The sequence below is a fragment of the Streptomyces sp. NPDC090445 genome (genome assembly GCF_044769385.1).
Taxonomy (GTDB): Bacteria; Actinomycetota; Actinomycetes; order Streptomycetales; family Streptomycetaceae; genus Streptomyces.
Genome location: NZ_JBIVXV010000047.1, coordinates 1 through 44,284, shown reverse-complemented (window position 1 = coordinate 44,284; position 44,284 = coordinate 1). Strand labels below are relative to the sequence as shown.

General features: G+C 73.3%; 46 protein-coding genes. 20 read left to right on the top strand and 26 right to left on the bottom strand.

Annotation, left to right across the window (positions count from 1 at the left end; all coding sequences use genetic code 11):
- Positions 1–130: 130 nt before the first annotated feature.
- Complete coding sequence (locus ACIQUT_RS38870) at positions 131–625, bottom strand: MarR family transcriptional regulator (RefSeq protein ID WP_403570288.1); 495 nt, start codon at positions 623–625, stop codon at positions 131–133.
- An 80-nt stretch (positions 626–705) separates the two neighbouring features.
- On the opposite strand from ACIQUT_RS38870, the gene ACIQUT_RS38865 reads away from it, so the two are divergent.
- Both ACIQUT_RS38865 and ACIQUT_RS38860 read left to right on the top strand, forming a co-directional pair.
- Complete coding sequence (locus ACIQUT_RS38865; RefSeq protein WP_403570286.1) at positions 706–1,323, top strand: TOPRIM nucleotidyl transferase/hydrolase domain-containing protein; 618 nt, start codon at positions 706–708, stop codon at positions 1,321–1,323.
- Positions 1,324–1,495: 172 nt separating this feature from the next.
- Entirely contained in the window at positions 1,496–1,870 is a 375-nt protein-coding gene (locus tag ACIQUT_RS38860; RefSeq protein ID WP_403570285.1) for a hypothetical protein, read from the top strand.
- On the opposite strand, the gene ACIQUT_RS38855 is transcribed toward ACIQUT_RS38860, so the two are convergent.
- Positions 1,851–2,888 carry a LysR family transcriptional regulator gene (locus ACIQUT_RS38855; RefSeq protein WP_403570283.1) on the bottom strand — a complete coding sequence of 346 codons (1,038 nt, stop codon included), beginning with the start codon at positions 2,886–2,888 and terminating at the stop codon, positions 1,851–1,853. The two genes, ACIQUT_RS38860 and ACIQUT_RS38855, sit on opposite strands and share 20 nt — an antisense overlap.
- 71 nt (positions 2,889–2,959) lie before the next feature.
- On the opposite strand from ACIQUT_RS38855, the gene ACIQUT_RS38850 reads away from it, so the two are divergent.
- The 3 genes from ACIQUT_RS38850 to ACIQUT_RS38840 all read left to right on the top strand — a co-directional run bounded on the left by ACIQUT_RS38850 (position 2,960) and on the right by ACIQUT_RS38840 (position 4,718).
- Complete coding sequence (locus ACIQUT_RS38850; protein ID WP_403570281.1) at positions 2,960–3,625, top strand: maleylpyruvate isomerase family mycothiol-dependent enzyme; 666 nt, start codon at positions 2,960–2,962, stop codon at positions 3,623–3,625.
- Positions 3,626–3,630: 5 nt separating this feature from the next.
- A complete protein-coding gene (locus ACIQUT_RS38845; protein ID WP_403570278.1) occupies positions 3,631–4,113 on the top strand; it encodes an anthrone oxygenase family protein in 483 nt (160 codons plus the stop codon).
- An 80-nt stretch (positions 4,114–4,193) separates the two neighbouring features.
- Positions 4,194–4,718 carry a GNAT family N-acetyltransferase gene (locus tag ACIQUT_RS38840; protein ID WP_403570276.1) on the top strand — a complete coding sequence of 175 codons (525 nt, stop codon included), beginning with the start codon at positions 4,194–4,196 and terminating at the stop codon, positions 4,716–4,718.
- Here the strand turns inward: ACIQUT_RS38840 and ACIQUT_RS38835 are convergent.
- The 3 genes from ACIQUT_RS38835 to ACIQUT_RS38825 all read right to left on the bottom strand — a co-directional run bounded on the left by ACIQUT_RS38835 (position 4,702) and on the right by ACIQUT_RS38825 (position 7,367).
- Positions 4,702–4,896: a hypothetical protein gene (locus ACIQUT_RS38835; protein WP_403570274.1), complete on the bottom strand. Its 195-nt coding sequence runs from the start codon at positions 4,894–4,896 to the stop codon at positions 4,702–4,704. The genes ACIQUT_RS38840 and ACIQUT_RS38835 overlap by 17 nt on opposite strands.
- Before the next feature lie 140 nt (positions 4,897–5,036).
- Positions 5,037–5,834 (bottom strand): hypothetical protein, encoded by a 798-nt coding sequence (locus ACIQUT_RS38830; RefSeq protein ID WP_403570272.1) that lies wholly within the window; start codon positions 5,832–5,834, stop codon positions 5,037–5,039.
- A 66-nt stretch (positions 5,835–5,900) separates the two neighbouring features.
- Positions 5,901–7,367: a multicopper oxidase family protein gene (locus tag ACIQUT_RS38825; protein WP_403570270.1), complete on the bottom strand. Its 1,467-nt coding sequence runs from the start codon at positions 7,365–7,367 to the stop codon at positions 5,901–5,903.
- A gap of 359 nt (positions 7,368–7,726) precedes the next feature.
- Here ACIQUT_RS38825 and ACIQUT_RS38820 point away from each other — a divergent pair, with 359 nt between their 5' ends.
- On the top strand, positions 7,727–8,095 hold the full coding sequence (locus ACIQUT_RS38820; protein ID WP_403570269.1) for a hypothetical protein: 369 nt from the start codon (positions 7,727–7,729) through the stop codon (positions 8,093–8,095).
- Positions 8,096–8,113: 18 nt separating this feature from the next.
- Here ACIQUT_RS38820 and ACIQUT_RS38815 read toward each other — a convergent pair whose 3' ends face one another.
- The 12 genes from ACIQUT_RS38815 to ACIQUT_RS38760 form a co-directional block, all read right to left on the bottom strand.
- On the bottom strand, positions 8,114–8,617 hold the full coding sequence (locus ACIQUT_RS38815; RefSeq protein ID WP_403570268.1) for a metallophosphoesterase family protein: 504 nt from the start codon (positions 8,615–8,617) through the stop codon (positions 8,114–8,116).
- Positions 8,618–8,710: 93 nt separating this feature from the next.
- Positions 8,711–9,745 carry an RNA ligase family protein gene (locus tag ACIQUT_RS38810; RefSeq protein ID WP_403570266.1) on the bottom strand — a complete coding sequence of 345 codons (1,035 nt, stop codon included), beginning with the start codon at positions 9,743–9,745 and terminating at the stop codon, positions 8,711–8,713.
- Positions 9,738–10,712 carry an MBL fold metallo-hydrolase gene (locus tag ACIQUT_RS38805; RefSeq protein WP_403570264.1) on the bottom strand — a complete coding sequence of 325 codons (975 nt, stop codon included), beginning with the start codon at positions 10,710–10,712 and terminating at the stop codon, positions 9,738–9,740. The genes ACIQUT_RS38810 and ACIQUT_RS38805 overlap by 8 nt, the downstream gene beginning before the upstream one ends.
- A 181-nt stretch (positions 10,713–10,893) precedes the next feature.
- The gene (locus ACIQUT_RS38800) at positions 10,894–11,355 is read right to left on the bottom strand and encodes a hypothetical protein (protein WP_403570262.1); all 462 of its coding nucleotides are present in this window, start codon (positions 11,353–11,355) and stop codon (positions 10,894–10,896) included.
- Between the two features lie 75 nt (positions 11,356–11,430).
- Positions 11,431–12,696, bottom strand: a complete 1,266-nt coding sequence (locus tag ACIQUT_RS38795) for a hypothetical protein (RefSeq protein ID WP_403570261.1) — start codon at positions 12,694–12,696, stop codon at positions 11,431–11,433.
- A gap of 205 nt (positions 12,697–12,901) precedes the next feature.
- A complete protein-coding gene (locus ACIQUT_RS38790) occupies positions 12,902–13,336 on the bottom strand; it encodes a hypothetical protein (RefSeq protein ID WP_403570259.1) in 435 nt (144 codons plus the stop codon).
- A gap of 235 nt (positions 13,337–13,571) precedes the next feature.
- Positions 13,572–14,570, bottom strand: a complete 999-nt coding sequence (gene gap / locus ACIQUT_RS38785; protein WP_179172206.1) for a type I glyceraldehyde-3-phosphate dehydrogenase — start codon at positions 14,568–14,570, stop codon at positions 13,572–13,574.
- Between the two features lie 108 nt (positions 14,571–14,678).
- On the bottom strand, positions 14,679–15,635 hold the full coding sequence (locus tag ACIQUT_RS38780) for a GlxA family transcriptional regulator (RefSeq protein WP_403570257.1): 957 nt from the start codon (positions 15,633–15,635) through the stop codon (positions 14,679–14,681).
- Between the two features lie 109 nt (positions 15,636–15,744).
- A complete protein-coding gene (locus tag ACIQUT_RS38775; protein ID WP_403570255.1) occupies positions 15,745–16,242 on the bottom strand; it encodes a TspO/MBR family protein in 498 nt (165 codons plus the stop codon).
- 138 nt (positions 16,243–16,380) lie between these two features.
- On the bottom strand, positions 16,381–17,358 hold the full coding sequence (locus ACIQUT_RS38770; RefSeq protein ID WP_403570254.1) for a DUF4344 domain-containing metallopeptidase: 978 nt from the start codon (positions 17,356–17,358) through the stop codon (positions 16,381–16,383).
- A gap of 147 nt (positions 17,359–17,505) precedes the next feature.
- Entirely contained in the window at positions 17,506–18,324 is an 819-nt protein-coding gene (locus ACIQUT_RS38765; RefSeq protein ID WP_403570252.1) for a DUF1963 domain-containing protein, read from the bottom strand.
- Between the two features lie 10 nt (positions 18,325–18,334).
- Complete coding sequence (locus ACIQUT_RS38760) at positions 18,335–18,814, bottom strand: hypothetical protein (RefSeq protein WP_403570250.1); 480 nt, start codon at positions 18,812–18,814, stop codon at positions 18,335–18,337.
- A 108-nt stretch (positions 18,815–18,922) separates the two neighbouring features.
- Between ACIQUT_RS38760 and ACIQUT_RS38755 the strand changes: the two genes are divergently transcribed.
- The 3 genes from ACIQUT_RS38755 to ACIQUT_RS38745 all read left to right on the top strand — a co-directional run bounded on the left by ACIQUT_RS38755 (position 18,923) and on the right by ACIQUT_RS38745 (position 20,381).
- Entirely contained in the window at positions 18,923–19,321 is a 399-nt protein-coding gene (locus tag ACIQUT_RS38755; RefSeq protein ID WP_403570249.1) for a GNAT family N-acetyltransferase, read from the top strand.
- Positions 19,322–19,357: 36 nt separating this feature from the next.
- Positions 19,358–19,957, top strand: coding sequence for a hypothetical protein (locus ACIQUT_RS38750; protein WP_403570248.1), 600 nt, complete (start codon positions 19,358–19,360; stop codon positions 19,955–19,957).
- A gap of 127 nt (positions 19,958–20,084) precedes the next feature.
- Entirely contained in the window at positions 20,085–20,381 is a 297-nt protein-coding gene (locus ACIQUT_RS38745) for an acylphosphatase (RefSeq protein WP_403570246.1), read from the top strand.
- A 37-nt stretch (positions 20,382–20,418) separates the two neighbouring features.
- Here the strand turns inward: ACIQUT_RS38745 and ACIQUT_RS38740 are convergent, their stop codons facing one another.
- The 3 genes from ACIQUT_RS38740 to ACIQUT_RS38730 are packed head-to-tail and all read right to left on the bottom strand — an operon-like array spanning position 20,419 to position 23,118.
- Positions 20,419–21,069, bottom strand: coding sequence for a LuxR C-terminal-related transcriptional regulator (locus ACIQUT_RS38740; protein WP_403570245.1), 651 nt, complete (start codon positions 21,067–21,069; stop codon positions 20,419–20,421).
- Positions 21,033–22,334, bottom strand: a complete 1,302-nt coding sequence (locus tag ACIQUT_RS38735) for a sensor domain-containing protein (protein WP_403570244.1) — start codon at positions 22,332–22,334, stop codon at positions 21,033–21,035. Before ACIQUT_RS38735 ends, ACIQUT_RS38740 begins: the two co-directional genes overlap by 37 nt.
- On the bottom strand, positions 22,324–23,118 hold the full coding sequence (locus ACIQUT_RS38730) for a CPBP family intramembrane glutamic endopeptidase (RefSeq protein WP_403570242.1): 795 nt from the start codon (positions 23,116–23,118) through the stop codon (positions 22,324–22,326). The genes ACIQUT_RS38735 and ACIQUT_RS38730 overlap by 11 nt, the downstream gene beginning before the upstream one ends.
- 230 nt (positions 23,119–23,348) lie before the next feature.
- Here ACIQUT_RS38730 and ACIQUT_RS38725 point away from each other — a divergent pair, with 230 nt between their 5' ends.
- The 7 genes from ACIQUT_RS38725 (at position 23,349) to ACIQUT_RS38695 (ending at position 32,078) form a co-directional block, all read left to right on the top strand.
- Positions 23,349–23,792 carry a TetR/AcrR family transcriptional regulator gene (locus ACIQUT_RS38725; RefSeq protein ID WP_403570240.1) on the top strand — a complete coding sequence of 148 codons (444 nt, stop codon included), beginning with the start codon at positions 23,349–23,351 and terminating at the stop codon, positions 23,790–23,792.
- Positions 23,793–23,986: 194 nt separating this feature from the next.
- The gene (locus ACIQUT_RS38720; RefSeq protein WP_403570291.1) at positions 23,987–24,901 is read left to right on the top strand and encodes a cyclase family protein; all 915 of its coding nucleotides are present in this window, start codon (positions 23,987–23,989) and stop codon (positions 24,899–24,901) included.
- A 205-nt stretch (positions 24,902–25,106) separates the two neighbouring features.
- Positions 25,107–26,687 (top strand): GMC oxidoreductase, encoded by a 1,581-nt coding sequence (locus ACIQUT_RS38715; protein ID WP_403570239.1) that lies wholly within the window; start codon positions 25,107–25,109, stop codon positions 26,685–26,687.
- A 222-nt stretch (positions 26,688–26,909) separates the two neighbouring features.
- Positions 26,910–27,704 (top strand): SDR family oxidoreductase, encoded by a 795-nt coding sequence (locus tag ACIQUT_RS38710; protein ID WP_403570290.1) that lies wholly within the window; start codon positions 26,910–26,912, stop codon positions 27,702–27,704.
- A gap of 36 nt (positions 27,705–27,740) precedes the next feature.
- A complete protein-coding gene (locus ACIQUT_RS38705) occupies positions 27,741–29,204 on the top strand; it encodes a cytochrome ubiquinol oxidase subunit I (RefSeq protein ID WP_403570237.1) in 1,464 nt (487 codons plus the stop codon).
- Complete coding sequence (locus ACIQUT_RS38700; protein WP_403570235.1) at positions 29,201–30,244, top strand: cytochrome d ubiquinol oxidase subunit II; 1,044 nt, start codon at positions 29,201–29,203, stop codon at positions 30,242–30,244. Before ACIQUT_RS38705 ends, ACIQUT_RS38700 begins: the two co-directional genes overlap by 4 nt.
- Before the next feature lie 46 nt (positions 30,245–30,290).
- Positions 30,291–32,078 carry a cation:proton antiporter gene (locus ACIQUT_RS38695; RefSeq protein ID WP_403570233.1) on the top strand — a complete coding sequence of 596 codons (1,788 nt, stop codon included), beginning with the start codon at positions 30,291–30,293 and terminating at the stop codon, positions 32,076–32,078.
- A 9-nt stretch (positions 32,079–32,087) separates the two neighbouring features.
- Here ACIQUT_RS38695 and ACIQUT_RS38690 read toward each other — a convergent pair whose 3' ends face one another.
- Positions 32,088–33,923: a glycoside hydrolase family 15 protein gene (locus ACIQUT_RS38690; RefSeq protein ID WP_403570232.1), complete on the bottom strand. Its 1,836-nt coding sequence runs from the start codon at positions 33,921–33,923 to the stop codon at positions 32,088–32,090.
- A gap of 298 nt (positions 33,924–34,221) precedes the next feature.
- On the opposite strand from ACIQUT_RS38690, the gene ACIQUT_RS38685 reads away from it, so the two are divergent.
- On the top strand, positions 34,222–35,142 hold the full coding sequence (locus tag ACIQUT_RS38685; protein ID WP_403570231.1) for an aldose 1-epimerase family protein: 921 nt from the start codon (positions 34,222–34,224) through the stop codon (positions 35,140–35,142).
- A 30-nt stretch (positions 35,143–35,172) separates the two neighbouring features.
- On the opposite strand, the gene ACIQUT_RS38680 is transcribed toward ACIQUT_RS38685, so the two are convergent.
- Positions 35,173–36,510, bottom strand: coding sequence for a geranylgeranyl reductase family protein (locus ACIQUT_RS38680; protein WP_403570229.1), 1,338 nt, complete (start codon positions 36,508–36,510; stop codon positions 35,173–35,175).
- Between the two features lie 183 nt (positions 36,511–36,693).
- On the opposite strand from ACIQUT_RS38680, the gene ACIQUT_RS38675 reads away from it, so the two are divergent.
- Entirely contained in the window at positions 36,694–37,056 is a 363-nt protein-coding gene (locus ACIQUT_RS38675) for a hypothetical protein (protein ID WP_403570228.1), read from the top strand.
- A gap of 38 nt (positions 37,057–37,094) precedes the next feature.
- On the opposite strand, the gene ACIQUT_RS38670 is transcribed toward ACIQUT_RS38675, so the two are convergent.
- From ACIQUT_RS38670 to ACIQUT_RS38655, 4 genes are all read right to left on the bottom strand, one after another.
- A complete protein-coding gene (locus ACIQUT_RS38670; protein ID WP_403570226.1) occupies positions 37,095–38,327 on the bottom strand; it encodes an FAD-dependent oxidoreductase in 1,233 nt (410 codons plus the stop codon).
- Between the two features lie 199 nt (positions 38,328–38,526).
- On the bottom strand, positions 38,527–40,140 hold the full coding sequence (locus ACIQUT_RS38665; protein ID WP_403570224.1) for a DUF6297 family protein: 1,614 nt from the start codon (positions 40,138–40,140) through the stop codon (positions 38,527–38,529).
- 122 nt (positions 40,141–40,262) lie between these two features.
- Positions 40,263–40,988, bottom strand: coding sequence for an ATP-binding cassette domain-containing protein (locus ACIQUT_RS38660; RefSeq protein WP_403570223.1), 726 nt, complete (start codon positions 40,986–40,988; stop codon positions 40,263–40,265).
- A gap of 148 nt (positions 40,989–41,136) precedes the next feature.
- Positions 41,137–41,841, bottom strand: a complete 705-nt coding sequence (locus ACIQUT_RS38655) for a lipoprotein (protein ID WP_403570221.1) — start codon at positions 41,839–41,841, stop codon at positions 41,137–41,139.
- Positions 41,842–42,031: 190 nt separating this feature from the next.
- Between ACIQUT_RS38655 and ACIQUT_RS38650 the strand changes: the two genes are divergently transcribed.
- Complete coding sequence (locus ACIQUT_RS38650) at positions 42,032–42,652, top strand: carbohydrate-binding module family 20 domain-containing protein (RefSeq protein ID WP_403570220.1); 621 nt, start codon at positions 42,032–42,034, stop codon at positions 42,650–42,652.
- Positions 42,653–42,973: 321 nt separating this feature from the next.
- Positions 42,974–44,149 carry an ATP-binding protein gene (locus tag ACIQUT_RS38645; RefSeq protein ID WP_403570218.1) on the top strand — a complete coding sequence of 392 codons (1,176 nt, stop codon included), beginning with the start codon at positions 42,974–42,976 and terminating at the stop codon, positions 44,147–44,149.
- The last annotated feature ends 135 nt before the right edge of the window (positions 44,150–44,284 follow it).

Sequence of the window (44,284 nt, the reverse complement as noted above, 5' to 3'; positions counted from 1 at the left end):
GTCGCAATCCACACCGAACCCGGAAGGCCCTCACCCGTTCAAGACACCTCAGCCGAGACCTGCATCACCCGTCCACAACCTCCCGAGGCAATACACCTAGTGCTCTGACCGGGCGCTTCGCGTACCTGTCTCAGGCTGCCGGTCCGTCGCCCGTGACGTTGGCCACCATCCTGCGGAGCACCTTGAGCGCGGCCACGTACTCCTCGTCACCGATGCCCTCGTGGACCACCGCCCGGAGCTCGGCCACCAGCTCGCGCACCCGCACTCTGGCCGCCTCTCCGGGATCGGTGAGGTGCAGGTGCTGCCCGGCGTCGGTCCCGAGCCAGCCGCGGTGGAGCAACTGGTCGATGACCCGGGCGATCTCGTGCTCCCCGTCGGCGAGGGGGGTCAGCTGGGTCACGACCTCCTCGCGGGTGGGCGCCGTCCGGCCGCCGTTGACGCGGTTGAGCACCCAGTACTGCGGCTGCGTGACGTCGATCTTCGCCATCTCGTCCCGTAGATACCGGGTGACGACGGTGTGGGCCAAGCCGCTCCAGTAGCCGATGGGCTGGGTGGCCAGCATGTCGTCGGTCGCCGCCGGGTCCGCCGGCGCCTGGTCCCTGGTGATGCCAGTCGACTGTTCCATGATCAAGACGGTACATGGCGGGCCCAAGGGTGATCGAAAATCCCTGGCCCGGCGGCCGGAAAGGGCGGAGACTCCGATACATGACTGACATGGCGTCGTTTCGGGAGGCGGTCACCGCGTGGGCGGCCGGCGGGACCGGCGACCGGGCGCGCGAGCCGGCCGCACGGCTGGGCCTCCGGACGGTCGTCCTCCTCGAAGGGCTGAGCGACGTCGCAGCGGTGAGCGCGCTGGAGGCGCGCCGCGGCCGGGACCTGGCCGCCGAAGGAGTCTGCGTCCTGTCGATGGGCGGTGCGATGAACGCGGGGCGCTTCGCCGGGCTCCTCGGCCCGGCCGGCTTGGGCCTGCGGCTCACCGGACTGTGCGACGAGCGGGAGCGCGGCTACTACGCCCGCGGCTGGGAGCGTGCCGGTGCGGCACCGGAGGGGTTCTTCGTCTGCGCGGCGGACCTGGAGGACGAGCTCATCCGCGCGCTGGGCGTGACACGGGTGGAGGAGCTGATCCGGGCGGAGGGGGACCTGCGGGCCCTGCAGACCTTCCGGCGCCAGCCCGCCCAGCAGGGCCGCACCTCGGAGCAGCAGGTGCGGCGCTTCCTCGGCACCAAGAAGGGGCGCAAGATCGGCTACGGGCGCGTCCTCGTCGAGGCGCTCCCCCGCGACCGTGTGCCCGCCCCGCTCGACGGCCTGTTCGCCGCCCTCTGACCGGCGCGCGGGGTGGCCCCCGTCCCCCCGGGCCGGCCGGGCCAGGCGGGTGACGTTCGGTCCCGGTTGGCCGAGCCGGGTCGGCTCTGGAGTCGCGCGGCGGGGTGGGTCGGAGACGGTGGTGGGACCGTCCGCGGCTCGCTGTGGGCCGCCGTCGCCAGGAGTGTGAGTCATGCGCCGTTCCGTTCCCGTCGTGCTTGCCGCCGTCGCCCTGACCGGGTGGGCCGCCGTCCCCGCCGCGGCGGACCCGACGCCGATCACCTCGCCGTACGTCCAGGCGGCGGCGGACGTCACCGCCGGGGGCGTGCTGAAGCGGGCGAAGAACGTCGACTGGGTACGCCGTGTCAACACCGGCCGGTACTGCGTCCACATCGACCACCGGGTGAACCTGGCGTTCAGCGTGGTCCAGGTCGAACTGCCCAACTCCAACCGCCGCAGCTTCACCACCACCCCCAACGCCGTCTGCGGCACGAACGCCGTCACGGTCTACACGTACGACCTCAACGGCAGCTACGTCGACAACGCCTTCACGGTCGCCGTGCTGTAGCCCCGGGCCGGCTGTCCGCGCTGGTGTCCGGGGGTTCGCAGGCGCACGGCGCGGACGGGCGGGCCGCCCCCTCACCGGACCGGCTCACGAGCATCGCGGGCAGGGCCTCGCGCAGGCGGTCGAGCAGGACCCGGGCCGCGGGGCTCGCAGGGCCGGTGGCCCGCCAGGCCAGTGCGATACGGGCGCGGATGCCGGGACGGACGATGGTCAGTGCCCGCAGCCGTCCGTCGCCGGCAGGGCCGTCCTCGCCCGCCGGCAGCACCGCCACGCCCAGGCCCTGGGCGGCGAGCTGGGTGAGGACATGGGGCGCTGCCGCCTCGAAGGTGACGCGGGGGCGGAATCCGGCCTGTGCGCAGGCGCGTTCGAGTGCGGCGCGCACTCCGGTGCCGCGTGGCAGGCAGATCAGCGCTCGGTCGCGGAGCTCGGCCAGCGCAACGGTCGTACGGTCGCCGGCCCCGGCCCCGGCCCCGGCCCCGGCCAGGAGCGGGTCTCCGGGCGCTGCGACGACGGCCAGCGGGGCATCGATGACGGTTTGCAGGGACAGGCCGGGCGGGGGTGTTTCGTCGGTCGGTCCGAGGAGGGCGATGTCGAGCTCACCGGCCAGGAGCGCCGCCTGCATCCGCTCCGAGGTGTCCTCGGTGAGCGCGATCTCCAGGGCGGGGTAGGCATCGCAGAAGTCCGCGAGGAACGAGGCGATGTCGAAGGCGTGGCCGGTGGCCCCGGACACCAGCCCGAGCGAGACCCGGCCGCGCAGCAGGCCCGTGAACGCGTCGGCCGTCTGCTGCACCGCGTCCGCCGCGGCCAGCGCGGCCCGGGCGTACGGCAGGACCGCCCGGCCCGTCTCGGTGAGCGTCACCGACCGGTGGGAGCGGTCGAGCAACGGCTGCCCCAACTCCCGTTCCAGCTGGCGTATCTGCGCGCTCAGGCCGGGCTGGGCCAGGTGCAGGCGGGCGGCCGCGCGGGTGAAGCCGCCTTCTTCGACGACGGCGACGAAATAGCGCAGCTGACGGAGTTCCATAACTGTTGATGCTAGAGGGCAGCACCACCATCTATTGGACGTATGGATCGGCCGCCCGCACCCTTGATCACATGGAGAACACGACGCGAAGCAGGGACGAGTGGACAGGCGGTGTCGTGGCGGACCTCGGGGCCGCCATCGCAGCGGAACGCCGGGAGCTGGCCGATCTGTTCGACGGTCTGCGGGCCGATCAGTGGGACGCACCGAGCCTGTGCGACGGGTGGCGGGTGCGTGAGGTCGTCGCCCACATGTCGATGGGCTTCCGGCTCTCCCTGCCGGCGACCCTGGGTGAACTGGTCAAGGCCCGCGGGAATCTGCACCGCATGACCGACCGCGTCGCCCGCCGGGACGCGGCCGCGCATTCCGCCGGTGAACTCAGCGCCTTCCTGCGGGACAACGCCCACCATCCGTGGACACCGCCGGTCGGCGGGCTCGCGTCCGCCCTCGGCCACGACGTGGTGCACGGCCTGGACGTGACGGTCGCGCTCGGGCTCGGCCGGCGCGTCCCCGGGGACAGGCTGCGCATCCTCCTCGACGGCATCAAGCCCCGCGGCCTGAAGTTCTTCGGCGTCGACCTGGACGGTGTGCGGCTGTGCGCCGAGGACGCGGACTGGTCGTACGGGACCGGGGCTCCCGTGTACGGGGCCGCCCAGGACCTCCTGGTGCTGGCCTTCGGCCGCAAGCTCCCCCGCGGCCGCCTGCGCGGCGAGCCCGCCGACCGGTTCACCGCCCGGTGACGGCCGTGCGCATCCGGCTCCTCCTGGCGCTGTCGCTGTTCTCCACCGGCCTGCTGGCCGGTGCCTTCGGCTACGGCGCCGCCAATCTCGTCCCGACGTTCAACACCGTGCCGATCGAGATGAGACTCGACTTCCACACCGCCCTGATGGCGATGAACGGCATCACCATGCAGGGCACGATGGCGGTCTCGGCCCTCGGCTCCTTCGCCCTGGCCGTCGCCGAGCGCGGCCGGGCCCGCGTCCTCGCCGGGGCGGCGGGGCTGCTGGTGGTCTCCTCGTTCCTGATCACACGGTTCGGGAACGTCCCCGTCAACGGCCGCATCAAGCAGTGGGCCGCCACCGTGCCACCGGCCGGGTACGAGGAAGTCCTCCGCCGCTGGGAACTGTTCAACGGCGCCCGCACCCTGACCGCCGCGGTCGCCTTCGGGCTCCTCGTCGTCCTCGCCCTCCGGCCGCACCGCAGGGCGGCGGTGGCGTTGGCGTCGTAGCCGCTGTGGCGGGAGAGCGCCGAGGGGCGGCCCCGCGGGCCGGGCACAGCTGGCAGGATCATCCCATGATGCGGCCGTCCGTGACCCTGAGCAGGATCCGCCTCGACGACTGGGAAGCCGTCCACTCCTGGGCCTCCCGGCCCCAGTCCTGCCGCTTCCAGACGTGGGGGCCGAACACCGAGGAGGAGACGCGCGCGTTCGTGGCGGCCGCGGTCGGGGCCTGGTCGCGCTCACCGCAGCAGCGGTACGCGTACGCGGCGCGTCTCGACGGTGACGTCGTCGGCATGGGCGAGCTGCACGTACGGAGTCGAGCGCAACGCCACGGCGAGATCACCTACGTGGTGCACCCCCGGGTGTGGGGCCAGGGCGTCGGAACGGCGATCGGAAGGGAACTGCTGGCGCACGGTTTCGGGGCTCTCGGGCTCCACCGGATCCACGCCACCTGCGACCCGCGGAACCTCGGGTCGGCACGCGTGCTCGGCAGACTCGGCATGACGTGGGAGGGGCGCCACCGTCACACTGCGCTGCTCCGGGACGGCTGGCGGGACTCCGAGGTGTTCGGCATCCTCGAGGACGAGTGGCGCGCGGTCACCCCGCTCCCTTGACCACAGCGCGGGCGGGGGCCGCCGGCGCGGTGTCGGCGCCGTCCTGCGGCCCGCCGGCTTCGCCGGGTGGTGCGGCGGCCTCCATCAGGTCGTACATCTGGTCCAGGAGTCTCCCGAAGTCACGCCACGGTGTCCCCCCGTCCTTGCCCGCACGACGGCTTCCCGGCAGGCCCGCCATGGTCCACCTCCAGATCCGAGGCGGTGGCGCCGCCCTCACCGGCGTACGCCCCGCACTGTGGACAGGGCACCTTCCCCCGTACGCGGAGTTCATGCGGCTGCTGACCGCCCCGTACGGCGGCAGGGCCGGAGGGCGACGGGTCAGAGGTCGCACACGGGCCGGGTGGAGAAGTCCTCGTACAGGTCTTCGCCGTCCGGGCCGTGAACGAACTCCGCGTGGAAGGGATTGCGGTTGGCGGTGGCCAGGGGCAGCCATCCCAGCAGGTGGCCGTAGCCGCCACAGGCCGACTCGCCGCCGTCGCCGCCGTGTACCGCGGTGAGGTCGTTCGTGAGTTCCGTGCGGTACGTGTCGTAGGCGATGTGCAGGCCGAGGGCGTTCGGCTGATGCTGCGGCCCGGTCCGGTCCTCGTACGGGATCCGGTCGAGGGGGCAGTCGTCGCCCCACCGGAACAGGGTGTTCGCCCCGGCTCCACAGGCGTGCTCCCATTCGTCGGGGCTCGGCATCCGCAGGCCGCGGGCCGCGAGCACGTCCGGCACGTCGGCGGGAGGCTCGGTCAGGTCCTCGTCCTCCACCGCCATGAGCACCGTGCGGAGGGCGACGCTTCGGCGCGGGCTGAGCAGCTGCTCCAGGTGCGCCTTCAGGTCCGGGCCGTACCCGAAGCCCTGCTCCAGGCTCTCCCGGTAGTCGGCGGCCTGTTCGGGCGCCGGCTGCCAGGCGTCGAGGTCGAACCCGAGGATGACCGTGCCGCCCGGCACGAGAGCGAACTCCTGACCGCTCCGCTCGATCCGGGCGCGGTGCATCCGGGCGCCCGGGTGCTCGACGGCATCGACGGCGATCAGGCGGCCTCCCGCCGCGTCGGCTGCCTGCCGGGCGACGCGGCGGGCGGTGGGGAGGTCGAAGGAACGCCACTGGTCAAAGGTGAGGTCGGCTGTGGACATGCGGCGCAGTCTTGCACGCCGGACTGACAGGACCCGGCCCGCCTCCGGCGGCTGCGCGCGTGCTGGCTAGCGGACCCGGAAGTTGGCCATCATGCCCATGGCCGAGTGGTCCAGCAGGTGGCAGTGGTAGACGTACGTGCCCCGGTGGCTGTCGAAGGTGGCGTGCAGTTTCACCGTCTCGCCGGGGAACAGCTGGACCGTGTCCTTCAGGCCCGCCTCGGCGGGCGCGGCCGGGACGCCGTTGCGCTCCAATACGCGGAACTGGACCAGGTGCATGTGGAAGTTGTGCGGGATCCGCTGGTTGGCGTTGGTGACCGTCCATATCTCGGAGGTTCCGAAGGTGACCGTCTGGTCGATCCGGTCCGGGTCCCACTGCAGTCCGTCCATGAAGCCGCGCGCCTCGGTGCGGCCGTCCTCGTCCATGCTGAGGACGATCTTCCGCTCGACCGCGGGCTCGGGCAGGGCGTCCACCGCCGGCAGGGTGCGCAGCACGTCCGGGATCCGGCTCGGGTCGGGGGCGGTGCGGACCACGTCGAAGCGGAGTACGTTGCCGGGTTCGGTGGTGCCCGGGCCCGGCATGTTCTGCAGGACGATCTTCGTGCCGACCGGGTAGCGGGAGAAGTCGATGACCACGTCGGCGCGTTCCGCCGGGGACAGCGGGATGGTGTCGGTCGTGAAGGGGCGCTCCAGCAGGCCGCCGTCGGAGCCGATCTGCACCATCTGCCCGCCGTCGGCGAGGCGCAGCTTGAGGAAGCGGAGGTTGGAGGTGTTGAGCAGGCGGAAGCGGTACTTGCGGGCGGCGACCTCCACGTACGGGCTGGGGCGGCCGTTGGCGAGCAGCGTGGTGCGGCCCCGGAAGTCGTCCATCCGGTAAACCAGCTGCCCGTTCTCGTCGAAGCGGGCGTCGCGCAGGGCGATGGGCATCTCGTACTGGCCGGAGGGCAGCGGCAGGGCGCGCTCGGTGTCGTCCGTCAGGACGTACGTTCCCGACAGGCCCCGGTAGACGTGCTCGGCTTCCATGTGGTGGGCGTGGTCGTGGAACCACAGGGTGGCGTTCGGCTGCCGGTTCGGGTAGGTGTACGTGCGCGCCGTGCCCGGGGCGACGGTGTCCATCGGGGCGCCGTCGTTCTCCGGGGAGACGTCGGCGCCGTGCAGGTGCACGGAGATCGGCATGTGCAGGGTGTTGCGGTGCCGCACGGTCACCTGCCGGCCGCTGCGGGCCCGCAGCACCGGACCCGGGAAGTGGCCGTCGTAGGTGAGCACCTTGGTCTGGACGCCGGGCAGGATCTCCCGGGAGACCTCCTTGACCGTGACGCGGTACGCATCCACGCCGCCGTGCGTGGAATACGGCGTGAGGACGGGGAGCTGCGGCATCTTCACCGTGAACGGCGGCGGGACGGCGGCCGCCGGGCCCGTCTCGTCGGCGGCCCGGGCCGTACCGGACTGCAGCACGGGCAGCAGTCCGGCGCCGGTGACCAGGCCCGCGCCCGTCGTGGACAGGGCGCCGACGAGCAGGCGTCTTCTGGTGACCATGGATGTCCTCCCGGGAAGAATGAGGAAGCGTCGCATCGGCGTTCACATGCCGAAAGCTGTGCCTCATGATCCGGAGGTCGACCCGGGCAACTCTCCCCTGATGTCAGAGAATGTCAGGTATCGCCCCGCCCGCCGACCGGCCCGATGCCTCCGTTTCCGCCGGACCGGAACGGGGTGCCGTGCGGTGGCCCGCCGGGAGGCGCGGCGCGGCAGCGGCACCGGAATGCGGGCCGGCGGCTCCCCTTCTGCCCGGGAGCCCACGGGGGCCGTTCGAGTGGCACGGCCGTGCACTCCGGGCCAGGGTGGGGGCACGGCCCCGTGTCGTACGGGCACGGGCTCCGCACGGAGGGAGACGGCACGTGCGTTCGGCGAAGCTCGGCATGGCCGCAGGCCTGCTGGCGGCTGCCGTGCTGTGGCCCGCGACCCCGGCCGCGGCCCCGGCTCAGGCGTCCGCCGACAAGGCCGCCACCCCGGCGCCCCTCGTGGTCTGCGGAACCGACGCGGCCTCCGGGCTCGGGGTGTCGGCCGACCGGGCCGCATCGTGTGCCGTCGCGCTGCGGGTCGCAGCCGCCTACACCGGGATCCTGCCCCGCACGCGGGGCGCGCCCGTCGAGGTCCGCGCGGCGGGAAGCACGTGGGTCTGCCGGGAGCGTCAGGGCGATCCCCATCCGTACCAGGAGTGCCTCGACACGGGCGGCAGCGGCCGAAGGCTCACGCTGACCTCCTGACCTCGTCCGTCTCGTGGGTCAGCGGCGCGGCGGGAGCCGGTGCAGGGTGACGTCGTGGAGCGCGCCGTCGGAGACGGCGAGGGTCATGAAGGTGCAGAACGGCTGCCGTCTGCGGTCGGTGGGCGAGCCGGGGTTGAGCAGGCGCAGGCCGCCGGGGGCCGTGGAGTCCCAGGGGATGTGGCTGTGCCCGAACACGAGGACGTCCAGGTCGGGGAAGCGCTCTGCGCAGCGGCGTTCCCGCCCGGCGGCCGCGCCGGTCTCGTGCACCACGCCGAACCACAGCCCCGCCAGCCGGGCGCGGGCGACCTCGGGCAGGCGCCGGCGCAGCGGCGGGCCGTCGTTGTTGCCGTACACGGCGATGAGCCGGCGGGCCCGGGATTCCAGCAGGTCGAGGGTGGCCTCGTCGGTCCAGTCGCCGGCGTGGACGACGGCGTCGGCCTCGTCGACGGCGGCAAGGAGCGCCTGCGGGAGGTTCTTGGCGCGGGCGGGGACGTGCGTGTCGGAGGTCAGCAGCAGCCGCATGCCCCCACGGTAGGCCGGGGCCGGACGGGCTCCGGGCCACACGCCGGTCGGCGGACGGCGTGTGGCGTGTGGCGTCGGGGAAGGGCAGTCGGCTCAGGCGGGGGTGCGGCGGTCGGTGGCGTCGTAGTGGGCGAGGGTCAGGGCTCCGGGGTGCAGTGCGTGCTCCAGGGCGCGGGCGAGGTCGTGGCCCAGCCCGCCGAGGGCCTCGGCCAGTTCCTCCACCGCGTCGCGGGCGGTTTCGGCCGCGATCGCCTCGGGCGGTGTGCGCGGGCCCAGTTTGCTGACGGCGGCCGCCGCGCGGGCCGGAGTGAGCAGCGCGGTGGCCTGGCCGAGGAGCCATCCGGGCACACCGGCGGCGCCTTCGGCGGGCGCCAGGTAGGGGCGGGAGCCGTCGAAGCGGTCGTCCTCGGCGAAGGCGGGGTGTTTGACCTTGGCCATCGGGCGTGGCGGGGTCGCGGTTCCGTCCGTGGTTCCGTCCGTGGCCCGCCATGCGTCCGCGGGCTTGAGTACGAGTCCCTCCGCGAGGTTGCCGGGCAGTTCGGGCAGGCCCAGCAGTGCCGGTACCCGGGTCGGGAACACCGGCCCGCATTCCCGGACCCGGTCGAGGGTGCCGTGCGCGAGGAGCGGCGCGCAGTGCAGGCCCGCGGCGTCCGCGGCCCGGCGCAGCGCCCGGTCGGCGACCCAGCGGACGCCGTCACCGGTGCGGATCGCGGCGTCGAAGGGCAGCCAGAGGAGGTGCGGGGCGTACCAGATGCCGGTCTGGACCGGGTCGGTGTCCGGGGTGGCGGGCACGTCCGGGTGCGGGTAGCGGCCGCCCGCCAGTTCGCCGTAGACCGTGACCGGAGCCGAGGCGTCCGCGCCGTGGTCGCGGCGCAGGGCGGCGGCGCAGCGGTCCGCGGCGACGGCCAGGGCAGGCCAGATCCGTCCCACCCCGAAGAAGTCGTCGAGGCCGCTCTCGCCGAGCAGTTCGCGGCGCTTGGCCGGGCGCACTCCGGCGTCGTCGCACACGACGGCGAAGTTCGCCCCGTGGACCTTCTCCAACGCGACCCAGTGCCGGGCCCCGCGTGCCTCGCCGAGCCGGGCCCGGGAGGGGATCTTGGGGTACGGGGACCAGCGGGCGTCAGCCATCCGAGCCCCCGTGCCGGTGCTGTTCGGGCAGCCGGCTGTCCGGGTGCGCCCACAGCAGGACGTTGGCGGGCGGCTCCTCGTCACGGAAGAAGGCGAGGACGTCCCGGTCCGAGTGGCGCAGGCTGAAGTGGGTGAGGACGAAGAGGGTGTCCGGATGGGCCTCGACGACGGGTCTGAGCCGGCTCCAGACGGTGTGTCCGACCCGGTCGGCCCGCTCCAGTTCGGCGTCGTCGAGGTACGTGCACTCGGTGATGACGACCGGGTACGCGAAGAGCCACGGGTTGTCCTCGAAGACGCTGACGTGGGTGTCGCCGAGGAACGCGAACAGGGGCTTGAGCACCTCCCGTTCGACCTCGGCGCCCTCCGCGCGGCGCTGCGCCAGGACGCGGCCGAACTCCGCGCCCCGGCCCTGTTCGGCGAGGGAGCGGCGCAGTTCCTCGTACTCGGGCAGCAGTGCCTTGCGGCGCTCGGAGAACGCGTACCCCACGCACGGCGCCTTGTGCACGCACTCCACCACCCGCACGTGGTGGCCGCGGCGGCCGAACGTGAACTCGTCGCCGCCGCGGACCCCGTGCAGCCGGCAGTTCGCGGCGAGGGCCGGGTCGTGGGCGGCGCCGTGGTTCAGTTCGGCGGAGGCCCGCAGGAAGGCCTCCGCGTACGGCAGTGCCGCGGCGGGCAGGTGGATGTCCACGCCGGCGGGCCTGGCGGCGAGGTAGTCCAGGTCCTTGGAGTGGTCGTGGTGCGTGTGGGTGAGGAACACGGTTTCCGGCTGCCGGCCTTCCGCGAGTCCTGCGTCGAGCGCGCAGCGCAGCTCCGGGATGTGGAAAAACGTTTTGTCGTTGGCGCGCGAGTAGCCGGTGAGGGTGAAGTCGGTGCCGGGTATGCGCCAGGTCTTCCACTGGCGGAACGGGTGCCCCTGCTCCAGCCGTTCCGGGTGGGCGGGGGTCCGCGCGGGGGCCTCGGTCATCGGTGCCTCCGTCGCGCCGCCGTGATCAGGTGAGGGCCCGATCGTAACGGGCGGCGGCCCGCACCGGCCCGTGGTTTTCCGCGCCCGCTCCGGCTCGGCGCCGCGCCCGGACGGGCACGGCGCCGGGCCGGGGCCGGCTGGTCTTCGGTTCAGCGGGTCAGCGGGTCAGCGGGTCAGCGGGTCAGCGCCAGATCGCCTGCACGTTGTCGAACTGCACCCAGGTGATCGCGTTCCCGGTGTTGCCGCCGAAGACGGTGACGGCACCGGCGGGGTTGATGTCGAGGCGGCAGGCGTTGATGCCCTGGCTGTTGTTGCGGGCGGCGGTCGCGCGCACGTACCAGGTCGGCCGGGTGAGGGCGGCCGGCAGCGTGCCGATCCTGGTGTCGGCGGTGAAGTTGCCGGTGATCTGGCCGCGGGCCTGGAGGAAGGCCGTGCCGGCGATGGTGATCAGGCGGACCTGCGGGGTGGCCCCTGCGGTCGGGGTGACGCCGGCCTCCAGGACGAGGTCGGTCCACTCGCCCGCCTCGACCCCGCCGGCGGCGGCGACCGCGGGGGCCGCGGCAGCGGGGGTGGCGGTGGCGACGGTGAGGGCGGCGGGCACGGCGAGGGCGGCGGCGAGGATGCTGCGGCGGTTCTGGGACATGGAAGGACTCCTCGTGGAAGCAGTGCGGTGCCGGATCGGAATCCGGTGGGGGCGGCGGGGGATCGGACGGCGGTGTCAGCGCCAGACGGCGCTGAAGCTGTCGAGCTGCACCCAGGTGATGGCGTTGGTCGAACGCCCGCCGAACAGGCGCAGTTCGCGATCGGTCCCGGCCTCGACGCGCGCCGCGTTGTGGCCGCCGCTGTTGTTGCGGGGCACGGTGCCGCGGACGGTCATGCTCGGCGTGAGGGAGTCCGGAAGGTAGCCGATGACCGCGTCGGCGGCGAAGCTGCCCTTGACGCCGCCGCCGAGCTGGAGGGTGGGGGTGCCGCCGATGCTGACGATGCGGCCCTGGGGGGCGTTCTGGTCGACGGCCACGCCGGCGGCGAGGGTGATCGGCTGCCAGTCGGCGAGCACCTTGACGCCGTCGGTCTCGGGGGCCGCGGACAGCGTCACGATGGTGCAGGTGCGCGGTCCCGGGTCCTCGCAGGCGAAGCCGAAGTGCAGGTGCGGGACGCCGCCGCGGACGGTGACCGTCATGCCCTCGGGCTCCCGGTACTCCAGGCCCGGCGCGGCGGTGATGAACTGCCGGTTCAGGAGGGCGCCGGTGGCCCAGTCGATCGCGGTGATGTACGTGTTGCCGGGGAGCGGATTGGTGTCGCCGTAGGCCTCGCCCTGGAGGGTGTACAGGACGCCGTCGTGGGAGGTGTACCCCTGGAAGGTGGCGACCGGGAGGGCCGGGGTGATCCGCTGGACCGGCTGCCACACGCCGGCCGCCGCCTTGGCGAGGTCGTAGCGGGCCCAGTGCGTGCCGCCGAGGGAGTAGCGCAGGACGAGCTCGTTGGTGCTGCGGTCGATGGTGGGGGTGATGAAGCGGGCCGCCGGGTCGGGCGTGTACGGGGTGGTGTGGCGTGAGGTGCCGGAGGTGACGGTGTCGCCGTCGGTGTACCGGAAGCTGGTGACGGCGGTCCCGTAGCCCTCGTTCTTCGAGTTGGGTGTGGACGCGATCTCGGTCCACAGCCATATCTCCCCGCCGCGGTTCTCCACGCCGAGGTTGACGCCGTGCCCGAAGCCGCGCAGGTACATGTGGCCGGTGATCCGGCCGGACTCGGTGAGCCGGGTCAGGCACAGGTCGCCGCGGGACTTGCGGGTCGGGTAGTCGACGACGGCCGGCTCGTCGCCGAGGCGCAGCCCGCCGTCCATGACCTGCAGCACGAAGATGTCCCCGGACACGGGGTCGATGCCGAACGACTGCATGACGGTGGAGTTCTTCAGCGGGCGGCGGTGGAGCAGTTTGCCCACCGGGCCGTCGAGGTCTATCTGTCGTGCGATGGTGGCGCTCAAAGACACTTCTCCTCAACGCGGTTGGGGGATCGGACCCCGTGATCGGAAACCGTGTCAGTGTGCCAAACGGCCGGCTCTGCCGCGGGAAGGCTGACGGGCGTGGCGTCCGGCTGCCGCGGAGGGCCGGCCCTCCGCACGGGGAACGGCGACGTGCGGACGGCCCGACGTGCGGACTGCCGGACGTGCGGACTGCCGGACGTGCGCGCTACCGGTAGAAGGTGCGGCCGCCTGCCCCCGAGGACACCGACCACACCTCGGTGATCAGGCCGTCCACGACGCGGAGGGTGTCAGTCCCGCTGCGGGCCGCGACCGCACCGTCCTCGGCGGTGAAGCCCGCCCGGTACGGGCGGGCGACCAGGCCGGAAGGCGGCGCCGCCGCGCCGCCGGGCCGGAGGTCCACCACGGCCGGTCCCTCGGCCGTGAACCTCAGTCCGGGCCGCGCCCGGTGCCAGGCGGCAATGGTCTCGGTGAGCTGCTGCGGAGTCGTCACGCTGTCGAAGGCCTCGGTGCCCGCCTGGGCGTAGCGGAGGGTGAACCGAGGTGCCATGATCCGCTCGGCGAGGCCGGCTTCGCCGTTCCACATCGCCGTCCACCGGTCGTACACGTCGACGCCGAACTGCCGCAGGTCGTCAGTGTTCATCAGCTGCCCTCTTTCCGTTGTGGAGGTGGATCCCACCAGGCAGGAGAGGGTAACGAGAGGGTCTGACAACGCCGTTGGGCCCGTACGCGCAAAAGCGGGTTCCCGGCTGCCTCGTCGGCAGCCGGGAACCCGCTCGGTCCGCGGGGACATCGGGACGGTCTTCCCCGCGGAGGCTGTTCACGCCACGGCCGCACCGTCCGGCCGAGGGGGCCGGAGGGGACGCCGCGGCCCCGTTTCAGCGAGTGGCGAGCAGCGTGAGGGTGTCGATCACGCGGTTCGAGAAGCCCCACTCGTTGTCGTACCAGGCGACGACCTTGACGTGGCGGCCGTCGACGCGGGTGAGGGCCGAGTCGAAGATCGACGAGGCGGGGTTGCCCACGATGTCGGACGACACCAGCGCGTCGTCCGAGTACTCGAGGACGCCGGCCAGCGGACCCTCCGCCGCGGCCTTGTACGCCGCCAGGACGTCCTCCAGGGTCACATCGCGCGAGACGGTCGTGTTGAGCTCGACGATCGAGCCGACCGGGACCGGTACGCGGATCGAGTCGCCGTTCAGCTTGCCGTCGAGCTGCGGCAGCACCAGGCCGATCGCCTTGGCGGCGCCCGTCGTGGTCGGGACGATGTTGACGGCGGCGGCGCGGGCACGGCGGGGGTCGCGGTGCGGACCGTCCTGCAGGGCCTGCTCCTGCGTGTAGGCGTGGACCGTCGTCATGAAGCCGTGCTCGATGCCGGCGACCTCGTCGAGGACGGCGGCCAGCGGCGCGAGCGCATTGGTCGTGCACGAGGCGTTCGAGACGATCGTGTGCTCGGCCGGATCGTAGGCGTCGGTGTTCACGCCGTACGCGAGCGTCACGTCCGCGCCGTCCGACGGGGCGGAGACGAGCACCTTCTTCGCGCCCGCCTTGATGTGGGCGCGAGCGGCCTCGGCGGAGGTGAAGCGGCCGGTCGACTCCAGGACGATCTCCACGCCCAGCTCGGCCCAGGGGAGCTGCTCCGGCTCGCGCTCGGCGAGGACCGTGATGCGGCGGCCGTCGACGACGAGGGTGTTCCCGTCGACGGTCACCGGGCGGCCCAGGCGGCCGGACGTCGAGTCGAACGCGAGCAGCCGCGCGAGCGTGGTGGGCTCGGAGAGGTCGTTGATGGCGACGACCTCGAGGTCGCTGTCGCGTTCGAGCAGCGCGCGCAGCACGTTGCGTCCGATGCGGCCGAATCCGTTGATGGCGATGCGAGTCATGAGCGGTGTCCCTTCTGTTCGCCAACAGACTCGCGTCCTTGATCCGCCCGCGACAGTGGCGCGATCGCCACGGTTCAAAAGGATCTCGCCACACCCCCCGGGGGTGGGCTACTCGCCCTTGGTGAAGGTGCGCCGGTACTCGGTGGGGGTGGTGCCGAGGATGCGCTGGAAGTGCAGCCGCAGGTTCGCGCCCGTGCCGAGGCCGACGTCGGCGGCTATCTGCTCCACGCTCCGCTCCGAGCGTTCGAGCAGCTCGCGGGCCCTGTCGACCCGGGCGCGCATGATCCACTGCATCGGCGTGTACCCCGTGTCGTCGGCGAAGCGCCGCGAGAACGTACGGGACGACACCGCCGCATGCCCGGCGAGCTCCTCGAGCGTCAGGGGCTCGGCAAGCCGGCGCAGCGCCCACTCACGGGTGGCGGCGAACCGCTCGCCGAGGGGCTCGGGCACGCTGCGGGGGAGGTACTGCGCCTGGCCGCCGCTGCGGTAGGGGGCCGCGACCAGGCGGCGGGCCGCGTGGTTCGACGCGCCCACGCCGACGTCGGCGCGCAGGATGTGCAGGCACAGGTCGATGCCCGAGGCGGCTCCGGCCGAGGTCAGCACGCTGCCCTCGTCGACGAACAGGACGTTCTCGTCGAGGCGGACGAGCGGATGCTTGGCCGCGAGCGCGCGCGTGTAGTGCCAGTGGGTCGTGGCGCGCTTGCCGTCGAGGAGGCCGGTGGCGGCGAGTGCGAAGGCGCCCGTCGAGATGGCGGCGAGCCGTGCGCCCCGGTCGTGGGCGGCGATCAGCGCGCCGATGACCTCCTGCGGAGGGTCCTCCCGGTCCGGGAACCGGTAGCCGGGCACGAAGACGATGTCGGCCCAGGCGAGCGCGTCGAGCCCGTGGTTCACGTGGTACGAGAGGCCGTCGCCGCCGGCGACGAGGCCGGGGGCGGCGCCGCAGACCCGCACCTCGTACGGCATGCTCGCGCGGGTGGTGAAGACCTGGGCCGGGATGCCGACGTCCAGGGGCTTCGCCCCCTCCAGCACGAGGACGGCGACGCGGTGCAGGCGGGGGGCTGACATGCATAGAGGGTACGCGGCAGTGCGCCATTCGAGCACATTTGCGACACCGGCCGCGATTGCGCCGCGCGACCGGCCGATAGCGGACCGCAGCGGTCCGCCACGCCGGGGATCACCGGTTGAGCAGCCGGATCGACCAGTTCAGCGCGGATGCGTACGCCACCCACAGCAGGTAGGGAAGGAGGAGCCAGGCGGCGGGCCGGTACACGCGGCCGAAGGCGGCGACGGTGAGTGCGATCGAGACGAGCAGCAGGCAGATGTCGACGAGCGCCGCCCCGTACTGCCCGGCCGCGAAGAACAGCGGTGTCCACGCCTGGTTGAGCAGCAGCTGCACCGTCCACAGGGCGAGGGCGAGACGGCGGCCTTCCGTCCTGCCGCGTCGGACGACGAGCCAGGCCGCGACGGCGATCGACGCGTAGAGCACGGTCCACACGGGCCCGAAGAGCCACGCCGGCGGCGCCCAGCCGGGTCGTTCCAACGCGAGGTAGACGTCCTCGGCGTCGGCGGCCGCCAGACCTCCGACGACGGCGACGCCGTACGTGAGCGCGAGGAAGGCGAGCAGCAGGGGCACCGGCCGGGCGAGCTGCGCACGCAGCGCCGCACCGGTCACGGCGAGCTGCCCGTGTCGGGCGTGGAGGGTCGTCCCATGAAGGTCACCGGCTTCCGACGGGTGGGCGCGGACCGTCCCGGCGCCACAACCGGTACTTCACTCCCCGGCGTATGACCGGATGCACCTCACGGGTGCGCCTCACGGGTGCGCCTCACGGGTGCGGATCTCGTCCAGTTTTTCCGCCAGGGCCTTCGTCTCCGCGATCAGCCGGGCGCGTGCTTTCTCCTGGCTGCTGTCGCCCTGCGCCTTGAACGCCTCGCGGAAGTGCGGCCCCAGCTGGGTCCACCAGCCGTGGTCCAGCATCGCCCATGCCTGCGGGCAGAACGCGGCGCGGGATTTCGGCAGGTAGCCGGCTCCGACGAGTGGTCCGTCGAACTTCTTCGGGTCGCTGCCGTGGAGGTAGCAGAGGAAGTTGAAGACCCGCTGCTGGGTGACGGGGTGGTCGCTGGAGAGCCCTTCGAGGGTGAGCTTGCCCTCTTTCCGGGCGAGCGCGTCGAAGATCATCGCGCCTGCCAGCGAGGGGGCCGGTCCGGCCTCGTTGACGGTGTGGAACGAGGCGAACCCGTCGGCGGCGTCCTCCTCCAGGCCGAGGTTCGGCAGCTGGAGCTGGCGCTGCAGGGCATGGCCCAGCTCGTGGCCGAAGATGAACCGGGTCGAGAGCGCGGCCAGGCCGTCGGCGTTGAACTTGTCCGCGGGGAACAGGGCGGGCCGCTTCACGGTCTTGGCCACTTCTCCGGCGACCCCCTGCAGCCGGGTCAGGAACGCGGGCGGCACGTAGATCGTTCTGCCGTCGGGCTGGGTGACCGCGTCCGTCACCCCCGGCGGGACCTTGTCGGTGACCTTCACGACCAGGTCGTGCGGGAGGGCGACCGAACCGTTGATCCAGTCGGCCGTCTGCTCCAGCACGCGGGACTTCCGGATCACGTCCACGATCCGGCGGCCCTGCGGCTTGATCTCGTCGTCCTCGTAGACGATCGTGACCTTGCCCTCGCCCTGACCGTCGCCTTCGTCCTTGCTGTCACTGCCGGTCCACGAGACGACCGCTAGACCGACGGCGAGCAGCGCCCCCGCCGCAGCGGCCCGCGCCACGATCGAACGCCCACGGCTGCTCGGCACCCTGGCCCGCTCCTTTCCTCGGTCGAGGGTGCCCACAGGCAGGGCTCGCACCCGACACGCGGAATTATGATCGACCGGCCACACGCCCGCAATGACCGTTATGTGGCGTTTTGCGGCAGGGGTGGGGCGCGAGGCCGGGACGGCCGATCAGGAACAGTCGAAGCGGTGCCCGTACGGGCGGCCCGGGCAGGTGCGGCATTCAAAGAGGTAGACGCCGCCCATGTCACCCAGCTTCAGCCCGGCGGCCTCGTACGCGATGCCCTGGTCCTCGACGGGGGTCCAGGTCAGCCGGGACAGGGCGTCCGCCTCGCTGCTCTCCACGGTCAGCAGGTGATCCATCCGCTGTCCGCATCCGGAGCAGTCCGGCCAGTCCGGGTCTTGGCACCAGCCCGGGTATCCGCCCAGCTTCGTGCCGGGAGCGGTGGACAGCTGGTGGTGGTAGAGCCATCCGGTCTCGGCTTCCAGCAGGTCGAAGCGCGGTTCCAGCGCGTCGTGGAGCTCTTCGTCCAGGTCCCAGTTGGGGTACTCGGCGGCCGCCTCCGGATGCACGACGCACGGCTGCGGCACCCGCCCGTACGGGACCGGGACCGGAACCGGCGGTGCCTCGCGCACGCTCCCCACCGCCGCCGCATCCCGCCAGTGCACCTCGGGGATCACCCATCGGCCGTCGTGCTCCCGCGGGCACCAGAGCACCTGCAGCAGGTCGCATCCCGGCGGGAACGGCACGAGGCCCAGGGCATCGGCGGCGTGGAGCTGGACCACCGGGACCATCGGCGAGCCGTGGTGCTCGGGGCACAGCGGCCACGGCTGGTGTTCGGGCCACAGGAGCGGGCCGCCCACCGAGCTGTCCCGCCGCGTCGGACGGCCGGCGCGCGGGTGCAGCCGTACCGTCTGCCTGCGCAGCGGGGCGACTTCGGGGAACAGTGTCTCGACGTCCACGGGGCGGGGAGGCGTACGGCGGGTCATGGGCGACAGGCTACGTCCCGGTGCCGGCCTGCTCGCCGCTGCCGTCGGAGTCCAGGGCCGCGACGGTGAGGCAGGCGGCGGCTCCGAGGCCCAGGAAGAAGAAGACCGGGTTGACGTAGTCGGGGACGGAGGTGGTGTAGTCGCCGACGTCGTCGGCCTCGCACACGAACCGAAGGGGCACGTACTCCACCCGGTAGCCGGAGATCCCTTCGGCCCGGTACTCCCAGCCCGGGGTGCGGCAGGGCAGGATGGGGATCGAGTTCGTCCCGCCGTCCTCGGCCGACACGACCGCGCCGGTGACGCACAGCAGGCCCCAGGCGTACACGCCCACCGCGACCGCCGCCTGTACGAAGCCGGCGGTACGCAGCCAGGCCCCGCTGTCGGCACGTCGCGGACCGCCGGCCAGGGCCAGGGCACCGACGGCCCGACCCGCGAAGACGAACGGCAGGATCAGACCGGCCGGGACGAGGAGCAGCAACAAGAACGCCATCGCCCGACTCCAGCACCACACCGGTCGCGAGCGCTGTGCCGGAACCCACACCTCCTGCAACAACTCCGTAACCGATCAACAGGATTCGGCACGGCATACGATCGAGGCGTGACGATCACCTACGAGTGGCGGGGCGCCTTCGACAACGCCGCCCTCAACGCCCTGCACGCCGAAGGCTTCGACCACCCGGTCGCCCGGACCGACTGGCGGGGACGACTGGAACGCCACAGCCTCGGCTGGGTCTGTGCGCGGGACGGCGGGGGCCGTCTGATCGGCTTCGTCAACGTCGTCTGGGACGGCGGGGTCCACGCCTTCCTCCTGGACACGGTGGTCGCCCGGCACCACCGGTCGGGCGGCGTCGGCGCCGCCCTCGTCGCCACCGCGGCCCGCGAAGCACGCGCCGCGAACTGCTCATGGCTCCACGTCGACTTCGAGGAACACCTGCGGCCGTTCTACCTCGACGCCTGCGACTTCAAGGCGACGACGGCCGGGCTGCTGGCCCTGTAGGGCCCTGCCCCACACGTCCCGTTCTACCCTGTCGGCATGGGTTTGGGGATCGAAGTGCTGATCGCGGACTGGGGACGGGTGGAGGCGGCGGCGCCCGAAGCGCGGCACGACCTGCTGATCGACGCCGCGTTCGGAGAGGCGTACAGCGACGACCTCTTCGAGCACGGCTGGTCGTGGTCCACGCAGCCGGGCGAGGACTGGTACCGGCGGTATGCGCTGCGGAACACGTGCGGCTCGTACAAGCCGCACTTCTATGCCGGTCACCGCTGGGACCACATGCGCGACTCCGTCACGCCGGGGCTGCGCGACGTACTGGACCGGTTCAACGACGTGCTGTTCTGGCACGGTCTGGAGGACACCACCGGGGTCGGCCCGGGGCTTCCGGAGCTGCCGTGCCCCTGGGAAGCGGACCTGCTGCTGTGGCTGCCGCCCGGCCGGATGCCGGTGATCGCCGGATGGTGGCGGGAGGCCGCTCCCCAACTGGACGCCCTGCGCGAACCGTTCGACCGGATCGACACCGATCCCGACGGGTGGGTCGGCACCTTCGAGGCCTTCGTGGACCTGCTCACCGACTGGGGTGAGGTGGTGACGGAGGCGGAGCGCCGCGGCTGGGGCATCGTCGGCCTGCGCTGCTGACGGGCACCGCCCCCGCTTCCCGGACCGGCGCCCGCTCGCAGCGCTCCGCTCCCCCGAACGGGGGCGGTCCGCGTGTCCCCGCGCGTCGCGCGGCCGGGCGGCGGCGGGAAGGAGGCAGGGTCGGGTCATGGTGCGGAAGCGTGTGATCGTGTCGGGGCGGGTCCAGGGGGTGTTCTTCCGCGACAGCTGCCGGAGCGCCGCCCTGGAACAGGGGGTGTCCGGGTGGGTGCGCAATCTGCCCGGCGGTGATGTCGAGGCGGTGTTCGAGGGGGACGAGGAGGCCGTCGCCCGGATGGTCCGCTGGGCGCACTCGGGGCCGCCGGCGGCCGCGGTCCTGGACGTCGAGGTCCACGAGGAGCCCGCGGCCGGGCCGGGGGCGTTCGAAGGGTTCGAGGTGCGGCCCACACCGTACGGCGGCGGCTGACGCGCCCGCCGGGTTGCCGGTGCGCGTCCGGACGGGGTCAGCGCTTGAGGTAGGCCAGGACGGCCAGGACGCGGCGGTTGTCGTCCGCCGACGCGCTGATCCCCAGCTTGGCGAAGATGCTCGCGGTGTGCTTGGCGACGGCGCTCTCGCTGACGTGCAGGCCGCCCGCTATCGCGGCGTTCGACCTGCCCTCCGCCATCAGTTCCAGGACGTCGCGCTCACGCGCCGTCAGACCGTAGATCGTGCCGCGTGCGTCGCCGCGCGACAGCAGGCGGGAGATGACCTGCGGGTCCATCACCGTGCCGCCGGCGGCGACGCGGCGGACGGCGTCGATGAACTGCTCGGTGTTGGTCACCCGGTCCTTGAGCAGGTATCCGACGGCGCCCTCTCCCCCGGCCAGCAGCTCGTTGGCGTACAGCTGCTCGACGTACTGGGAGAGGACGAGGACCGGCAGGCCGGGCTTGCGGCGGCGGGCGTCCAGGGCGGCCTGGAGGCCCTCGTCGGTGAAGGTCGGCGGCAGCCGTACGTCGACCACCGCCACATCGGGTGCCTCGTCCCCGTCGGCGAGCAGCGCGCGGCGCAGGGACGGGCCGTTGTCCACCGCCACGACCTCGCAGCCGTGCTCCTGCAGGGTGCGGGTCAGCCCGTCCCTCAGGAGGAAGAGGTCTTCGGCGAGGACAACGCGCACGGTATCTCCATGGTCACGGTGGTCGGTCCGCCCTGCGGGCTGTGCAGGGCGAGGGTCCCGTCGAAGGTATCCAACCGCTGCCGTACGCCGGTCAGTCCGGTGCCGCGGGACGGATCGGCGCCGCCGTGTCCGTCGTCGGTGACGGTGATCCGCAGCAGCCCGTCGTCGTACGTCAGGGTCGCGCGGACCTCGCGGGCCCCGGAGTGCTTGGCCGCGTTCGTGAGCGCCTCGCTGACGGCGAAGTAGGCCGCGGATTCGACGGGGGCCTGGAGCCGGCCCGGCAGCCGGGCCTCGACGTGGACGTCGAGGAAGCTGTCGAGCGCCAGCGAGCGGACGGCGTCGCCGAGGCCGCGGTCGGCGAGGACCGGCGGGTGGATGCCGTGGACCAGGTCGCGCAGGTCCTGCAGGGCCCGCTCCGAGGTGCTGCGGGCGTCGAGGAGGAGCGCGCGTGCGGCCGCCGGGTCGGTCTCCAGGAGGCGGCCGGCCCGGTCCAGGGTCATGCCCATGGCGACCAGCCGGGCCTGTGCGCCGTCGTGCAGGTCCCGTTCGATGCGCTGCAGTTCGGCGGCCAGGGTGTCGAGGGCACGGCTCCGCGTGTCGGTGAGCCGCTCGATCCGCCGGGTCAGCCGGGTGGTGCGGGGCGCGGAGAGGAGCCGTCGGCCGATGCGGGCGTGGAGCCGGAGCACGGCGGGGGCCGCGTACAGGCCGGCGGCGGTGAAGGCGAGCCCCAGTGCCAGCGCGGCGAGCATGGTGGCGGGGGTGTGGACGGGGACGAACGCGTACCAGTTGCCGTCGTCGATGCTCCGCCAGATGAACGGCTGCACCAGCGCGCCGAACGCCCCGTACCAGGCCAGGGCGAGGGGTACGGCGGCCAGGAGGCCTCCCGTCACCGGCTCCAGCCATGCCCAGGCCAGGTCGCGCCAGAAGCCGTCGTCGGCCAGGATGCGGCGCGACCGCCCACGGGCGGTCGCGTCACGGTCGGCGGCGGGCAGCGGCTCGGGCGGGCTGATCCGGACGCCCGTCCACGCCGCGGCCCTGGAGCGGGAGCGGTCGGACAGCCTGCGCAGGGCGCGCGCGGCGGGCGGGAGCAGGCGGAAGCCGACGCCCACCGGCAGCAGGAGTACGGCGAGCACCACCAGCGAGCCGGCCGCCGACACGGCGAGCGCGTGCAGGCTCGCCAGCTGGCAGCGGCCGAGGGCGAGGCCGGTGCGGGCCAGGGCGCGGGCGAGAGCGCGGGCCGGGGCGCCGCGCGGCCTATCGGGCATCTTCCATGATCGCGGTGAGCCTATCCGGTGCCGGAGCCGACTCCGCAGCCCGGCCCCGGCGCGCGCTCAGCCACGTCCACAGGGCCGCTGCCGTCAGGCAGGACAGGCCGAACAGCACCATGGGGGTCACGGTGCCGGACTCCTCGTCCATGAAGAGCAGCATCCCTATGTTGATCAGCGCGTGGAATCCCCCCGCGAGCAGCAGCCGGGACGCTCCCGTCCCGTCGAGCGCCCAGCCCATGACGACCGACAGGGACACCGCCATCGTCAGGAACGCGGCGGCGTAGAGCGGGTGTTGCGCGAAGACCTGAACGTGCCAGACGCCCCAGACCGCGCCGACCGCCACCGAGGCCCCCAGCGGGCCGAAGCGGGGGCGCAGCAGCGGCTGCAGGAGGCAGCGCCAGCCGATCTCCTCGGCGCAGGCGCCGAGGAGCTGTGCCGCGGCGATCAGGGCGAACGGGGCGTCCGGGGCCGTCGGCCGCCCGCCCTCGCCGAGTGCCGCGTACGTGGCGGCGCTGACGGCGATGACCAGCGGCGCGGTCAGGATCAGGAGGGCGCCGCGGCTGCCGCTGCGGGCCGGGCCGCCGGCCAGGAGCGCCCGTACGCGCCGCGGCCACAGCAGCGCGGCGGCGCCCACCGCCAGGGCGGGTCCGAACTGCGTCAGCTGGATGACCTCGGCGGGGATCCGTGTTGCGGGCTGGACCGCGCCCAGCAGGCCGGCCGTGAGGAAGGCGACGGCCAGGAACGAGGCCGTCACCCTGATGTCCACAGGTGTCATTCGCATGACACCGACGATGCCGCCCCGCGGGGCCGGGGCCCCTGCGCCTGGCTGCCGAGCGGGGGTGTACCCAGGTACACCCCCTCGCCGTCGTCCGGCCGCCCTCCGCTCTCGGGGGTGCGGTGCGGTGTACGGGGTCGGCGTCGCGGGCGTCCTCCACCTCGCAGAACAGCCGGTCGTCCGTCGCCCTGAGGTCGAGCCGGACGGGGCCCCGCGCGTGGCGCACCAAGGAGCGCATGGTCGCCGAAGCCCTGGCGCTCGACGAGCGGCGTCCCCTCCGCCGGCTGCGGGCGCAGCTGGCGGCACGCGACGCGCCGCGGGACGCCGCCGGGCTGCGGCGGGTCCTGGAGGAGGTGTGGGAGCAGTTCGGCACCCCGGACGTGCGGGCCACGCTCCCGCTGTACCTGGAGATCATGTCCGCGAGCCTGATGCACCCGGAGCGGTACGGGCCCGTGATGCGCGACGTGATCACCGGCTGGACCGACCTGGCCGCCGGCCGCTTCGCCGGGCTGGGCATGCCGGCGGAACGGGCGCGCGGCGAGGCCACCCTCGTCGTCGGGGCCGGCTTCGGTCTGCTGTTCGCCGCGCCGGCGGACGGCGACCGGGACCGGGCCGACGCGGCCTTCCGCCTCCTCCTCGACCGCCTGGAGCCCGGCTGGCGGCAGACCGCGCAGGGGTGACACGACCCGTCCGGGATGCACGGCCCACAGCGGCGCCGGACAGTGGAGGCGGGGCTTTCGGCAGACACGGAACAACGGACGCAGGGCAACGGACGCAGGGGGAGGCACGCGACGGACGCACAGCAGGAGGACCCGGCGTGACGGATGACAGGACCTGGACTTCCGGGGAGCCTGCGGCCGCTCCGGACCGGCCCATGGCGGAGGAGGCCTTCCGGTCGCTCTACGTGCACCTGCGCCACGACGCGCGGACGGGCGAGGAGCGCCGGCGCGGGGCCCTCGCCCACCTGACCCCCGAGCGGGTGGCGGCCGCAGCTGCCGGGGTCCGCCACGGGCGGACGGTGTCGCTGGCCGCGCCCGTGGAGACGCGGCCCGGCCCGGACGATCCGCAGCCCGCCGCCTACGTGCTGACGGCACCGTCCGACCAGGAGACCGGGGCCCCCGGGCTGCACTTCGCCCTGGACCGCTTCGCCATGAACGTGCACGGGGACGCCCACACCCATCTCGACGCGCTGTGCCACGTCGTCTTCGACGGCGAGCTCTACGGCGGGATCCCGGAGACCGCCCTCAGGGCGGGCGGCGCCCGCGGGATCACGCTCGACCTGGTCCGCAGCGGGATCGTCGGCCGCGGCGTGCTCCTGGACGTCCCCCGGCTGCGCGGGCTGCCCTGGCTGGAACCCGGCGACTGCGTGAGCGCCGAGGACCTCGCCGCCGCCGAGGAGGCCCAGGGCGTGCGCACCGGGCCGGGCGACCTGCTGTTCGTACGCGTCGGACACTGGCGCCGGCGCCGGGAGACCGGCCCGTGGGACGTGGCGCACGCCAGGGCGGGCCTGCATCCGGAGGCGGTGCGGTTCCTGGCCGGACGGCACGTCGCGGTCCTCGGCTCGGACGGCAACAACGACACCGCCCCGAGCCCGGTGGCCGGAGTCGCCTTCCCCGTGCACGTCCTGGCGATGCACGCCTTGGGCGTGCACCTGCTGGACTACCTGGACCTGGAGGAGCTGGCGCACCTGTGCGCGGAGCTCGGGCGCTGGCAGTTCCTGTGCACGGTGGCACCGCTGCGGCTGGCGGCGGCCACCGGCTCCCCCGTGAATCCGATCGCCGTCCTGTGACCTGTGGCCTGTGACCTGTGACCTGTGGCCTGTGGCCTGTGACCTGTGGCCTGTGACCTGTGGCCTGTGACCGTACCGGTGCCCCGGCCCCTCCTCCGGGTGCCGCGGCGGCGGGCGGCGTATACGTTCGTAGAGGGATCCCAGCTGTGACGGACAGGCCCGGTGCGGGCGCGACACCACAGACCGAGGACGGACGGTGGTCGCCGTGAGCGACACCCCCCACTACGACGCCATCATCATCGGAAGCGGCGCGGGCGGCGGTACCCTCGCGCACCGGCTCGCCCCCTCCGGCAAGCGCGTGCTGATCCTCGAACGCGGCGGCTACCTCCCGCGCGAACGGGACAACTGGGACTCCACGGCCGTGTTCGTCAAGGGGAAGTACCGCGCGCCGGAGTTCTGGTTCGACCAGCACGGCCGCGAGTTCCCGCCCGAGGTCAACTACTACGTGGGCGGCAACACCAAGTTCTACGGCGCGGCGCTGTTCCGGCTGCGCCCGCAGGACTTCGGCGAGCTGCGCCACCACGACGGGATCTCGCCCGCCTGGCCGATCCGCTACGAGGACCTGGAGCCCTACTACACCCAGGCGGAGCACCTGTACCTGGTGCACGGGCGGCACGGCGAGGACCCGTGGGAAGGGCCTGCCAGTGAGCAGTACGCCCATCCGCCGGTGGAACACGAGCCGCGGATCCAGCAGTTGAGCGACGACCTGGAGAAGCAGGGCCTGCACCCCTTCCACCTGCCGATCGGGGTGAACCTGACCCAGGACGGCAGGGGGCGTGCGACGCACACCAGCGTCTGCATCCGCTGCAACCGGGTGGACGGCTTCCCGTGCCTGGTCCGCGGCAAGTCCGATGCGCAGGTGATCTGTGTGGAGCCGGCCCTGGAGCACCCGAACGTGGAGCTGGTCACGAACGCCCACGTGGTCCGGCTCGAAACCGATCCGACGGGGCGGACCGTGAGCACGGTCGTGGCCCGGCTCGACGGGGGCGAGGAGGCCCGGTACGCGGCGGACGTCGTGGTCGTCTCCTGCGGGGCGGTCAACTCGGCGGCGCTGCTGCTGGCCTCCGCGAACGACCGCCATCCGCGGGGCCTGGCCAACAGCTCGGACGTGGTCGGCCGGTTCTACATGCGGCACAACAACCTGGCCCTGATGGCCGTGTCGAGGGAGCCGAACGACACGCAGTTCCAGAAGACCCTCGCCCTGCACGACTGGTACCTCGGTGCGGACGACTGGGACTACCCGCTCGGCGGGATCCAGATGCTCGGCAAGTCGGACGCCCAGCAGATCCACGGCGAGGCCCCGCGCTGGGCCGGTGCGGTGACCCCGGACATGCCGTTCGAGGTCATGGCCCACCACGCCGTCGACTTCTGGCTGTGCGGTGAGGACCTGCCGCTGCCCGACAGCCGCGTCACCCTGGACGGCGACGGCCGCATCCACCTCGCGCTCGACGAGGCCAACAACACGGCCGGGCTGAAGCGGCTGCGGCACAAGCTCCAGCACATGCTCGGGCACCTGGGCATGCACGAGCACCACCTGCTGGACCACAGCCTCTACCTGCACAAGGGCATGCCGATCGGGGCGACGGCCCATCAGGCCGGGACCGTCCGCTTCGGCACCGACCCGGCCTCCTCGGCCCTGGACGTCCACTGCAAGGCCCACGACCTGGACAACCTGTACGTGGTCGACACGAGCTTCTTCCCGAGCATCGGCGCGGTCAACCCGTCCCTGACGGCCATCGCGAACGCCCTGCGGGTGGGCGACCACCTCCTGGAGCGCTTGGGCTGATCCGCAGGCGGGGAAAGGGGGGAACACCGCCGACCGGGCGAAGAACTCAGCCGGGTGGTGCGACACGGCTCGCCGCGCGCCGTCGCGCCGCGGCCGCGGTGGTTGTGTGACGCCGGAGCCCGCTCGGGTGTCCTCGCCCGGACAGCGCGGGCCGCGCTGTGGAGGAGGCAGTCTGTCGTGAGTTCCACCGAGGGCGTATCCCAGGGGGCGGTTCCCGCGCACCTGCTCCGGGGCCAGAAGGCGCTGGTGACCGGCGCCAACTCCGGGATCGGCAAGGCCACGGCCATCGGCCTGGGCCGGGCCGGGGCCGACGTGGTCGTGAACTACGTGGCCGGCCGGGAGGAGGCCGAGAAGGTCGTCGAGGAGATCGCCTCGTTCGGGGTGCGCGCGGCGGCGTACGAGGCGGACGTGTCCGACGAGGGCCAGGTCGTCGCCATGACGAACCGCATGGTCGAGGAGTTCGGGACGATCGACATCCTCGTCGCCAACGCGGGGCTCCAGCGGGACTCCGCCTTCACCGAGATGACCCTCGCCCAGTGGCAGAAGGTCATCGACGTCAACCTGACCGGGCAGTTCCTGTGCGCCCGGGAGGCGACGAAGGAGTTCCTGCGGCGCGGGATCGTCCCGGAGGTCTCCCGCTCCGCCGGCAAGATCATCTGCATGAGCTCGGTGCACCAGATCATCCCCTGGGCCGGGCACGTCAACTACGCCTCGTCCAAGGGCGGCGTGCAGATGATGATGCAGACCCTGGCGCAGGAGCTCGCCCCGAAGAAGATCCGCGTGAACGCGATCGCCCCCGGTGCCATCCGGACGCCCATCAACCGCACCGCCTGGGACACGCCCCAGGCCGAGAAGGACCTGCTGACGCTGATCCCGTACGGGCGCGTCGGCGACCCGGAGGACATCGCGAACGCGGCCGTCGGCCTCGCCTCCGACCTCATGGACTACGTCGTGGGAGCCACCCTCTACGTCGACGGGGGGATGACCCTCTTCCCGGGCTTCGCCACCGGCGGCTGACCCCGCCCGCCCGCCTCGGCCCCGGGAGGGTCACCCATGCACACCACGGTCCACCTGCTGGCGGAGGCACCGCCGCAGATGCTGCCGGCCAGATCGCTCATGGCCTTCACCCTCGCCTCGCACATCATCCTGGTGCCCCTGGGCGTGGCGCTGCCGCTCATCACCCTGATCATGCACGGCTACGGGCTGCGCCGCGGCGATGCGACCGCCCTGCTGCTGGCGCGGCGCTGGTCGGCCGTGATGGCGGTGCAGTTCGCGATCGGCGTCGTCACCGGCACCGTCCTGTCCTTCGAGTTCGGCCTGCTGTGGCCGGGGCTGATGGGCAGGTGGGGCGATGTCTTCGGGCTCGGCTTCGGCGTCGAGGCCTGGGCCTTCTTCCTGGAGGCCGTCCTCATCGCCGTCTACCTGTACGGCTGGCGCAGGCTGCCCGCCCGTACCCACTTCCTGCTCGGGCTGCCGCTGCCGGCCGCCGCGCTGCTCGGGGCGTTCGGCATCCTGGCGGCCAACTCCTGGATGAACACCCCGCGGGGATTCACCCTGGACTCCGAGGGCAATCCCGTCGACGTGGACGTCCGCAAGGCGATCTTCACGCCGATGTTCGGGCCGGAGTACTGGCACTTCGTCGTGGCGATGCTGATCACCGCCGGATACGTCGTCGCCGGTGTCTACGCCGTGGGCTGGCTGCGCGGACGCCGCGACCGCTACCACCGCCTCGGCTTCACCGTACCGTTCACGGTCGCGGCCGTCTTCACCCCGATCCAGTTCATGCTGGGCGACGCCATCGCCCGTGCCGTGTTCCGCCAGCAGCCGGTGAAGTTCGCCGCGATGGAGATCGTCTGGAACACCGACACGCACGTGCCGGAATACCTCTTCGGCCGCCTCCACCCCAACGGGCGCATCTCCGGCGGCATCAAGATCCCGCAGCTCGACTCCATCCTGGCCGGCTTCAGCCCCGACACCAAGGTGACCGGACTGACGTCCGTGCCGGCCGACCAGCGGCCGAACGCCACTCAGGCCACCATCACCCACTTCGCCTTCGACACCATGGTGGGCATCGGCACCCTGCTCATGCTGCTCGCCCTCTGGTACGGGATCGTCTGGTGGCGCCGCCGCCGGCTGCCCGCCTCGCCGTGGTTCTACCGCAGCGCCGCATGCGCCGGAGTGGCCAGCGTCATCGCCGTCGAATGCGGCTGGATCACCACCGAGGTGGGCCGGCAGCCGTGGATCGTCTACCAGAACATGAAGGTCGCCGAAGCGGTGACCGCGACCCGTTCCGGCACCTTGTGGACCATGTTCGGGCTGGTGGTCCTGGTGTACGTGTTCATCTTCGGCTCCTTCCTGGCCGTCCTCCTGAAGATGCGCACCCGATGGCGGCTGGACGACGAGCGGCGCAGTGCGGAAGGAACGATGGAGACACCGGAGACCGACACCCCGTACGGCCCCCGCTCCGCGGTCGCGGCCGCCGACGGCCCGGGACAGACCGGGGAAGGCAGCCGGTGACCGCCGATGTGGTGGCGGTCGTCCTGCTCCTCGCGGTCGCCGCGTACGCCTGCGCGGGCGGCACGGACTACGGCGCCGGATTCTGGGACCTGACCGCGGGCGGCGCGGAGCGCGGCAAGCGCCCCCGGTGGCTGATCGACCACGCCATGGCACCCGTCTGGGAGGTCAACAACGTCTGGCTCATCTTTGTCTTCGTCATCATGTGGACCGGGTTCCCCGTGTTCTTCCAGACGGTGTTCCTCGCGATGTGGCTGCCGCTCGCGCTCGCGGCCGTCGGCATCGTGCTGCGCGGCGCCGGCTTCGCCCTGCGCAAGCCCACCCGCAGGATCGCCGGACGGCGCGTCTACGGGGCCGTGTTCGCGGTCTCCTCGCTGCTCACGCCGTTCTTCCTGGGGGCCGCCGTCGGCGGGATCGCCTCCGGCCGGGTGGCGCCGGGCACCGAGCCGTCGGCGCACACCTGGTCCAACCCCACCTCCGTGTTCTTCGGCATCCTCGCGGTCGTCGCCACGGCACTGCTGGGGGCCGTGTTCCTGGCCGCGGACGCGGTGCGCTTCGAAGCCCCGGACCTGCACGCCTACTTCCGGTGGCGGGCCGTCGCCGCGCTCGCCGCCCTGGCCGTGCTGGCAGTGGTCACCCTGTTCGTCACGCACGGCGACGCCCCGCACGTGTGGCACGGCCTCACCCACGGCGCCGGGCTGTTCTTCGTGATCGTGGCGGGGGTGGCGACGCTGGTGACCGCCTGGCTGCTGCTGCGCACCTCCGGCGCGTGGTCGCGGGTCTCGGCCGTGGGCATCGTCGCCTCGGCGGTCCTTGCCTGGGGCATGGCGCAGCGCCCGTACCTGATCCCGCGCTCGCTCACGGTGGCCGAGGCGGCGGGGGCTCCCGCCACCCTGCACTGGCTGGTCATCGTGACCCTCGTGGCCGTGGTGCTGGTCTTCCCCGCGGTGGTGCTGCTGTACCGGCTCGACACGCACGGCACGCTGGAGCCCCTCACCGACGCCGACCTGCGGCGGGGCGGCGGCCCGGAGGACCGGGGCTGAGCCGCCGGAGCCCCGGCCGCGTGCACGCAGGAGGAACAGGAGTGCCGTGAGCGAACAGCAGATCCTGCTCGGTACCGCCCTGACCGTCGTGCTGGCCGTGGGCTCCCAGATCCTGGCGAGCCGGCTGCACGTCCCGTCGCTGATCGTGCTGCTGCCGGCCGGTTTCACCGCGGGGGCGCTGACCGACGTCATCCATCCCGACCGGCTGGCGCCCGACTTCACGGTGCTGGTGTCCCTGGCCGTCGCCGTCATCCTCTACGACGCCGGGCTGGGCCTGCGCCTGCACCAGCTCCGGGGCGAGCCGCGGACCGTGGTGATCCGGCTGATCGTGCCCGGGGTCGTGATCACCTGGGCGGCCTGTCTGGGGCTGGTCGCGGCCCTGTTCGACGTTCCGCTCACGGTGGCGGTGATGATCGGCGTGATCCTCGTCGTATCCGGGCCGACCGTCGTCGGCCCGTTGCTCGACCACGTCCGGCCGACCGACGGGGTGCGGAGGATCCTGGTCTGGGAAGGCTCCCTGATCGACCCGATCGGCGCCATTCTGGGGGCCGTCGCCTTCCACGTCATCGTCCGCCTCCAGGCCGACCAGGGATTCCACTTCGGCATCTTCTTCGGCAGCTTCGCCGTAGGGCTGGCGGGCGGCGCGATCGGCGTCGCCCTGCTGTGGCTGACCCTGCAGTGGCTGCGGCTGGGCGGAACGCTGGGGACGCTCGCCCAACTGGCGGCGGTCGTCGCGGTGTCCGCGGGCTGCGACATGGTCCTCGACGACACCGGGCTCATCGCCGCGATCGTCATGGGCATGGCGGTCACGAATCTACCCGGATTCGACATGCCGGCCCGCCGTCCCTTCTTCGAAACCGTCGTCCAGCTGATCATCGGCCTGCTGTTCATCTCCATCTCGTCCACGGTCGCGCCGAAGGCCGTGGCACCGGTGCTCCTGCCCTCGCTGGCCCTCGTCGCCGGGCTCGTCCTCGTCGTGCGGCCGCTGGTGGCGTTCCTGGCGACGGCCCGCACGCACCTCGGCTTCGGGGAGCGGGCGTTCATCGGCTGGATGGCGCCCCGCGGCATCGTCGCCGCCTCCACCGCCACGACGTTCTCCGCCGCCCTCGTCGACGACGGGCTGTCCGGCGCGGACGAGATCCTGCCCATCACCTTCCTGGTGATCGTCGGAACCGTCCTGGTCTACGCGCTCACGGCCCGGCCCGTGGCCGCCAGGCTGGGCGTCGTCCGGCCGGCGCGGACCCGGCCCCTGCTGGTCGGCGGGGCGCCCTGGGTGGTCGACCTGGCGCTGGCGCTGCGCACGGCCGGCCTGGACGTGCTGATGTGGGCCGGGCTCGCCGAGGAGCGGCGCCGCATCGGGCAGGCGGGCATCGAGCTGGCCCCGGGCGAGCTCCTGGCCACGGCCACCGACCCGCGGGCGCGCCTGGAGGGGGTCACGGCCGTGCTCCTGTGCACGGATGACGACGACTTCAACGCCCTCGCCTCGGTCGTCGTCCAGGACAGCGTCGACGGGCCGGTCTACCGGGTCGGCCCGCCGCCCGACAGCGGCGCGGTGGTGGCCCCGTACACGGGTGGCACCGTCCTCTTCGGCCCGGCCACGGTCCGGAACGTGCTCGCGGAGCACCACGCGGGGGGTGCCCGCTTCCTGGTGCAACCCGGCTCGGAGCCCCGTCCGGCCGGGTGCGAGACGCTGTTCACGGTCCGGCGGAACGGGCTGCTGGAGCCGGTCACCGGGGCCCGCGGCGCCGACCCGGCGGAAGGCGACACGCTCGTGCTCCTCGGCCCGGTGCCGGCCGGGGCGGCGGGTGTCGTCGGGGGCGGCGGGCGCCGCTGACCACCCCTGTCACGAGGCCCGGTTCAGGGTCGCGTCGAGGGTGATCGCCGCGTCGATGAGGGCCAGGTGGGTGAACGCCTGGGGGAAGTTGCCCAGTTGGCGTCCGGTCAGGTCGATCTCCTCCGAGTACAGGCCGAGGTGGTTGGCGTACCCCAGCATCTTCTCCAGGACGAGCCGGGCCTGGTCGACCCGCCCGGCGCGCGCCAGGGCGTCGACGTACATGAAGGTGCACAGCGAGAAGGTGCCCTCGGATCCGCGGAGCCCGTCGGGCGACGCCTCCGGGTTGTACCGGTACACCAGGCTGTCGGTGACCAGCTCGTTCTCGACCGCGTCCAGGGTGGAGGCCCACATCGGGTCCCCCGGGGTGATGAAGCCGACCGTCGGCATGCGCAGCAGCGACGAGTCGAGGACGTCGCTGCCGTAGTGCTGGATGAACGCCCCACGCGCCTCGTTCCAGCCGCGCGCCATGACCTGCTCGTAGATCGCGTCCCGCGTGCCGCTCCAGCGCTGCGCCGCGGACGGGCGGCCGGTGTCCTGCGCGAGCCGCAGCGCGCGGTCGAACGCCACCCAGGACATCACCCGGCCGTACGTGAAGTCCTGGCGGCCGCCGCGGGTCTCCCACAGGCCCTCGCCCGCCTGGTCCCAGTGGTCGGCCAGCCAGTCCAGGACGCGGAGCAGCCCGGTCCACCCCCGGTACCCGAGGTGGATGCCGTGTCCGTGGGCGAAGTAGATGCTGTCCATCGCCTCGCCGTAGATGTCCATCTGGATCTGGGTGGCGGCGCCGTTCCCGATGCGTACGGGGGCGGACCGCTCGTAGCCCTCCCAGTGCTCCAGGCTCTCCTCCTTCAGGTCGGAGGAGCCGTCGACCGTGTACATGATGTTCAGCGGCCCGGAGTCCCCTTCGCCGCCGGCCCGTTCCTTGATGCGGTCGTCGAGCCATCCGATGAACGCCTTGGCCTCTTCCGTGAACCCCATGCCGAGCAGGGCGTACACGGAGAAGGAGGCGTCGCGGATCCACGTGAACCGGTAGTCCCAGTTGCGCTCGCCGCCCAGTTGCTCGGGCAGTCCGGCGGTGGGGGCTGCGACGACGGCGCCGGTGGGGGCGTACGTCATGAGCTTCAGGGTCACGGCGGACCGTTCGACGGCCTCCCGCCAGCGGCCCGTGTAGCGGGACCTGGCCAGCCAGGACCGCCAGTAGCGGATGGTGTCGTGGAAGAGCTGCTCGTACTCGGCGAGGCGGATCTGCCGGGGCGGCCCGTCGGCGGCGGACTCCAGGACCAGTCCGCGCTGCTGGCCCGCCTGCAGGTTCAGCGTGAGGTGCAGGTCGTAGTCGCCGGTGAGGGAGTGCACCAGCCGCTCGTCGTCCGGCTCGCGGACCGTGTGCACGGTCAGGGCCAGGCCGTCCGAGGCGAACAATGCTCCGTTCTCCGTGACGTGCAGCTCGTGCGGTTTGCGGCCGTAGTCGAAGCGCGGCGCGATGTCGAGCTCGAAGGTCATGCTGCCGCGTACGCAGCGGACCATGCGGACCAGGCGGTGGCGGTCCGTGGCCGTGGTGCCGGTCAGCGGCATGAAGTCGACCACCTCGCCGGCGCCGGCCTCGGTCATGAACCGGGTCACCAGGACCGCGGTGTCGGGAAGGTACAACTGCTTGGTCGCGTACGTCTCGTGGGCCGGCCGGACCGTGCAGTGCCCTCCCTTGCTCTTGTCCAGGAGGGCTCCGAAGACGCTGGGCGAGTCGAAGCGCGGACAGCAGAACCAGTCGACCGATCCGTCGGACGTCACCAGGGCCGCGGTCTGCAGGTCGCCTATCAGGCCGTGGTTCTCGATCAGCGGGTACTCGTCCATCGGGGCGTCCCTTCCGGCCTGCGCCGTCACCCGGATCAGCTCCCCCGACCAGCCTAAGCCGGGCGCGCAGCCCCGGCCCGCCGGGCCGCCCGAGGCCGGGCCCTCCCGGTCTTCGCCGCTTCCCGCCCGCTTCCTCCCCTCCCCCCTGCACTGCGCGCCGACGGCTGGGAACCGAACGTGACGAAGGTGCCCGGCGCGGCGCGCGGTGGTCCGCCCATCGGGCTACGTGCGCGGCCGATTCCGGCCGAAGGCACGTGTCCCGCTTGCTCCCCCGCCCCTCTGCTCCCAGTCTCGACGCGTGCACGAGAGCCCGTTCGGACACCTGACGACCCTGCGCCACCACGACCACGTAGCGGAGGTGGTGGAGCTCGGGGCGGCGCTGCGGTCCTACACCGTGGGAGGCCGCCCGCTGCTCCGCGGATTCGGTGACGAGGAGCGGATCACCGCCGGACGCGGCCAGATCCTCGCGCCGTGGCCGAACCGCATCGGCGGCGGCCGCTACCGGTGGCGCGGGGAGGACCTGCAACTGCCCCTGACCGAGCCGGAGCACGGGAACGCCATCCACGGGCTGCTGCGCTGGACCTCGTGGCAGGTCACCGAGTCGGACGGGCGCCGGGCCGTGCTCCGGACCGCGCTCTGGCCGCAGCCGGGCTACCCGTTCCACCTCCGGGTCCGCGCGGAGTACGCCCTGGGCGACGCCGGCCTGGAGGTGGCCGTGACCGCGTGGAACCGGGGCGAGGGCGTGGCCCCGTACGGCGTCGGCCAGCACCCGTACCTGACGGTCGGCACGGCGGCGGTGGACGAGGCGCTGCTGACCGTCCCGGCGCGGACCTGGCTGCGCACCGACACGTCGGGGCTTCCGGTGGCGGAGGAGCCGGTGTCGGGCACGCCCTACGACTTCCGCACGGCGCGGGCCGTCGGCGGGGCGGTGCTGGACACGCCGTTCGGGTCGCTCCTGCGGGATGCGCGGGGGCGGGCGGTGGTCCGCCTCGCCCACCCCTCCGGGGAGTACGGCACGGACCTGTGGCTCGGCGAAGGAACCGAGTACCTGCAGGTGTACACGGGCGACACGCTGCCGCAGGCGCAGCGGCGCCGTGCGGTCGCCGTCGAGCCGATGTCGTGCCCGCCCAACGCGTTCGCGAGCGGGACCTCGGTGGTGGCCCTGGAACCGGGGGGCCACCACACGATGCGCTGGGGGATCACCCCCTGGGGAGGGTGAAGCCGCCGTCGGGGCCCGGCCCGGGGCGTGTCAGCGCCGCGGTGCGGGGACGGCGCGCAGGAGTGCGTGGACGACGGCGTCGATGCCGTCCTGGGCGGGTTCGTCGGCGACGTGGGTGAGCAGGCGGGCCAGGGCGCGCAGGAGCGGCGGCGAGGCCATGACGCGGGGGTGGAGCAGCGGCCGGTAGCCGTGGCGGGCGAGGACGAGGTCGCCGGCGAGGGTGCCCAGCCGGTAGTAGCGGCCCCAGCGGCGGCGGATCTCCGCCGGGTACTGGTGCAGTGCGTGTTCGCGTCGCGCCCCGGCCGGCCGGGCCAGGGCCAGGGCGATGGTCTCCGCGGCCACTTCGCCCGCTTCCAGGGCCTGGGCGATGCCCTCGCCGCTCCAGGGGCTGACCATTCCGGCGCTGTCGCCGACCAGCAGCAGGCCCCGCCGGTACTGGGGGCGCCGGTTCAGGCCCATCGGCAGGGGTGCGCTGCGCATCGGCGAGTCGGCGCTCTCCTCGTGCACGCCCCAGTGGGCGGGCAGGCGCGGCAGCCAGTGCTCCATGGCCGCCCTCAGGTCCACGGGCCGGCGGCCGCGGCGCGGCAGGGCGCCGAGGCCGATGTTGATGCGGCCGTCGCCGAGCGGGAACACCCAGCCGTATCCCGGCAGGTCCAGTCCGGTGCCCGGGCAGCGCAGGTCGGCCCACAGCTCCAGGTACGGGTCGTGGGTGCGGGCCTCGCTGCGGTAGTAGCGGCGGGCGGCCCTCGCCACGGGCAGGGCGGTGTCCCGCTCCAGTCCCAGGGCCAGCGCGGTGCGCGCGGAGGCGCCGTCGGCCGCGACGACGAGCGGAGCCCGGTACCGTACGGGTTCCCCGCCCGGGCCGTGCGAGGCGGACACGCCCGTGATGTGTCCCGCCCGGTCGCACAGCGGGGCCGTCACCTTCACCTGCGTGCGCAGCCGGGCTCCGGCGGTGCGGGCGTGGGCGGCGAGCAGGTCGTCGAAGTCGTAGCGGCTGCGGGTGAGCCCGAAGTCCGGGTGGCTGCCCAGCCGCGGCCAGTCCAACTCCACCTCGCGGCCCTCGCACACCCAGCGCATGCCCTTGTTGCGCATCCAGCCCGGTGCGTTGACGTCGATGCCCATCCGCACCAACTGGCGTACCCCGCGCGGGGTCAGTCCGTCGCCGCACACCTTCTCGCGGGGGAAGCCGCTCTTCTCCAGCAGCAGCACGTCCACGCCCGCGCGTGCCAGGTGTGCCGCGGCGGCGGATCCGGCGGGTCCGGCCCCGACGACGATGACCTGTGCTTCTTCGTCACCGGACGCGTCCGGTTGCGGGGAGGTGCCGTCGGGGGTGGGTTCGCCGCTTGCGTCGTCGCGTTCGCTGGTCACCGCACCACTATGCCGGTCCGGGCCCGGCGATCCCGTCCGGCACGACCGCGGCCGTAAACGGTCGCACTGTTGTGCCCAAAATGTGGCTGTCTGCGGCAGGTCCGGGTCGGATAGCAAGGGGGCGGCACCTGGGCACGGCCCGCCGACGGTCGGCGGGTTCCAGCGCGCCCGAGAGGAAACACTGTGATCCGCACCCGCTTCGCCGCCCTCGCCACCATGGCGTTCACCGCCCTCGCGGTCGCCGCGACCCCTGCCGGCGCGGCACCCGGCACCACCCAGAACATGTGTGCCAACGCCCTGACGCCGAGCGGCTGGGTGGACGTCCAGTGGTGGAACAGCGCCGGCTGCGGCTCCGGCTTCACCCCCAACATGAAGCAGATCATGGACCTGAACGGGTACCCGGTCGGCACCCAGGTCAACGCGTGCGCCTCCACCTGGCCGCCGGCCGGCTGGACCATCGTCAGCAGCCACTACTCCAGCGGCTGCCGCTACTCGGCGGTGCCCAGCTTCAACGCCAACACGTGGACCCTGAAGCGCACCTCCTGACCCGCTGCCCCGCGGCGGCGGCACCGGACGCGGGCCGGTCAGCGGAGCGATTCCCGCGGGGGCCGCTCGCGCAGGGCCCCGTAGGCGACGAAGTAGGCCGGGACCCGGTTCAGCCAGCGCGATTCGGTGACGAGCCCGGTCAGCCGCTTCACGCGCTCCGGGTCCCCGAACGCGGGGCGGCCCGCCAGCAGCGGCTCGATGACCTGGGCGTGGGCGAGGCGCTGCAGGCCCTGGGTCGCGACGGTGGTGGGCCAGCGGCGGTGCTGGACCCGGCGCACGTCCCGGAGCCCCACGGTGCCCTCGCGCAGCGGGCCCACCAGGTAGCGGGCCGCGGCCACCGCATCCTGGACGGCGAGGTTGATGCCGATGCCGAAGACCGGTGACATCGCGTGTGCGGCGTCCCCGATGCACAGCAGGCCCGGGCGGTGCCAGCGGCGCAGGCGGTCGAGCCGTACGTCGAGCAGCTTCACGTCGTCCCAGGACGTGAGGCTGTCGGCGCGGTCCGCGAGCCAGGGGACGGCGGCCGCGAACCGGGCCGCGAACGCCTCCAGGCCCTCGGCGCGGAGCGCGGCGTCGGCCCCCTTCGGAATGAGGCCGGCGCACTGCCAGTAGTCGCCGCGGTCGATCAGCGCGGTGAAGAACCTGTCCCCCGCGCCTCCGACGAGCCCGCTGGGGTCGTCGTCGCGCCGCGGCAGCCGGAACCACCAGGCGTCCATGGGGCAGGGGAAGCGTTCCAGGCCGAGTTCGGGCAGCGTCCTCGCGAGGGATCCGCGGCCGTCGCAGGCGACGGTCAGGGTGGCGCGGAGCTCGCCGGTGCGGCCGTCCGCGGTGCGGTAGTGCACGCCGTTCACCCGTCCGCGTTCGACGATGAAGGACGTCGCCCCGGTGTCCATGCGCAGGCGGAAGGACGGCTCCCGGCGGGCCTCGTCGGCGAGGAGGTCGAGCAGGTCCCACTGGGGCACCATCGCGATGTAGTTGTACTTCCCGTGCAGCGCCCCGAGGTTCCCGACGGTGACGAGGGACCCGTCCGGCCCGATGGGCAGCTGCACCGAGGTGACGCGGCGCTGCGGGAGCCGGGCGAACCGTTCGGCCAGGCCGATGTCGTCCAGCAGCGACAGGGACGACGGGTGGACGGTGTCACCGCGGAAGTCCCGCAGGAAGTCGCCGTGTTTCTCCAGCACCGTCACCTCGACCCCGGCCCGGGCCAGCAACAGCGCCAGCACCATGCCGGCGGGGCCGCCTCCCACCACGCAGCAGGTCGTTCGCTCCACGGCAACCACTCCCTTCGCGGGCGGCGGGTGCGCCCGAGGAGGACCTATACCGTACCCGCGGCGGCGGCCCGGGCAACTCCCTTCGGCGTGCCTCGCGCTGTGCTGTGTGCCGTGCGCTGTGCCGTGTCCTGTGTGCTGTGTCGGCGTCGGCGCCGCCGTGGCGGGGCGGGCGGGTCCCGCGGGGCCCGGAGCTGCGGGCTCAGCCGTGGAGTTCCCGGGCCTGGCGGCCGACGCGGCGGACGGCCCAGGCGAGGACGGCGGCGGAGCGTACCGCCAGCCACAGCGTGTCCGCGGCGTCCGGGCCGCCGGAGGCGTCGTACGCCATGTGCCACAGGAAGGGCGCGGCCACGCATCCCGCGGCCAGCGCGGGAGCCAGCCGCCACAGGACGAACGGCACGGCCGCGAACCAGTCGAGCGACAGGGCCAGCAGGTCGTACCGCGGCGCGCCCCGGTAGGCGCCCACGAGGGTGGTGGCGACCAGCGCGGGCCCCGCGACCAGCAGCGCCGTGGCGTACGCAGTGAGGGGCCCGGCGGGCAGTCCGGGCAGCAAGGACAGCAGCCACGTGGTACCGGCGGCGGCCCACAGCACCGCGGCCGGTACCGCCAGATGGGCCACGGCCAGGACGGCGGGCGGCTGCGGCAGCAGCAGGGCGCGGCGCGGCCGGTCGGTGTCCTGGTAGGCCGGTTCGGCCAGCGCGACCGCCGCCAGGTACAGGGGCAGTACGAGGAGCAGCCCGGCGGCCGCCGCCTTCAGGGGGCCGACCGGGCCGTCGGCCGGGCCCGACAGCCATCCGGCCACCGCGCGGAACTGGGCGTACCCGGCGGCCAGCGCCGCGCAGGCCAGGACCGGCCGCCAGGGATGCCGCAGCAGGACGACGGCGTCCCGCCACAGCAGGACCGCCCAGCGGGCGCGGGGCATGGGGAGCCGGGCGGCCCGTCGGCGGCGCCCGCCCGTCCGCGGCGTCGACTGCAGGACGAGGGTCAGCGCGCGGAGGTCAAGCAGTGTCGCGCCCTGCGTGACCTGCCGGCCGGTGCGGGCGCGGGCGAGGAGCGCGTCCGTGGGGATGCCCGCGACGGCCCGGAGGGCAGCGCACAGGACACCGGCCGTGCAGGCGGCGAGGCAGGCCAGGGCCGCTGCCCAGGCCGTCGGGGAGCCGTGTGCGGCGGCCGTGGCGGTGGCCGCACCGGCCCAGCCCCAGGGGCCGGACCAGGCCGCGAGCTCGGTCACGGCAGGCGCCGTGGCTCCGGCGGCGAGTACGGTCGCTCCGGCCGCCGCCAGACAGCTGCCGAGCAGCCGGGCCCGGCGCGCCAGGGCCGGTCGGGCCTCGACGAGGGTTCCCAGGCCCACCGCGAGGCAGGCCAGCCCCAGGTGGGCGAGGAGGGCCACGGGAACGGCTTCGGGCCGCCGCTCCCCCTGCACGGCGAGGGCGAGCGCGGCGGCGAGGGCGCCGGTGGCGAGCGCGGTCCCGCAGGCGAGGGCGAGGGCCCGCAGCAGGCGGGGGCGCAGGAGCCGGCCCCGGCTGCCGGGCAGCGGCAGGAGCCAGGTGATCTCGGCGGGGCTCAGCAGGACCGGTCCCAGCCGTACGCACAGGGCGAGTTGACCGGCGAACAGCAGCAGCGTGCTGCCGACGACCGCGGCACGGGCGGCCGGCCCGCCGGACCATCCGAGGCCGTGGCCGATGCCCGGCGCCGCCTGGACCAGGCCCGCGAGCACCACGAAGGCGGAGACGGCCGCGCACACCCAGGTCCACACGTCGTCGAACCGGGGGCGGCCGGCCCCGCGTTCGCGCCGGGCCCGCACGGCGACGGCCACGGCCCCGGCAACCGCGGCGGTGGCCTCCCGCTCCTCGGGCCCGTCAGGCCCGTCAGGCTTGTCAGGCCCGTCATGGGCACCGGAACCCGTACCGGCACCGGCACCGGCAGTACGTCCTGTGGTCACCGCCACGGCGAGACCTCCGCCCGGCCGGTCACCTCGGCGGGGGTTCCCAGCGCGGCCGTGCGGCCCCGGTCCAGGAGCAGCACCCGGTCGGCGACCGCCTCGACGGTGGCTCGGTCGTGCGAGGCCAGCAGGACCGCCGTGCCGGCGGCCTTCGCCGTCCGCAGCGCGGCGGCAAGCCTGCGCCGGGCGGCGGTGTCGAGGCGCTGCTCGGGCTCGTCCAGCACAAGCAGGCGGGCCGGGCGGACCAGCACCGATGCGAGCAGGAGCGACTGGTTCTGCCCCGCTGACAGGGCGTCGGGGAAGGCGTCGCGTCGGTGGTCCAGGCCGAGTTCGGCGAGGACGCGGTCGACGGCGGCGGCCGCCCCGGAGCCCAGGCCGTGGGCGGTGGCCACCATCCGTATGTGCTCCGCGACGGTGAGGTCGGGGAAGCACGCGGCGCCGTCGAGGAGCAGCCCGGCGTCCCGCCGGAAGGCGGCGTCCGCCTCGCGCGGGGCGGCGCCGGCGAAGCGGACCTCGCCCCGGTCGGGCTGCTGCCGCCCGACGCAGACGCGCAACAGCGTCGACTTCCCGGACCCGTTGGCGCCGGCGAGGGCCAGGCATTCACCGGGCTCCAGCATCAGGCCGACGCCGTCCAGCACGGTCTCGTCGTCGTACGCGATGTGAACGCCCTGCGCGTGCAGCAGGGCTGCGGTCCGGGCGTCACCTCGGGCGGCGTCAGTCACGCCCCTCCCCCTTCGACGTCGGCATCGGCACGGGTACCGGCCCCGACCCCCAGCAGGGCACCGGCGCCCGCCCCCATTCATTCACCATGCACGCATACTCCCATGCGGTCGGGGAGCAGGGGCCGGAAGCGACGACCCGACCAGTCGGCTAGCTGCCCGGCTTGAGGGACTGCCGGGCCAGCCGGTAGGCGGGCTGCATCGCCTCGTGTTCGGCGCTGTCCAGCCCGCCCAGGTGGACGACGACGGCCGCGCCGCCCGGGGTGACGACGGCGAAGGCGCCCTCCTTCTTGGCCTCATCGAGCGGGGCCGTCTCGTACACGGCCTCGACCGCCGGCAGCGCGGTGCCGCCCTCGCCCGCCCGCACCTCGCTGTAGACGGGAGCACCCTTGGCCTTCTCGCCGCCCATGAACGACTCCAGCACCTTGCGGGCGTCGCCGGGCCCGGCCGGCTTGTCGGCGACCCAGACGCGCAGGAAGCCCATGTTTCCTGCGGGCTTGGCGTCGATCTCGCAGGCCAGGGTCAGTCCGCCCTGCTTGAACAGCGCGGCGAACTGGTCGTCTTCGGCGTGCGTGACGGCCTTCGGCTTCCAGTCCTGCGCGAGGTCGAAGGAGACCGGCAGCCGGCACGGGGTCCCGTCGCCGCCGATGGATCCGGCGGCCTTGGCGGCGGATCCGGGGGCCGCGCCCGCGCTCGCGGCGGGGCTCGGCGTGCCGGTGGCGGCTGCCTTCGCAGGCTGCGCGTCCCCTCCGCCGTCGGTCTTCTCCGACGTCGACGTCCCGCAGGCCGTCACACCCCACACGAGAATCCCCGCCCCGACAGCCCCCGTGACCGCCCGCACCAGCCTGTGCCGCATCGCCCGTACTCCCCCACCCGAAACCCCAGCAGAAACAAAGAGCCGTCAACCTAACAGGCCACAGAGCCCGAACCCGAGGCCGAACGGTCCGACAGCAACACATCAAGCCTTTCTGTAAGTTGCTGCAAGAACTTGCAGAGATCGGTAGGCTGCGAGCTCTTCCCGCCCTCCCACGAAGGGACCAACTCCCGTGCACGGAACGAAGAACAGGCGCGCCGGCAGCACCGCGGCAGCACTGGCCACCGCACTCCTCTCCTGGGCTGCCGCACCGTCCGCCGCCGCGGACACCCCGTCGAGCTCACCGGTCCGCTTCCAGGTCACGGCCACCACCCAGTGGGGCGACCGGGTCTTCGCCGTCGGCAGCGTTCCGGCGCTGGGCTCATGGGATCCGGCTCACGCGGTGCCGCTCGACGCGCACGGCTACCCCGTGTGGGACGCCGAGGCCTCCCTGCCTTCCGGCACCCCCGTCGAGTACAAGTACGTGGTGAAGAAGGCCGACGGGACGATCGACTGGGAGGAGGGCGCGAACCGCTTCATGCAGCCCCGGTCCGGCGCCCCCGTCACCACCCGGGACACCTTCCGGCTCACCCCCGGAACACCGGCCTCCGGGATCGCGCCGACCTGCATCACCTGGTCCGAGACCTGGCGCTACACCCCCGTCCACAACGGCTGCGGCAGCACCTACGACCTCCAGGTGCTCTACCGCGACGGCAGCATCTCGACCTGCCGGCAGGTCGCCGCCGGCGCGACCGCCACCTTCGCGGGATACGGCCCCTACGAGAACCGCCCCGTGGCCGTCAACCACTGCTGAGCCGCCCCCGCGCAGCGGGACCGCGATGGAGGAAGGTCGCCCGGACCGCGGTGAACAAGCCGTGCTGAGCACCCCGTGGCAGCGGGCGCGCAACGTGCCGAAATCGGGGACCCCGGGCCGACCGAAAACGGGGGCGTACGCGGCCTCGGCGGGGCCCGGACCCGCTCCGGACACGGTTCGCGCCCCCCACGGCCGGGCACGTCCCGGCAGGCGGTCACCCATCCGTTCACGTCCTCCGCCAACCGGCCCCGACCTGGCACTTTCCTGGAATCCACCTAGGGTGAGGAGCGCAACTCAGCTCACCGAGAAGGGACTTGGGGAATGAGCCAGGACGCCGACCGTTACGACGCCACCCGCATCCAGGCACTACTGGAACCACGGGAAGCCGTTCGGAAGCGGCCCGGGATGTACATCGGCTCCACCGGCGAACGGGGGCTGCACCAGCTGGTCTTCGAGGTCGCAGGCCGGGCGGTGAACGAGGCCTTGGCCGGCCGGGTCAGGACCGTCGAGGTCACACTCCTGCCCGACGGCGGGGTGCGCGTGGCCGACGACGGGCCCGGCATCCCCGTCCGGGCCGCCGGCCACACCGGTGGTCCCGCGCTCGAAGCCCTGCTCACCCGGCCATCCGTCGCCGGACGGGGCCCGGGCAGCCGCCACACCGTGTCGTTCGACCTCGCCGGCCTCGGGCTGTGCGTCGCCAATGCCCTGTCGAGCAGGCTGACGGCCGAGGTGCGACGTGAGGGGGTCCGCTGGCTCCAGGAGTACGGGCAGGGCGTCGCCCTTGCACCGCCCACGCCCGCGGGACCGACGACCGGAACCGGCACCACCCTCACCTTCCTGCCCGACGCCGACGTCTTCGAGACGACGGAGTTCTCGTTCACCGCTCTGGCGGACCGGTTCAGGGAACTGGCCTTCCTGAGCCGGGGTCTGGACCTCTCCCTGACCGATGAACGCCCTCCGGGCGAGCCCCGGTCGGTGCGGTTCCGGTCCCCGGGCGGGGCTCGCGACTTCGTCTCCTTCCTCGGCACGGGGGCGGAAGCACCCGTTCACCCGGACGTCATCGGCTTCGAGCGGGAGGACCCCCGCATGGCGGGAACCGTGGAGGTTGCCCTCCGATGGCACGACTCCCGCGAGGAACACCTCCACTGCTTCGCCAACAGCAAGCCCACCCCCGAAGGCGGCACGCATGCGGCGGGCTTCCGCGACGGCGTGACGGCCGCGGTCAACGCGTACGCGCGAAAGCGGCTGCTGCTGACGGCGGCGGACCCCGATGTCGACGACGACCGGATCGGCGAGGGCCTGACAGCGGTCGTGTCGGTCAAGCTGGACGACCCCGAATTCGCCGGCGCCACACACGGCGTGCTGGGCGGCGCAGCAGTGCGCGCCTGCGTCGCCGAGGCCGTACGGGAGCACCTCGGCACATGGCTGGAAGCACACCCGGAACAGGCCGCGGCCATCGCCGCCCATGTCCTCCGCGCCACCGCCCACCGGGACTGAGCCGGCAGCCGGACCGGCGGATCGAACCCGGACCGGAGCTGCCCGCGCGGCGCCGTCGCATGCGGATGCCGGAGAGGCTGGGGGCCTCTCCGGCATCCGGGGTGGGGTGGGGGTGGGGTGTTCGGGTCTCACTTG

What these genes read in the sequence shown, in the direction of transcription:
- ACIQUT_RS38870 (WP_403570288.1), bottom strand. Translation starts at nt 625, where the DNA reads ATGGAACAGTCGACTGGCATCACCAGGGACCAGGCGCCGGCGGACCCG.
- ACIQUT_RS38865 (WP_403570286.1), top strand. Translation starts at nt 706, where the DNA reads ATGACTGACATGGCGTCGTTTCGGGAGGCGGTCACCGCGTGGGCGGCC.
- ACIQUT_RS38860 (WP_403570285.1), top strand. Translation starts at nt 1,496, where the DNA reads ATGCGCCGTTCCGTTCCCGTCGTGCTTGCCGCCGTCGCCCTGACCGGG.
- ACIQUT_RS38855 (WP_403570283.1), bottom strand. Translation starts at nt 2,888, where the DNA reads ATGGAACTCCGTCAGCTGCGCTATTTCGTCGCCGTCGTCGAAGAAGGC.
- ACIQUT_RS38850 (WP_403570281.1), top strand. Translation starts at nt 2,960, where the DNA reads ATGGAGAACACGACGCGAAGCAGGGACGAGTGGACAGGCGGTGTCGTG.
- ACIQUT_RS38835 (WP_403570274.1), bottom strand. Translation starts at nt 4,896, where the DNA reads ATGGCGGGCCTGCCGGGAAGCCGTCGTGCGGGCAAGGACGGGGGGACA.
- ACIQUT_RS38830 (WP_403570272.1), bottom strand. Translation starts at nt 5,834, where the DNA reads ATGTCCACAGCCGACCTCACCTTTGACCAGTGGCGTTCCTTCGACCTC.
- ACIQUT_RS38825 (WP_403570270.1), bottom strand. Translation starts at nt 7,367, where the DNA reads ATGGTCACCAGAAGACGCCTGCTCGTCGGCGCCCTGTCCACGACGGGC.
- ACIQUT_RS38815 (WP_403570268.1), bottom strand. Translation starts at nt 8,617, where the DNA reads ATGCGGCTGCTGCTGACCTCCGACACGCACGTCCCCGCCCGCGCCAAG.
- ACIQUT_RS38810 (WP_403570266.1), bottom strand. Translation starts at nt 9,745, where the DNA reads ATGGCTGACGCCCGCTGGTCCCCGTACCCCAAGATCCCCTCCCGGGCC.
- ACIQUT_RS38805 (WP_403570264.1), bottom strand. Translation starts at nt 10,712, where the DNA reads ATGACCGAGGCCCCCGCGCGGACCCCCGCCCACCCGGAACGGCTGGAG.
- ACIQUT_RS38800 (WP_403570262.1), bottom strand. Translation starts at nt 11,355, where the DNA reads ATGTCCCAGAACCGCCGCAGCATCCTCGCCGCCGCCCTCGCCGTGCCC.
- ACIQUT_RS38790 (WP_403570259.1), bottom strand. Translation starts at nt 13,336, where the DNA reads ATGAACACTGACGACCTGCGGCAGTTCGGCGTCGACGTGTACGACCGG.
- gap (WP_179172206.1), bottom strand. Translation starts at nt 14,570, where the DNA reads ATGACTCGCATCGCCATCAACGGATTCGGCCGCATCGGACGCAACGTG.
- ACIQUT_RS38780 (WP_403570257.1), bottom strand. Translation starts at nt 15,635, where the DNA reads ATGTCAGCCCCCCGCCTGCACCGCGTCGCCGTCCTCGTGCTGGAGGGG.
- ACIQUT_RS38765 (WP_403570252.1), bottom strand. Translation starts at nt 18,324, where the DNA reads ATGACCCGCCGTACGCCTCCCCGCCCCGTGGACGTCGAGACACTGTTC.
- ACIQUT_RS38760 (WP_403570250.1), bottom strand. Translation starts at nt 18,814, where the DNA reads ATGGCGTTCTTGTTGCTGCTCCTCGTCCCGGCCGGTCTGATCCTGCCG.
- ACIQUT_RS38750 (WP_403570248.1), top strand. Translation starts at nt 19,358, where the DNA reads ATGGGTTTGGGGATCGAAGTGCTGATCGCGGACTGGGGACGGGTGGAG.
- ACIQUT_RS38745 (WP_403570246.1), top strand. Translation starts at nt 20,085, where the DNA reads ATGGTGCGGAAGCGTGTGATCGTGTCGGGGCGGGTCCAGGGGGTGTTC.
- ACIQUT_RS38735 (WP_403570244.1), bottom strand. Translation starts at nt 22,334, where the DNA reads ATGCCCGATAGGCCGCGCGGCGCCCCGGCCCGCGCTCTCGCCCGCGCC.
- ACIQUT_RS38730 (WP_403570242.1), bottom strand. Translation starts at nt 23,118, where the DNA reads ATGCGAATGACACCTGTGGACATCAGGGTGACGGCCTCGTTCCTGGCC.
- ACIQUT_RS38725 (WP_403570240.1), top strand. Translation starts at nt 23,349, where the DNA reads ATGGTCGCCGAAGCCCTGGCGCTCGACGAGCGGCGTCCCCTCCGCCGG.
- ACIQUT_RS38720 (WP_403570291.1), top strand. Translation starts at nt 23,987, where the DNA reads ATGGCGGAGGAGGCCTTCCGGTCGCTCTACGTGCACCTGCGCCACGAC.
- ACIQUT_RS38705 (WP_403570237.1), top strand. Translation starts at nt 27,741, where the DNA reads ATGCACACCACGGTCCACCTGCTGGCGGAGGCACCGCCGCAGATGCTG.
- ACIQUT_RS38690 (WP_403570232.1), bottom strand. Translation starts at nt 33,923, where the DNA reads ATGGACGAGTACCCGCTGATCGAGAACCACGGCCTGATAGGCGACCTG.
- ACIQUT_RS38655 (WP_403570221.1), bottom strand. Translation starts at nt 41,841, where the DNA reads ATGCGGCACAGGCTGGTGCGGGCGGTCACGGGGGCTGTCGGGGCGGGG.
- ACIQUT_RS38645 (WP_403570218.1), top strand. Translation starts at nt 42,974, where the DNA reads ATGAGCCAGGACGCCGACCGTTACGACGCCACCCGCATCCAGGCACTA.